This window comes from Enterococcus montenegrensis, assembly GCF_029983095.1.
In the GTDB taxonomy this organism is placed as follows: Bacteria; Bacillota; Bacilli; order Lactobacillales; family Enterococcaceae; genus Enterococcus_C; species Enterococcus_C montenegrensis.
Genome location: NZ_CP120467.1, coordinates 403090 through 460760 on the forward strand (window position 1 = coordinate 403090; position 57671 = coordinate 460760).

Annotated in this window: 54 protein-coding genes, 1 pseudogene and 1 riboswitch (2 of these 56 only partly in view); of the genes and pseudogenes, 36 read left to right on the plus strand and 19 right to left on the minus strand. The window is 38.0% G+C overall.

Annotation, left to right across the window (positions count from 1 at the left end; translation table 11 throughout):
* From P3T75_RS01940 to P3T75_RS01950, 3 genes are all read right to left on the minus strand, one after another.
* Positions 1–649, minus strand: partial view of an amino acid ABC transporter ATP-binding protein gene (locus P3T75_RS01940; RefSeq protein ID WP_230711224.1) — the 5' portion only. 98 nt of this gene lie to the left of the window's left edge; the window shows 649 of its 747 coding nt (coding positions 1–649); the start codon lies at positions 647–649; the stop codon falls past the left edge of the window.
* 23 nt (positions 650–672) lie between these two features.
* Positions 673–2277: an ABC transporter permease subunit gene (locus tag P3T75_RS01945; RefSeq protein WP_282462070.1), complete on the minus strand. Its 1605-nt coding sequence runs from the start codon at positions 2275–2277 to the stop codon at positions 673–675.
* A 170-nt stretch (positions 2278–2447) separates the two neighbouring features.
* A riboswitch (Lysine riboswitch) is annotated at positions 2448–2621 on the minus strand.
* A gap of 360 nt (positions 2622–2981) precedes the next feature.
* Positions 2982–3278, minus strand: coding sequence for a hypothetical protein (locus P3T75_RS01950; protein WP_206903655.1), 297 nt, complete (start codon positions 3276–3278; stop codon positions 2982–2984).
* A 219-nt stretch (positions 3279–3497) separates the two neighbouring features.
* Here P3T75_RS01950 and P3T75_RS01955 point away from each other — a divergent pair, with 219 nt between their 5' ends.
* From P3T75_RS01955 to P3T75_RS01970, 4 genes are all read left to right on the plus strand, one after another.
* Positions 3498–4409 (plus strand): EamA family transporter, encoded by a 912-nt coding sequence (locus P3T75_RS01955; protein WP_206903522.1) that lies wholly within the window; start codon positions 3498–3500, stop codon positions 4407–4409.
* A gap of 230 nt (positions 4410–4639) precedes the next feature.
* Positions 4640–5341, plus strand: coding sequence for an NAD-dependent protein deacylase (locus P3T75_RS01960; RefSeq protein ID WP_282462071.1), 702 nt, complete (start codon positions 4640–4642; stop codon positions 5339–5341).
* A gap of 10 nt (positions 5342–5351) precedes the next feature.
* The gene (locus tag P3T75_RS01965) at positions 5352–6194 is read left to right on the plus strand and encodes a chorismate mutase (RefSeq protein WP_282462072.1); all 843 of its coding nucleotides are present in this window, start codon (positions 5352–5354) and stop codon (positions 6192–6194) included.
* The gene (locus P3T75_RS01970; protein WP_282462073.1) at positions 6195–6707 is read left to right on the plus strand and encodes a transcription repressor NadR; all 513 of its coding nucleotides are present in this window, start codon (positions 6195–6197) and stop codon (positions 6705–6707) included. It abuts the gene before it with no gap.
* Between the two features lie 87 nt (positions 6708–6794).
* On the opposite strand, the gene def is transcribed toward P3T75_RS01970, so the two are convergent.
* Complete coding sequence (gene def, locus P3T75_RS01975; RefSeq protein WP_206903526.1) at positions 6795–7358, minus strand: peptide deformylase; 564 nt, start codon at positions 7356–7358, stop codon at positions 6795–6797.
* A gap of 225 nt (positions 7359–7583) precedes the next feature.
* Between def and P3T75_RS01980 the strand changes: the two genes are divergently transcribed.
* The 6 genes from P3T75_RS01980 to P3T75_RS02005 all read left to right on the plus strand — a co-directional run bounded on the left by P3T75_RS01980 (position 7584) and on the right by P3T75_RS02005 (position 15599).
* Positions 7584–8651 (plus strand): MupG family TIM beta-alpha barrel fold protein, encoded by a 1068-nt coding sequence (locus P3T75_RS01980; RefSeq protein ID WP_282462074.1) that lies wholly within the window; start codon positions 7584–7586, stop codon positions 8649–8651.
* Positions 8644–9543: an N-acetylmuramic acid 6-phosphate etherase gene (murQ, locus tag P3T75_RS01985; protein WP_206903528.1), complete on the plus strand. Its 900-nt coding sequence runs from the start codon at positions 8644–8646 to the stop codon at positions 9541–9543. Before P3T75_RS01980 ends, murQ begins: the two co-directional genes overlap by 8 nt.
* A gap of 86 nt (positions 9544–9629) precedes the next feature.
* Complete coding sequence (locus tag P3T75_RS01990; protein ID WP_282462075.1) at positions 9630–11582, plus strand: glucose PTS transporter subunit IIA; 1953 nt, start codon at positions 9630–9632, stop codon at positions 11580–11582.
* A 196-nt stretch (positions 11583–11778) separates the two neighbouring features.
* Positions 11779–12411, plus strand: a complete 633-nt coding sequence (locus P3T75_RS01995) for a GntR family transcriptional regulator (protein WP_206903530.1) — start codon at positions 11779–11781, stop codon at positions 12409–12411.
* 262 nt (positions 12412–12673) lie between these two features.
* Positions 12674–13876, plus strand: coding sequence for a quaternary amine ABC transporter ATP-binding protein (locus tag P3T75_RS02000; RefSeq protein ID WP_206903531.1), 1203 nt, complete (start codon positions 12674–12676; stop codon positions 13874–13876).
* On the plus strand, positions 13869–15599 hold the full coding sequence (locus P3T75_RS02005; protein WP_230711231.1) for an ABC transporter permease/substrate binding protein: 1731 nt from the start codon (positions 13869–13871) through the stop codon (positions 15597–15599). The genes P3T75_RS02000 and P3T75_RS02005 overlap by 8 nt, the downstream gene beginning before the upstream one ends.
* Before the next feature lie 125 nt (positions 15600–15724).
* On the opposite strand, the gene P3T75_RS02010 is transcribed toward P3T75_RS02005, so the two are convergent.
* Positions 15725–16576 carry a MurR/RpiR family transcriptional regulator gene (locus P3T75_RS02010; protein ID WP_206903533.1) on the minus strand — a complete coding sequence of 284 codons (852 nt, stop codon included), beginning with the start codon at positions 16574–16576 and terminating at the stop codon, positions 15725–15727.
* A 227-nt stretch (positions 16577–16803) separates the two neighbouring features.
* Positions 16804–17424: an FMN-dependent NADH-azoreductase gene (locus P3T75_RS02015; protein WP_206903534.1), complete on the minus strand. Its 621-nt coding sequence runs from the start codon at positions 17422–17424 to the stop codon at positions 16804–16806.
* Between the two features lie 306 nt (positions 17425–17730).
* Between P3T75_RS02015 and rpsO the strand changes: the two genes are divergently transcribed.
* Positions 17731–18000, plus strand: a complete 270-nt coding sequence (rpsO, locus tag P3T75_RS02020; RefSeq protein WP_016173693.1) for a 30S ribosomal protein S15 — start codon at positions 17731–17733, stop codon at positions 17998–18000.
* A 180-nt stretch (positions 18001–18180) separates the two neighbouring features.
* Complete coding sequence (gene pnp, locus P3T75_RS02025) at positions 18181–20304, plus strand: polyribonucleotide nucleotidyltransferase (protein ID WP_206903535.1); 2124 nt, start codon at positions 18181–18183, stop codon at positions 20302–20304.
* 246 nt (positions 20305–20550) lie between these two features.
* On the opposite strand, the gene P3T75_RS02030 is transcribed toward pnp, so the two are convergent.
* Both P3T75_RS02030 and P3T75_RS02035 read right to left on the minus strand, forming a co-directional pair.
* Positions 20551–21279: a class I SAM-dependent methyltransferase gene (locus P3T75_RS02030; RefSeq protein WP_282462076.1), complete on the minus strand. Its 729-nt coding sequence runs from the start codon at positions 21277–21279 to the stop codon at positions 20551–20553.
* A 61-nt stretch (positions 21280–21340) separates the two neighbouring features.
* Complete coding sequence (locus P3T75_RS02035) at positions 21341–22672, minus strand: MATE family efflux transporter (RefSeq protein WP_282462077.1); 1332 nt, start codon at positions 22670–22672, stop codon at positions 21341–21343.
* A gap of 259 nt (positions 22673–22931) precedes the next feature.
* On the opposite strand from P3T75_RS02035, the gene P3T75_RS02040 reads away from it, so the two are divergent.
* The 5 genes from P3T75_RS02040 (at position 22932) to P3T75_RS02060 (ending at position 26602) form a co-directional block, all read left to right on the plus strand.
* Positions 22932–23927, plus strand: coding sequence for a helix-turn-helix domain-containing protein (locus P3T75_RS02040; RefSeq protein WP_282462078.1), 996 nt, complete (start codon positions 22932–22934; stop codon positions 23925–23927).
* A gap of 96 nt (positions 23928–24023) precedes the next feature.
* Positions 24024–24287 carry a GlsB/YeaQ/YmgE family stress response membrane protein gene (locus P3T75_RS02045; RefSeq protein ID WP_206903539.1) on the plus strand — a complete coding sequence of 88 codons (264 nt, stop codon included), beginning with the start codon at positions 24024–24026 and terminating at the stop codon, positions 24285–24287.
* A gap of 145 nt (positions 24288–24432) precedes the next feature.
* Positions 24433–24771: a hypothetical protein gene (locus tag P3T75_RS02050; protein WP_282462079.1), complete on the plus strand. Its 339-nt coding sequence runs from the start codon at positions 24433–24435 to the stop codon at positions 24769–24771.
* Between the two features lie 12 nt (positions 24772–24783).
* On the plus strand, positions 24784–25194 hold the full coding sequence (locus P3T75_RS02055) for an acetyl-CoA carboxylase biotin carboxyl carrier protein subunit (RefSeq protein ID WP_282462080.1): 411 nt from the start codon (positions 24784–24786) through the stop codon (positions 25192–25194).
* A 19-nt stretch (positions 25195–25213) separates the two neighbouring features.
* Positions 25214–26602 carry an oxaloacetate decarboxylase subunit alpha gene (locus tag P3T75_RS02060; protein ID WP_282462081.1) on the plus strand — a complete coding sequence of 463 codons (1389 nt, stop codon included), beginning with the start codon at positions 25214–25216 and terminating at the stop codon, positions 26600–26602.
* 174 nt (positions 26603–26776) lie between these two features.
* Here P3T75_RS02060 and udk read toward each other — a convergent pair whose 3' ends face one another.
* Genes udk through P3T75_RS02075 form a run of 3 tightly spaced genes read right to left on the minus strand, consistent with a single transcriptional unit; the run spans position 26777 to position 28901 of the window.
* Complete coding sequence (udk, locus tag P3T75_RS02065) at positions 26777–27400, minus strand: uridine kinase (protein ID WP_206903543.1); 624 nt, start codon at positions 27398–27400, stop codon at positions 26777–26779.
* Between the two features lie 58 nt (positions 27401–27458).
* Entirely contained in the window at positions 27459–28163 is a 705-nt protein-coding gene (locus P3T75_RS02070; protein ID WP_282462082.1) for a YjjG family noncanonical pyrimidine nucleotidase, read from the minus strand.
* A gap of 15 nt (positions 28164–28178) precedes the next feature.
* Complete coding sequence (locus P3T75_RS02075; RefSeq protein ID WP_282462083.1) at positions 28179–28901, minus strand: 16S rRNA pseudouridine(516) synthase; 723 nt, start codon at positions 28899–28901, stop codon at positions 28179–28181.
* Between the two features lie 308 nt (positions 28902–29209).
* On the opposite strand from P3T75_RS02075, the gene P3T75_RS02080 reads away from it, so the two are divergent.
* Both P3T75_RS02080 and P3T75_RS02085 read left to right on the plus strand, forming a co-directional pair.
* Positions 29210–29815: a 50S ribosomal protein L25/general stress protein Ctc gene (locus P3T75_RS02080; protein WP_282462084.1), complete on the plus strand. Its 606-nt coding sequence runs from the start codon at positions 29210–29212 to the stop codon at positions 29813–29815.
* Positions 29816–30063: 248 nt separating this feature from the next.
* Positions 30064–30384 carry a DUF960 domain-containing protein gene (locus P3T75_RS02085; RefSeq protein ID WP_173103702.1) on the plus strand — a complete coding sequence of 107 codons (321 nt, stop codon included), beginning with the start codon at positions 30064–30066 and terminating at the stop codon, positions 30382–30384.
* A 583-nt stretch (positions 30385–30967) separates the two neighbouring features.
* Here P3T75_RS02085 and P3T75_RS02090 read toward each other — a convergent pair.
* From P3T75_RS02090 to P3T75_RS02105, 4 genes and pseudogenes are all read right to left on the minus strand, one after another.
* Positions 30968–32374, minus strand: a complete 1407-nt coding sequence (locus tag P3T75_RS02090) for a PTS galactitol transporter subunit IIC (RefSeq protein ID WP_206903547.1) — start codon at positions 32372–32374, stop codon at positions 30968–30970.
* Positions 32375–32433: 59 nt separating this feature from the next.
* Entirely contained in the window at positions 32434–32736 is a 303-nt protein-coding gene (locus P3T75_RS02095; protein ID WP_206903548.1) for a PTS sugar transporter subunit IIB, read from the minus strand.
* Between the two features lie 32 nt (positions 32737–32768).
* Positions 32769–33070: pseudogene (locus P3T75_RS02100) on the minus strand (PTS sugar transporter subunit IIB).
* Positions 33071–33075: 5 nt separating this feature from the next.
* Entirely contained in the window at positions 33076–33567 is a 492-nt protein-coding gene (locus P3T75_RS02105; protein WP_206903550.1) for a PTS sugar transporter subunit IIA, read from the minus strand.
* Between the two features lie 178 nt (positions 33568–33745).
* Here P3T75_RS02105 and P3T75_RS02110 point away from each other — a divergent pair, with 178 nt between their 5' ends.
* From P3T75_RS02110 to P3T75_RS02125, 4 genes are all read left to right on the plus strand, one after another.
* Complete coding sequence (locus P3T75_RS02110; RefSeq protein WP_282462085.1) at positions 33746–34543, plus strand: DeoR/GlpR family DNA-binding transcription regulator; 798 nt, start codon at positions 33746–33748, stop codon at positions 34541–34543.
* A 31-nt stretch (positions 34544–34574) separates the two neighbouring features.
* Complete coding sequence (lacA, locus tag P3T75_RS02115) at positions 34575–35003, plus strand: galactose-6-phosphate isomerase subunit LacA (RefSeq protein WP_230711246.1); 429 nt, start codon at positions 34575–34577, stop codon at positions 35001–35003.
* A gap of 89 nt (positions 35004–35092) precedes the next feature.
* A complete protein-coding gene (gene lacB, locus P3T75_RS02120; protein ID WP_282462086.1) occupies positions 35093–35608 on the plus strand; it encodes a galactose-6-phosphate isomerase subunit LacB in 516 nt (171 codons plus the stop codon).
* Positions 35609–35875: 267 nt separating this feature from the next.
* Positions 35876–36832, plus strand: a complete 957-nt coding sequence (locus P3T75_RS02125) for a Gfo/Idh/MocA family protein (RefSeq protein ID WP_282462087.1) — start codon at positions 35876–35878, stop codon at positions 36830–36832.
* 113 nt (positions 36833–36945) lie between these two features.
* On the opposite strand, the gene P3T75_RS02130 is transcribed toward P3T75_RS02125, so the two are convergent.
* Together P3T75_RS02130 and P3T75_RS02135 are read right to left on the minus strand one after the other, a co-directional pair.
* Entirely contained in the window at positions 36946–38250 is a 1305-nt protein-coding gene (locus P3T75_RS02130) for a sensor histidine kinase (RefSeq protein WP_282462088.1), read from the minus strand.
* A 9-nt stretch (positions 38251–38259) separates the two neighbouring features.
* The gene (locus tag P3T75_RS02135; protein ID WP_206903556.1) at positions 38260–38931 is read right to left on the minus strand and encodes a response regulator transcription factor; all 672 of its coding nucleotides are present in this window, start codon (positions 38929–38931) and stop codon (positions 38260–38262) included.
* 154 nt (positions 38932–39085) lie between these two features.
* Here P3T75_RS02135 and P3T75_RS02140 point away from each other — a divergent pair, with 154 nt between their 5' ends.
* From P3T75_RS02140 to P3T75_RS02150, 3 genes are all read left to right on the plus strand, one after another.
* Positions 39086–40618 carry an ABC transporter permease gene (locus tag P3T75_RS02140; RefSeq protein ID WP_282462089.1) on the plus strand — a complete coding sequence of 511 codons (1533 nt, stop codon included), beginning with the start codon at positions 39086–39088 and terminating at the stop codon, positions 40616–40618.
* Between the two features lie 32 nt (positions 40619–40650).
* Positions 40651–41307 (plus strand): ABC transporter ATP-binding protein, encoded by a 657-nt coding sequence (locus P3T75_RS02145; RefSeq protein WP_206903558.1) that lies wholly within the window; start codon positions 40651–40653, stop codon positions 41305–41307.
* A 174-nt stretch (positions 41308–41481) separates the two neighbouring features.
* Entirely contained in the window at positions 41482–41928 is a 447-nt protein-coding gene (locus P3T75_RS02150; protein ID WP_282462090.1) for a YaiI/YqxD family protein, read from the plus strand.
* A gap of 71 nt (positions 41929–41999) precedes the next feature.
* On the opposite strand, the gene P3T75_RS02155 is transcribed toward P3T75_RS02150, so the two are convergent.
* Positions 42000–43721 (minus strand): ABC1 kinase family protein, encoded by a 1722-nt coding sequence (locus tag P3T75_RS02155; RefSeq protein WP_230711252.1) that lies wholly within the window; start codon positions 43719–43721, stop codon positions 42000–42002.
* Between the two features lie 242 nt (positions 43722–43963).
* On the opposite strand from P3T75_RS02155, the gene P3T75_RS02160 reads away from it, so the two are divergent.
* From P3T75_RS02160 to P3T75_RS02185, 6 genes are all read left to right on the plus strand, one after another.
* The gene (locus P3T75_RS02160) at positions 43964–45025 is read left to right on the plus strand and encodes a D-alanine--D-alanine ligase (RefSeq protein ID WP_206903561.1); all 1062 of its coding nucleotides are present in this window, start codon (positions 43964–43966) and stop codon (positions 45023–45025) included.
* A 123-nt stretch (positions 45026–45148) separates the two neighbouring features.
* Positions 45149–46495: a UDP-N-acetylmuramoyl-tripeptide--D-alanyl-D-alanine ligase gene (locus tag P3T75_RS02165; protein WP_230711253.1), complete on the plus strand. Its 1347-nt coding sequence runs from the start codon at positions 45149–45151 to the stop codon at positions 46493–46495.
* A gap of 339 nt (positions 46496–46834) precedes the next feature.
* Positions 46835–48370 (plus strand): degradosome RNA helicase CshA, encoded by a 1536-nt coding sequence (gene cshA / locus P3T75_RS02170; RefSeq protein WP_206903566.1) that lies wholly within the window; start codon positions 46835–46837, stop codon positions 48368–48370.
* Between the two features lie 393 nt (positions 48371–48763).
* Positions 48764–49114 carry a holo-ACP synthase gene (gene acpS / locus P3T75_RS02175; RefSeq protein WP_206903567.1) on the plus strand — a complete coding sequence of 117 codons (351 nt, stop codon included), beginning with the start codon at positions 48764–48766 and terminating at the stop codon, positions 49112–49114.
* Positions 49115–49146: 32 nt separating this feature from the next.
* Positions 49147–50265 carry an alanine racemase gene (gene alr, locus P3T75_RS02180; protein WP_282462091.1) on the plus strand — a complete coding sequence of 373 codons (1119 nt, stop codon included), beginning with the start codon at positions 49147–49149 and terminating at the stop codon, positions 50263–50265.
* A gap of 11 nt (positions 50266–50276) precedes the next feature.
* Positions 50277–50651, plus strand: a complete 375-nt coding sequence (locus tag P3T75_RS02185) for a type II toxin-antitoxin system PemK/MazF family toxin (RefSeq protein WP_206903569.1) — start codon at positions 50277–50279, stop codon at positions 50649–50651.
* A gap of 81 nt (positions 50652–50732) precedes the next feature.
* Here P3T75_RS02185 and P3T75_RS02190 read toward each other — a convergent pair whose 3' ends face one another.
* The gene (locus P3T75_RS02190) at positions 50733–51818 is read right to left on the minus strand and encodes a sortase domain-containing protein (protein WP_282462092.1); all 1086 of its coding nucleotides are present in this window, start codon (positions 51816–51818) and stop codon (positions 50733–50735) included.
* 336 nt (positions 51819–52154) lie between these two features.
* On the opposite strand from P3T75_RS02190, the gene P3T75_RS02195 reads away from it, so the two are divergent.
* The 4 genes from P3T75_RS02195 to P3T75_RS02210 all read left to right on the plus strand — a co-directional run.
* Positions 52155–53729 (plus strand): helix-turn-helix domain-containing protein, encoded by a 1575-nt coding sequence (locus P3T75_RS02195; protein WP_242595813.1) that lies wholly within the window; start codon positions 52155–52157, stop codon positions 53727–53729.
* A 116-nt stretch (positions 53730–53845) separates the two neighbouring features.
* Positions 53846–54160, plus strand: coding sequence for a hypothetical protein (locus P3T75_RS02200; RefSeq protein WP_282462093.1), 315 nt, complete (start codon positions 53846–53848; stop codon positions 54158–54160).
* Between the two features lie 4 nt (positions 54161–54164).
* Positions 54165–54833: an HAD family hydrolase gene (locus tag P3T75_RS02205; protein ID WP_282462094.1), complete on the plus strand. Its 669-nt coding sequence runs from the start codon at positions 54165–54167 to the stop codon at positions 54831–54833.
* A gap of 314 nt (positions 54834–55147) precedes the next feature.
* Positions 55148–57671, plus strand: partial view of a YhgE/Pip domain-containing protein gene (locus tag P3T75_RS02210; RefSeq protein ID WP_282462095.1) — the 5' portion only. It continues 182 nt past the right edge of the window; only the first 2524 of its 2706 coding nucleotides appear in the window; its start codon is at positions 55148–55150; its stop codon lies beyond the right edge, outside the window.

Below are 57671 nucleotides of genomic sequence, written 5' to 3' on the forward strand. Positions count from 1 at the left end.
CACCTTTATCCATGAAGATTACGCGATCAGAGACATCACGGGCAAAATCCATTTCGTGGGTTACGACTACCATGGTTAGACCAGTATGGGCTAAAGCTTTCATGGTTTTTAAAACTTCTCCTACCATTTCAGGATCTAGCGCAGAAGTTGGTTCGTCAAAAAGCATCACATCTGGATCCATTGATAACGCACGCGCAATGGCTACCCGTTGTTTTTGACCACCGGATAATTGAGCAGGCTTGGCATCAACGTAGCGATCCATACCAACTTTTTCTAAGTTTTCTAAAGCAATCTTTTTTGCTTCAGCGCGGTTTCGTTTTAAAACTGTGGTTTGACCAGTGACACAATTTTCCAAAACATTCATATTGTTGAACAGATTAAAGGATTGGAAAACCATGCCTAAATGCGTCCGATACTTTGTCAGGCTATAACCTGGGGATAAAACATTTTCCCCTTTATAATAAATTTCACCACTAGTAGGTTTTTCTAGTAAGTTAATGCAGCGTAATAAAGTTGATTTACCAGAACCAGAGGAACCGATAATTGAAACAACTTCACCTTTAGCTACAGAAAAATCGATATCTTTTAAAACTTCATTTTCACCAAAGCTTTTTTTCAAATGCTGAATGTTAATAATTTGTTCTGCCATGTTCTTTCCTCCTAAGCCTGTGCCTATTGTTCTTCTGCTTCTAAATCAGCTTCATCTGCTTTGATATAAGATTGGGGACCATCCATCCGTTTTTCCACAAAACGTAAAATGCGGGAGATGCTGTAGGTCATAATCAAATACATAATGCCGACAATTGTAAAGACTGGGAAGAACTTGTAGTTGGTTCCGGCAGCAGATGTTCCTTGGAAGAACAAGTCCGCAACAGAGATAACACTTAGTACAGCTGTATCTTTAATATTAATGACAAATTCATTACCTGTCGCTGGCAAAATATTGCGGATTACTTGAGGCAAGACAACTTTTGTCATGGTTTGTCCGTGAGTCATCCCAATAGCTTGAGCGGCTTCAAATTGACCAGGGTCAACGGCAAAAATACCACCACGAACGATCTCAGACATATAAGCTCCGGTATTAACCGAAACAATGATAAAAGCAGCTAAGGTTCGATTCAAATCGATTTGGAAAACTTGTGCGAGTCCATAATAGATGACCATCGCTTGAACCATCATTGGTGTACCCCGGAAAACTTCAATGTAAACAGAAAGTAGCCAATTAAAAAATCTTTGGAAGATGAAAACAGCTTTGTTTTCTGCTTCTGGTAATGAGCGAACAACGCCGATTAATAAACCAAGGCTCGTTCCTAAAATCGTGCTGACAATGGCAATCAATAAAGTTAAGCCCGCCCCACGTAAAAATAGTCCGCCGTATTGGCCCCAAATGGTTTTAATATCGTGTAAAAAGCCAGACTTTGCTTCATTTTCTTCTGTCGCAGCAGGCTGCTCTTTAATGGCAGCATCCATCAATTTTGTGCGTTCATCTTCAGAAATACCCGCTAAAATTTCATTAACCTTTGCGACATCAGGATCACCTTTACGCATTCCGACAGCGACTTGGACATCTTCTGGATTGGTTTTAAAGCCTTTATCTTTGGCAAATTCTACCATAGCATAACTTTTATCAACGGATGTTGCAGTCACGCCTTCTGGTCGTTCTGAGACATAACCGTCAATCACACCAGAAGATAATGCCGCCCGCATTGCAGAAAAATTCTTTTGCGCTTGTTCTTTTTTTACATCGGGAATTTGGTCAATTACGGTATAGTGAAAGGTATTTAATTGTGCAGTGATTTTAGCGCCTTTAAAATCAGCTAAGTCTTTCGCTTTTGCGTATTTACTATCTTTTCGTGTGACAATAACGAGATGTGATTCATAGTAAGGATTGGTAAAGTCGATTTCTTTTTTACGTTCGGCAGTAGGTGACATGCCGGCAATAACAGCATCAATTTTTCCAGATTGCAATGCGACAGGTAGGCCATCCCAATCGGTTTTAACGATGACTAATTTTTTGCCTAACCCCTCGGCAACTTTTTTGGCAATCTGAACATCGTAGCCACCTGCCCAAGCTGAGCTTTCTCCTTGAATTGGGACAGCGCCGTGGGCATCAGTGGTTTGCGTCCAGTTAAATGGCGCATAGCCAGCTTCCATGCCTACCCGTAAAGTGTCAGCTGGTGTTTTGCTGTCAGCTAAGGCCGGTGTCGCAGCAAAGGCGACGGTGAAAAAACTTAAAATAATGGTAAGTAGTGCGGTAACTGAGATTTTTTTGTTCATGTTCTGCTCCTTAAAAAGTATTTGACAATACCAACGAATGAAGTGGGGCCACTTAAGACTTAAGAGAGATGGGGGAAGTTGTAGCCAGCGAAAACAAAAACAGCCGAAATCTGTTCGTATGAAAAGAAATCGGCTGTTGACAAAGAGCATAATTCGTCGACAAACCTCTCACAAAACATAGCGCAACTTAGCCAAAAGCTAAGACAGTCCGCCGGGTATTTCCCGCGCGTCCCAACAAATCGGTGAGCAAACACGCGACTCATTTCGGCATCATACCCTAGGCCTGCTTCTTAATATTTGCTTACTCGACAGGATTAATGAATGATGCGACCTCTACCTCGGTGACGGAGGTATCTCGTATTCAGTTGATAGTACAAGAGAATTTTACGTCAATTTAATAAAGCTGTCAAACTTTTTTACATTAAAATGAAATATTATGCAGTATTTTCAGTTAAATGAAGGTTCTTTAATTTTCACTTGAAATACTGTTGTATTAGTAATTTATCTAGGATTTGCTTAAGTTTATATAAGGAGATGTTAGTTTTTACCAATGTTTTTTTTAGTTTTGTTTCAGCAAAGATTCATGAAAATATATGTATAAAATATACGGAGAATACAAAAAAATACTGCGTTAAGAAAATACCTGAAAAAAGGAGAACCCATTGTTTTCTTGTATTTTAAAAGCAGTATTTTTCTTTATTAAATTAAGCGATACTTTCTTTTGGTTCGCGACCCAAAATAGCTTGGACAACGGTTAAGACAAGTAATACGCCGATGATAATATAAATCAAGCTTGAGTATTGTGTAATTCCCCAACCCCAGGTGCGATAAATTGCCAAGACGATTGCTTGTACGATGGCAGCAAGAACGTTAAAGAAAGCAAATGCCCATAAATTGCCGTTTTCTTTGCGGGCCAAATAAAAAATAGAAAAGAAAATGCTTAACGCAGCCCATGCAACACAAACTAGGATTACGCCCCAATAAATAATGAATGGTACCAATGGTTTCACCTCGCTTTTACATAAACGTAACTTACTTGTTACGTTTTTCCCAATGTATTGTATCACGTTTACAAGACGCTGTCATGAATTGAATTCATTTTCATTTATCCTGCCGATTTTAGTAGAGAAAATAAAGTGTTGGTAAAGACATTAATTGACGATTAATAGAGTTTAGGCTACTTTTAAAAAGACAAGTTTATTAGATTGGGAGTGGATAGTATGTGGTTTGTAGCAGCACTAGTAACAATTTTAGCTTGGGGGACAGCAGATCTTTTTTATAAGAAAGGCAATGACCCCAACGATAGCCACAGTGCGATGAAAACCACAATTATGGTGGGCTTAGTTATGGGACTACACGTTTTGTTTTATTATGTCATTTACGAAGGTATCAGTTATGATTGGCATAATTTAGTGCTGTATTTGCCAGTATCGGCGATGTATATCTTGTCAATGGCGATTGGTTATTTTGGCTTACGTTATATCGAAGTTTCCATTTCCTCGCCAATCAGCAATTCTTCGGGGGCTGTAACTGCAGTATTAGGCTTTTTAGTTATGGGCAACAGCGTCAGCTGGTTACAGTTGGTCGCCATTTTGATGATTTTAATTGGTATTTTACTGCTATCGATTTTTGAAAAAGAGCAAGATGATGCTACTCTTAAGGCAGAAGGTGTCAAAATTGATAAAAAATATCGCTTTGGTGCCATCGCAATTTTATTTCCCATTTTGTATATGATTATTGATGGAATGGGGACATTTTTAGATAGCTATTATTTAGAGTATCGCAAACTAATGCCTGAAGATCAGGCTAATATGAGTTATGAATTAACCTTTTTGATTGTGGCTTTAATTTTATGGGCATACTTAGAATGGGTGAAAAAAGAGCCCGTCTTTGTTTTTAATGAAAAAGACAAAGGTCTTGCGGCAATTTTTGAAACATTAGGGCAATTTTTCTACGTTGGGGCTGTTTCTACCAAAGAAGCAATTATTGTAGCGCCCTTAATTTCAGCTTATGCGATTGTATCGGTCATTTTAGGGCGTATCTTTTTAAAAGAAAAATTGAAAGCCAAACATTATTTTGTCATTGGTGCGATTATGATTGGAATTATGATTTTAGGCTTTTATGATGCGTAATGGGGAAAAGTAATTCAGTAGATAAAAGGCTAATCTGTCAGATCTGATTATTTCAATAATAAAAAAAGGCGGTTGTGATTTGCAACTTCAAAAAGTTGGCTTTAACAGTTAACGTTTGTTTTTTGAAGTTGAGTAATGCGGCTGCTTTTTTGTTTAAATAATTGTCAGATTTATAAGGAAATCAGCGAAGTAGGTGTTTCTGACGTATAATAGAAGTTGAGGTGTTATAAATGACAGCAATAAAAGATGCTATAAAAATAATTGATGCAGCCCCAAAAATTACCTTTTTAACCGGTGCCGGAGTTTCGACCCCATCGGGTATTCCAGATTATCGCTCGCTACAAGGAGTCTATCAGGGGATTGATCAGCCAGAATATTTATTAAGTCACGATTGTCTTGTTTATGAGCCACAAAAATTTTATCAATTTATCAAACAACTTTATCATCCGGAGGCACAGCCTAATATTATTCATAAAAAGATTGCAGCCTTAGCAAGAAAAAAGCCTGTTTGGGTCATCTCCCAAAATATTGATGGGCTTCACGACAAAGCCAAAACGCCGCATGTTGTCAATTTCCATGGTAATTTATATGATGTTTATTGTTGTAAATGTAATCAAAGCATTCCTTGGGAAAAATATTTAACTTGTGATATCCATGAAAATTGTGGCGGACGTTTACGACCAAATATCGTCTTATATGGTGAAGGGTTTACAACCGATGTAGTTAATCACGCAACAGCTGCGGTTAAAGCTGCAGATTTAGTAGTAATTGTCGGTACTAGTTTTCAAGTAGCGCCATTTAACCAACTGCTCTATTACCGGGACAAACACGCCAAAATTATGGCAATTAATCAAACACCCCTTGCTATTCAGGAACCGTTTACCATGGTACAATGTGCGGCAGAAGATTTATTTAAGGAAATCAATATTTAGGAGGGTACTAATGGTTAGTGAAAAAGAAAAAATGATTGCAGGACAACTGTACTTTTCAGAAGATCCTGAATTAGTTAGCGAACGTAAATTTGCTAGAGAGCAAATGCAATTGATTAACAAAGAAGAAGACGTAACGCTTCGGAGCCAGCTTTTAAAAGAAACTTTTGGCAATGTAGCAGGAAATATTTACATGGAACCAACAGTGCAATTTGACTACGGCTACAATATTACGGTGGGGAAAAACTTTTATGCCAACTTTAATTGTGTTCTGTTAGATGTTTGTCCGATTACAATTGGGGACAACTGCATGATTGCACCAAATGTTCAGCTTTTAACCGCAACACATCCTTTAAATCCAGTTAAACGCAACAGTGGGTTAGAAAGCGGCAAGCCGATTACAATTGGGAACAATGCCTGGTTAGGAGCAGGCTCAATTATTTTGCCGGGAATTACCTTAGGGGATAATGTCGTAGTTGCTGCAGGTAGTGTCGTGACTAAATCTTATCTTGATAATGTGGTAATAGCAGGCAATCCTGCGCGGGTGATAAGAATGATTGATGAGGATAATGCCAAAAGCCCATTAGACAATGCGCGTAAAGAAATTGATCAAATTGACCGAGAATTGGTAAGTTTACTTGAAAGGCGGATGATGGCAGTCAGCCAAATTGCCGCTTTTAAAAAGGAACAGGCACAACCAGTCTTAGATGTAAAACGAGAAGCCGCTGTTTTACAAAAGGTAGCTGAAAATGTCAAAAATACTGACTATAAGCAGACAATCACAGCCACTTTTGCCGATATTATGGCGCATTCGCGTAACTATCAACAGCAGAAATTGTCAGAAGGTGAGAAGTAGATGGAGGGAAAAAAGCGACGTGAGGTGATTGCAGAACAGTTGAAAACTGCGCAAAAGCCAATTAGTGCCTCCAAGTTTGCTCAGCAATTTGCAGTTAGTCGCCAAATCATCGTGGGAGATATCGCGTTGATGCGTGCCTCTGGATTAGAAATAAAAGCTACCGCCCGCGGATATTTACTGCAAGAAAAGCGTCACGGCAAATTAAGCAAGATTGTCGTGCAGCATGATGCCAGCCGAACCAATGAAGAATTAAGTCTGATTGTACAAAATGGCGGTGAGGTAGTTGATGTCATTGTCGAGCACGAGATTTATGGTGAATTAACAGGCAACTTGCAAATAAAAACGCCAGCAGATGTAGCAGCTTTTATGAAAAAATACCAGCAATCCAATGCCAGCTTACTTTCAGAATTAACCAATGGCATTCATCTACATACGATTGCTTATGAAAAAGATGAGGATTTCGTTAATATAAAAAATGCTTTAGCAAAAGCAGGTATTTTATACCAAGAGTAAACGAACTTGTTTAGACAAAATAAAAAGCCGCGCAAACTTTTTTCGTAAAGTTTGTGCGGCTTTTTTATCTTGCTTGGCTAATTTTTCTTACTCAATTACCAATACGCCTTCTTTTAAGGAGAATGGGTTTTCTTCATTAATGTGATCGTAGAACATGACGCCATTTAAGTGGTCAATTTCATGTTGCACCACAATGGCTTCGTAGTTTTTGAGACGACGTTTATGTTTAATACCATCTTCATCATAATAAGAAACACTGATGCGTGCATGGCGCACAACGTAACCAGGTACTTCACGATCAACTGACAGACAGCCTTCGCCTTCACCTAGACAGGCATCTTGGACTGAATGGCTCAAAATTTTAGGATTGAACATAACAGTACTAATAACTGGTGTATCATTTTCTGGATCGTTGCTAGGTACGTGGACAGCAATTAAACGTTTTGAAATATCTAATTGTGGCGCAGCTAAGCCAACTCCGCCGCGCAGATGCATTTCTTCTGCCTTGATTGGATCTTGACTATTTTTTAAAAACTCTAACATTTCTTCCCCAAGTTTCTTTTCTTCTGACGTTGGGGGCATGGGTACTTCTTTGGCAACTTCCCGCAAAGTGGGATTACCTTCTCTAATGATGTCATCCATCGTAATCATGATTTTTCACCTCAAAGTTGATTTTCCTAAAAGTAAGTTTACCACAGAATGCTATTTGGTGGGGCTTTGAAATTTTCTTCTTAAATTTTTGCAAAGTGTAAGAAATGTTATTTCAAAAAAATAATAAAAATAACGAAAAAAGGTTGCGTAAAAATAAATCATGATGTATACTCCGAGGTGTAAGCGATTACTAATCGTTTTTTCATAAAAGATGGAGGGATTTCATTGTTTGGCTTTTCGATTTTTTTAAATGAAACACTGTCCCAACAGCAAAAAGACTATGTGGCGCAAATGGCACAAGCTGGTTTTAAAGGCATCTTTACTTCTTTACACATTCCAGAAGATGACGCAACAAAATACAGAGAACGTCTTAGCCAATTAGGGAGTTGGTGTCAAGAATTCCAGTTGGATTTGATGGTAGACATTTCTGGTAACGCGTTAGTTAAAGCTGGTTTTCAAATGGAAAACTTAGCTGAATTGACAGCAATTGGCGTGACTGGTCTGCGTATGGATTACCATATCAGCAATAAACAAATCGCCAACTTTAGTCACCAGTTGCAAATAGCATTAAATGCTAGCACGGTCACCCAACAAGATATTGCTGAATTAAAGGCAGCAAATGCCGATTTTTCACACTTAGAAGCTTGGCACAATTATTATCCGCGACCAGAAACTGGTTTAGCTGAAGATTGGTTTTTAGAAAAGAATCACTGGCTAAAAGCAAATGGATTTACTATTCAAGCCTTTGTACCAGGTGATGCCAATTTAAGGGGTCCGCTTTATGAAGGTTTACCAACATTAGAGCAAGATCGTTACCACCACCCTTTGGCTTGCGCCTTATGGCAGAAAAAGTCAGCAGTTGATTTGATCTATATTGGTGACGGAGGCTTAAAAGAACGGACAAAAAAACAATTTGAACGTTTTATAAATAACAACGAAATTTTATTACGTGTCAATGATTGTGGGACAGAATATTTTTCTTATATTTTAGGCGAGCATGTGAATCGGCTCGATGAAGCGCAGGCGGTCATTCGCAGTGCGGATGCGAGATTTCGTAAGATTCCCCACATTGCAGCCCAAAATACAGTATCCCGTACATTAGGAAGTGTCACCGTAGATAATGAAAAATATTTACGTTATACAGGTGAAATTCAACTTTGCCAAGAAGCACTACCTGCAAATGACAAAATTAACGTAGTAGCAGAAGTTGTAGCAGAAGAAAAAGATTTGGTTCGTCACATTAGAGGTGGCATGAAATTTAAACTTGAACAAATGGAGGAAGAACATGAGTAAGATTAATTTAGAAAACTTAACAACAGAGCGCCGTAATGAAGCAACCTTTGGCTTAGATGAGATGTCAGTTAAAGAAGCTTGTCAAAAAATGAATCAAGAAGATCAAAAAGTTGCTTTAGCGGTTGAAAAAGAATTGGCTAGCATTGAAAAAGTAGTCGAAGCAACAATTGCAGCTTTCAAAAAAGGCGGCCGTTTAATTTATATGGGGGCTGGCACTTCAGGCCGTTTAGGGGTCTTAGACGCTGCAGAATGTGTACCGACTTTTGGTGTAGAACCAGAAATGGTAATCGGACTTATTGCTGGTGGTGACAAAGCGATGACCGTCGCTGTTGAAGGTGCAGAAGATTCTGCAGAACTTGGGGCCAATGATTTACATGAATTGAAATTAAACGAAAATGATATGGTGGTCGGCATTGCAGCTAGTGGACGGACGCCTTATGTTATTGGTGGTTTAGATTATGCCCGCCAAGTTGGCGCTGCTACGGGTACGATTTCATGCAATAAAGATGCGGAAATTTCTAAACATGCACAATTCCCAATTGAAGTTGACTGTGGTCCTGAATTTTTAACGGGCTCTACGCGTTTGAAATCTGGAACAGCACAAAAATTAATCTTAAATATGATTTCAACAATTTCAATGATTGGCATCGGCAAAGTTTATAACAACTTGATGGTGGATGTAAAAGCAACCAATGAAAAATTAGTTGAACGCTCAAAAAGAATCATCATGCAAGCAACAGAGGTGGATTATCAAACAGCAGCACGCTTCTTTACAGCAGCAGATGAAAATGTTAAATTAGCCATCGTCATGATTTTGACAGACAGCAATAAAGAAACCGCCGCTGAAAAATTAGTGGCAGCAGATGGTTTTGTAAAACAAACATTAAACTAATGGCATTATGGAGCTGTAGTAAACTATTACAGCTCCTTGAATAAGAAGATTTTAAACAATTTATGATTTCAAGGAGGAAAGTTAGAATGGCAAAAGAAGAATTGAGTTTAGAGCAGTTGGCAAAAGAGATTTATAAAGGCGCCGGTGGCATGAACAATGTTGAAAGCGTAACCCACTGTATGACGCGGGTAAGAATGTCGGTTCGCGATCGTGATGAAGTTAATGAAGCACAATTAAAAGCGATTCCAGGCGTATTGGGTGTAGTGGATGATGAACAACTACAAGTAATTATTGGTCCTGGGAAGGTTAATAAAGTTGCAAAAGAAATGGCAAGTCAAGCGGGTGTTTCTTTAGGTGAAGAAATTAAAGCTACTACTGGTAAAGATGCACTTAATCAAAAAGCCGCAGAAATGAAAGCAGCACAAAAAGCCAAACAAAAACAATCACCATTCAAAGCACTTTTAAAAGATATTTCTAATATTTTTGTACCAATGATTCCGGCTTTTGTTGGCGCTGGTTTAGTTGCAGGTATTGCTTCTGTTTTAGCCAATATGGTTACGGCTGGACGGTTAGACGCTGCGACATGGCAACAATATATCGATGTTATGAATATCTTAAAAAATGGGATGTTCTCTTTTCTAGTCATCTACACAGGTGTTAATGCAGCCCAAGTTTTTGGTGCAACACCAACACTTGGTGGGGTAATTGGTGGGGTCGTAACCTTAACTGGGATGAACCCAGAAGCACCAATCACCAACCTTTTTAATGGTCAACCTTTAGCGCCACAACAAGGTGGTATTTTAGGTGTTATCTTTGCAGTATGGTTACTTTCAAAAGTTGAGAAAAAATTACATGATATCGTCCCAGAAGCAATTGACATTATTGTAACACCAACTATTTCATTACTTGTTATCGGATTAGCGGAAATTTTCTTAATTATGCCTTTAGCTGGTTTTGTTTCAAATGGTTTAGTTGGCGGGATTAACTGGATCTTAAACGTCGGCGGTGCATTTTCTGGTTTTGTATTAGGGGCAAGTTTCTTGCCGATGGTTATGTTTGGTTTACACCAAATTTTAACACCAATTCATATTCAAATGATTGAAGCAACAGGCAGCACACAATTATTGCCAATTTTAGCAATGGCTGGTGCTGGTCAAGTTGGGGCGGCTTTGGCATTATGGATTCGTTTACGTAAAGACAAAGAATTAACAGAAATGATCAAAGGTGCGTTGCCAGTTGGTATTTTAGGAATTGGCGAACCGTTAATTTACGGGGTAACACTACCACTTGGTAAACCATTTATCACTGCTTGTATCGGTGGTGGTGTTGGTGGTGCAGTAATCGGCGCTTTAGGTAATGTTGGCGCAACCGCAATTGGACCTTCTGGTGCAGCATTAATTCCATTAATTGCTAACGGCCATTGGTTAGGTTATGTATTAGGCTTATTGGCAGGTTACGCTGGTGGTTTTGTGGCAACTTATTTCTTTGGTATTCCAAAAGAAAAATTGGCAGCTGAAAAAATGGCAGAAGAACCAACAACAGCTGTTTCACCAGTACAAACTACACCTGTCAGCGAAGTAGCAGCGACAACTGAATTCTTTGCTGTAGCAAATGGTGAAGTAAAACCTGTTTCAGAATCAACAGATGCAGTTTTTTCGCAAAAAATGATGGGTGAAGGTTACTTTGTTGTACCAAAAGAAGGCACAATTTATGCACCTGTAACCGGCACGATTTCATCTGTATTTCCAACGAAGCACGCAGTTGGTATTACAACGGACAACGGTTTAGAAGTGTTATTACACATGGGTGTTAATACGGTTGAATTAGAGGGTAAACCATTTGATTTGAAAGTGGCAGAAGGTCAAAAAGTAACACCAGATACGATTGTGGCTGATGTTGATTTAGCAGCAATTAAAGCAGCTGGCAAAGGCACAGATATGTTAGTCTTAGTGACAAATATGGATAAAGTAAAAAATGAAGTTTTAGAAAAAATTGGTGCAACAGAAGCGAAAACACCAGTTATGAAAGTGGAAGTATAACCAAATTTTTCTTTTAGAGTAAAAGAAGTAAAGTGAGGTAAAGGATATCCTTTACCTCACTTTTTTTGCGAAATACTTGTAGAATTTGAAAAATAATGGGAAAGTGATAGTAAGAATAGTACGCAGAACTTCTCATTATAATGAAAATGAAATAGCCAGCTAAACGAAAGTTATTGAAAGACAAGGAGGTCAGAAGATGGCCGGAAAAAAATTAACGATCCCGCGTTATCAACAAATTGCTGTTGAAATTGCAGAGCGAATTGTCGAAAACCGCTATAAAGAAGGCGAAAAAATTCATGCCCGCTCTACTTTAGCAAGCAATTTTAACGTTTCCCCTGAAACAGCTAGAAAAGCAATCAATGTTTTAGTTGATCTGGGCATTATGGATGTGCGTCATGGTAGTGGAGCTTATGTTGCTTCGCGTGATAAAGCGCAACGTTTTTTAGCACAATATAAAGATGTGAGTTCAATTCAAGAAATAAAAAAAGAAATTTTGGCTAGCGTGGAGCAGCAACAACAAGAGCTAGAAAACTTTTCGGGGCTGCTAGACACGCTTGTGAATCAAACCAGACGCATCCAGCAGACGGCCCCGTTTTTACCTTACGAAATTCAGTTGGACGAAACGGCAAATCACTTAAATGAATCCATTAAAGATTTGAATATCTGGCAAGAAACAGGGGCAACGGTGGTGGCCTTACAGCATGAAGAACGATTGCTTTTGTCACCGGGACCTTATGCGAAATTTGAAGTTGGCGAAACGGTCTTTTTTGTAGGGGATGAATTAGTTTTTCAACGTATGATGAACTTCTTTTATCCAGAAAAAAGATAAATATTAAGAAAACCTTAAGAAGATAAATGACTAGTGTTATAACCAGGAAAACGAATTCACGTTTTTTCCTGGTTTTTCTTTTTTGACTAAGTGACCACATGATGATAATCTAGTGTGGTCAGTTTTTTGAGAGGAAAATTTTCAAAGTTGTTTTCAAACTTGGAATTTTCCATCCTAATAGCAGAAACACACTATTGCATTTCGTTATTAGGCAAGCTGTTTTACTAGCTTAAAACAGCAAAAATAAATAGGGGGTAACAAAATGGCTAAAGTGAAAGTAGAACACTTAACAAAAATTTTTGGCAAAAAGCAGCAACAAGCCCTTGCCATGATGAAAGAACATAAAAGCAAAACTGAAATTTTAGAGAAGACCGGTGCGACAGTCGGTGTTTACGATGCGAATTTTGAAGTAAACGAAGGGGAAATTTTCGTAATTATGGGCCTTTCGGGTTCTGGTAAGTCAACGTTAATTCGTTTGTTAAATCGTTTGATTGACCCAACAGATGGTGAAATTTACATCGATGGAAAAGATATTGCAAAGATGAATAAAGAAGCTTTACAAGAAGTTCGTCGTAATAAAATCAATATGGTGTTTCAAAGTTTTGCACTATTTCCACATCGCACAATTTTAGAAAATACGGAATTAGGGTTGGAAATTCGCGGTGTCTCAAAAGAAAAACGACGCCAAAAAGCAGAGCAAGCCTTGGCTAATTCTAGTTTAATCGCCTTTAAGGATCAATATCCTGAACAGCTTTCTGGCGGGATGCAACAACGGGTTGGTCTAGCTAGAGCCCTTGCCAATGATCCGGAAATTTTATTGATGGATGAAGCTTTTTCAGCGCTAGATCCGTTAATTCGGCGGGAAATGCAAGATGAATTGTTGGACTTGCAAGAAAATGTGCAAAAAACCATTATCTTTATTACCCATGATTTAAACGAAGCTTTGCGAATTGGTGATCGAATTGCTTTGATGAAAGACGGCCAAATTATGCAAATTGGAACCGGTGAAGAAATTTTAACGAATCCAGCCAACCAATATGTGCGTGATTTCGTTGAAGATGTTGATCGCTCCAAGGTGTTAACCGCACAAAATATTATGGAGCCGGCAATTACGATGAATATTGAAGCAGATGGGCCTAACGTGGCGTTAAATCGCATGCGTAAAGAAGGTGTCAGCATGTTGTTAGCAGTTGACCGTAAACGTAAGTTAAAGGGTAGTTTGACAGCATTAAAAGCGTTGGAAGCGAGAAGAGATCAATTACCACTAAAAGAAGTCATTGATAAAAATGTTAAAAAAATTCCCCAAGACATGCTAGTAACTGATATTTTTGACGTGATTAAAGACGCTGAAGCACCTTTAGCTGTTGTTGATGAAAATGATAAATTACTGGGCGTAGTCATTCGCGGTAGTGTGATTGAAGCACTCGCTCAAACCGGAGACAAGGAGGTGGAATTTGTTGGATAATTTATTACAACAAGCAATTCCAGTAGCAAAATGGGTGGAGAACTTTACAGATTGGTTGACAAAAACCTTTGCGGGGTTATTTAGCTTCGTGCAAACGATTGGTCAAGTTATTATGGACACTATCACCAATACCTTGCTGTTTATTCCACCGTTGTTATTCATTGTCTTATTGGCCGTCGCTGCCTTTTTCTTATCAAAGAAAAAACCAGGACTGACGATTTTAACCTTTTTTGGTCTATTATTTATTTACAACCAAGGTCTATGGAATGACTTGATGAATACGGTCACGTTAGTTTTACTTGCGAGTCTCGTTTCAATTATCATCGGGATTCCGTTAGGGATTTTAATGGCGAAAAGTGAAAAAGCCAATACAATTGTGTCGCCGATTTTAGACTTTATGCAAACAATGCCGGCATTTGTCTATTTAATTCCTGCTGTTGCCTTCTTTGGTATCGGAATGGTGCCGGGTGTTTTTGCTTCCGTTATTTTTGCTTTGCCACCAACTGTTCGAATGACAAATTTAGGAATTCGTCAAATTCCAAGTGAATTAGTCGAAGCTTCCGATTCTTTTGGTGGAACAGGGAAACAAAAACTATTTAAACTAGAATTGCCTTTAGCTAAAGGCACGATTATGGCAGGGATCAACCAAACGATGATGCTTGCACTTTCAATGGTTGTAACAGCATCAATGATTGGTGCTCCCGGACTTGGTCGTGGGGTCTTATCTGCCTTGCAACAAGCACAAGTCGGGAATGGTTTTGTTAATGGTTTAGCTTTAGTTATCTTAGCAATCATCATCGACCGTTTTACGCAAAAATTAAATGCACCAAAAAAAGAACGGAATAAAAATCTTGCTCCTGCTGCTAAGAAAAAACAAAAATGGCTCACAGGTGGTGTAGCTGTTGTCGTGATCGCTTTAATTTTTGGCTCAACTTTTGCTGGGAGCCATGCTTCTGATAAGGGAGAAATTCACCTGTCTTATGTTGAATGGGATACAGAAGTAGCTTCTACTAATGTTGTCGCTGAAGTTTTAAGAGAAGAAGGCTATGATGTGAAATTGACACCGTTGGATATGACGGTGATGTGGCAATCTGTTGCCAATGGCGAAACAGATGGCATGGTAGCGGCGTGGTTACCCCATACACACCAGGCACAATATGCTAAATACAAAAATCAAGTCGAAAATTTAGGTGAAAATCTAAAAGGTGCCAAACTTGGGATTGTGGTACCAAGCTATATGGCTGTTAATTCGATTGAAGATTTAAGTGATCAGGCCAAACAACAAATTATCGGCATTGAACCAGGAGCTGGTGTGATGAAAGCAGCAGATAAAACTCAGGCTGCTTATCCGAACTTAAAAGATTGGACCGTTGAATCTTCTTCATCTGGCGCCATGACTGTTGCATTGGGTAAAGCTATTAAAAACAAAGAACCAATTGTTATTACTGGCTGGTCACCTCATTGGATGTTTGCTAAATATGATTTGAAATATTTAGCTGATCCTAAAGGGACAATGGGGGGAGCTGAAACAATCAACACGATGGTTCGTAAAGGCCTAAAAGAAGATCAACCGCAAGCGTACAAAATTTTAGATAACTTCCATTGGGAACAAAAGGACATGGAAGATGTCATGTTAGCCGTTCACGACGGCAAAGATCCAGCCCAAGCTGCTAAAGAATGGGTAAAAAATAATCCAGATAAAGTAAATGAATGGGTTAAATAAACAAAATAAAAAATCCGTATTCCCAAGCTAACACGTAGCAAAAGGGAATACGGATTTTTTTATGGCGTGAAATAAGCAGATACATAAGCCTCATTTGCTTAGACAAAAAGAAACAATGACGAAATTTAAAAATGTTTTTCCCGGAAGTCTTTGATGATTTGCCGTGATTGATAAATTTTTTCAGCATTTTCTTGGTTGCGGCTGATATATGAGTAAAACAAAATATCCACTGCTAAAAACTGTGCAATTAACGAATTGGTGGCCGCACTACGCAGGTCAGCTTCTTGTGGTCGGGAAACCTGTAAGGAAACATCCGCTAATTTAGAAAGTCGGTTATTACCAAAACGAGTTAGGGTAATAATTGGAATCTTCAATTCTTTTGCGATTTCAGCAAAGTAAACAATTTCTGGCGTTTCACCGGAATTTGAAATCAACCACAAGGCTGCGTCTTTTTTAGTGTTGATAAGTTGTGGTAACAAAGCGTTATAGTTCGTTTCTAAAGATACGCTTTTACCAATACGGTCCCATTTTTGTTTAATGTCTTCGGCTACTAGATGAGAGGCACCTACGCCGGTTACAAAAATACGCTCTTTTGTTTCCAGTAACTTCAATGCGGCCACTAATTTTTCGTCACTTAAGATTTGTGTCGTTTCATGTAGTGTAAGTTGGGCATTTTGCGACAATTTTTCTTTTAAAGATGCAATTGGTTCATTTTTTTTTACATCTGAATATTCTTGGTTCCCGCCATTCTGTTGACTTTCAGCTGAAATTTGAATTTTGAAGTCGGTCAGACTTGAAGCGCCAACTTTTTTGGCAAAGCGGACAACAGTCGGTGCACTGGTTTTTGAACCTTTGGCAATTTGTTCAGCTGTCATGGTCGGTATTTTATCAATATTCTTTTTTATATAACGAAAAATCCGCAGTTCTGCTTTGGATAATTCACTTTCCATTCCTTGAATTCGATTGATTAGTGCCATTGCAATCACCTCAAGGATATTATAACAGAAAAGGTATGCACTGGGGATGCTAAAGGATATCAGAAATGGACGTATTTTTGTCATAGGATAAGCTTGTCTAACGGTCCAAAATTTTTTGCTTTAGGAAAAAGTAGTGTAGTTTAGTAAAAAAAGTACCTCCGTAAAATTTCAAAGCAATTTTTACGGAGGTACTCTTTTTTATTTGGCTAACAAAGTCAATAGAAGACTTAGAAAGTTTTTGCTGCAGCTTTTACTTCTGTTGTAGCTTTTGCCATAATTTCATCGACTTTGGTTGGGTCAAAGTCTAAGCCTTCAGCTAAAACTTCACTAAAGTCGCTGATACCAATGAAGTTCAATAGTTGGCGGGTATATTGGGCAGCGAAGTCTTGTCCGTTATAAAAACCGCCGCTTGCTTGAATATGCAATGCTTTTTTACCTGTAACTAAACCAACCGGACCTTCAGCTGTATATTTGAAGGTTTTACCGGCAACACAGATTGTGTCAAACCAGGCTTTTAAGCGACTTGGGATGCTTAAATTCCACAATGGATTGGCAATCACGACTTTATCGGCCTTTTCAAATTGTTCCGTCAAACCATTAAAAGCAGCCAACTTAGCTTGTTGCGCAGCTGTTAGCTCGTTAAATTGTGCCCCGTTCATTAAAGCGTGCCAGCCAGAAGTGATATCACCATCGATTTCAGGGAAATCAGCAGCATAAGGATTGACCACGATAATTTCATCGTTGGGGTTAGTTTCTTTATAAGTAGTTAAAAAGCTTTCTAATAATTGAATTGCATGAGAATCTTTGGCATCAAGGGGATGTCCTTTAACTGCAAGTAATGTTGTCATGTTTTTTTCCTCCAATTTTTTCCAGTACGTATTTGTTGCCACAATTAACAAGTGACATCAGTTTTTTTAAACTATGTATGCGTATAAAAAAACGCACGTTGTGATTATAACGGTTACATTTAATAATTTTCAATTTATTTGCTTGTGAAAGACGATAAGTAAAATTTAAAAGGATTCAACTTGCATTTTCTCTTCTAATCAAGTAAAGTATACCTGTGTGCAATGCGCACCACCTGTCACTTGGTTTGGCGAGTCACCAACGCTTTACTCAGTCGCAGGGAGAATAATAATGTGAGGTGAAAAAACATGGCAATTTCAAAAGAACGTAAAAACGAAATCATGACAAAATTTGCACGCCACGAAGGCGACACTGGTTCTCCAGAAGTGCAAATCGCTGTGTTGACTGAAGAGATCAACCACTTGAATGAACACGCACGCGTCCACAAAAAAGACCACCATTCTTACCGTGGTTTGATGAAAAAAGTTGGTCATCGTCGTAACTTGTTAGCTTACTTACGTAAAACTGACGTACAACGTTACCGCGAATTGATCCAAGCTTTAGGATTACGTCGTTAGTCGTTATCGTCTTAAAAGTGAGGTTCAGCATGAATCTCACTTTTTTTGCTATAAAAAACTAAACAAAAGCTGGGGTAGTGGTAAGGCTAACTACTAACCAAATGAAAGCTTTGAAATGTTATTTTAAATTTTTCATTTGTTTAGTAGCAGCCCACTATCTACAGAAAGATAGGAGAACTTATGACAAAGCAAGTATTTAAAACAACTTGGGGCGGCCGCCCCTTGCAAGTTGAAGTCGGTCAATTAGCTAAACAAGCCAACGGAGCAGTGTTAGTCCGCTATGGTGATACAGCCGTATTGAGTGCAGCCGTTGCCTCAAAAGAAGCAAAAGATACAGACTTTTTCCCATTGACGATTAACTATGAAGAAAAAATGTATGCCGTTGGTAAGATCCCTGGTGGTTTTATTAAACGTGAAGGTCGCCCTTCAACTGACGCGACATTGACAGCCCGTTTAATCGACCGGCCAATTCGTCCAATGTTTGCAGAAGGCTTCCGTAATGAAGTGCAAGTAACCAATATTGTAATGAGCGTAGAACAAGATTGTTCACCTGCTATGGCTGCAATGTTAGGTTCATCTTTAGCGCTATCTATTTCAGACATTCCTTTTGATGGCCCAATTGCTGGTGTTGAAGTTGGTCGTGTCAATGGTGAATATGTGTTGAACCCAACTGTTGAACAAGCAGAAAAAACAGATATCGAATTAAGTGTAGCCGGGACAAAACAAGCAATTAACATGGTGGAATCCGGCGCTAAAGAAGTGTCAGAAGACGATATGCTAGGTGCTTTACTATTTGGTTTTGATGCAATTAAAGAATTAGTTGCTTTCCAAGAAGAAATTGTCGCAGCTGTCGGCAAAGAAAAAATGGAAGTAAAACTTTTACAAGTTAATCCAGAATTAAAACAAGACATTTACGACAACTACTACAATGTTATGAAAACTGCTGTTATGACAGAAGAAAAACTAGCTCGTGAAGATGAAATTGAGAAAGTAAAAGAAACTGTCAAAGAAGTTTACGCAGAAAAATTTGCTAATATTGAAACAGAAGACTTGGTTCAAATTACAAAAGAAATCAAGCAAGTAGCTGAAGACTTAGAAAAAGATGTGGTACGGGAATTAATTACAATTGATAAAATCCGCCCTGATGGTCGTAAGTTAGACGAAATCCGTCAACTTTCCTCAGAAGTTGGTTTATTACCACGGGTTCATGGTTCTGGTTTATTTACGCGGGGACAAACGCAAGCTCTATCTGCTTGTACTTTAGCACCATTAGGAGAACATCAAATTATTGATGGTTTAGGTGTGGAAGAGTCTAAACGTTTCATTCACCACTACAATTTCCCCCAATTTTCAGTTGGTTCAACGGGTCGCGCCGGCTCACCTGGTCGTCGTGAAATTGGACATGGTGCTTTAGGGGAACGTGCATTAGCACAAGTGATCCCAAGTGAAACAGATTTCCCTTATACAATTCGTTTAGTCGCAGAAGTTTTAGAATCGAATGGTTCTTCTTCACAAGCAAGTATTTGTGCAGGAACATTAGCATTGATGGATGCTGGTGTGCCAATTAAAGCGCCAGTTGCCGGCATTGCGATGGGTCTGGTTTCAGATGGTGAAAATTACACAATCTTGACAGATATTCAAGGCTTGGAAGATCACTTAGGCGATATGGACTTTAAAGTTGCAGGTACCAAAGATGGTATTACAGCACTACAAATGGATATCAAAATTCAAGGTATTACAGAACAAATTTTACGTGAAGCATTAGCGCAAGCGAAAAAAGCACGTTTTGAAATCTTAGAAGAATTAACTTCAACATTGGCGCAACCGCGCGAAGAGTTGAGCCCATATGCACCGAAGATTGAAATGATCCAAATCGATCCTGAAAAAATCAAAGTGGTTATCGGTAAAGGTGGCGACACCATTAACGGTATCATTGAAGAAACAGGCGTTAAAATCGATATCGATCAAGAAGGTAAAGTTTCAATCGCCTCAGCTGATTCAGAAATGATTCAAAAAGCGATTAAGATTATTGAAGAATTAACCAAAGAAGTAAAAGTTGGCGAAGTTTACTTAGGTAAAGTTGTCCGCATTGAAAAATTTGGTGCCTTCGTTAACTTAATCAAAGGTAAAGATGGCTTAGTTCACATTTCACAGCTCGCAAATGAACGTGTAAACAACGTAGAAGACGTAGTGAAATTAGGGGATGAAGTTTTAGTTAAAGTAACGGAAATTGACCGTCAAGGCCGTGTCAACTTATCTCGTAAAGCATTATTAAAAGACGATAACAAAGAAGACGCTAAATAATAAAAATAGGCTTGGAGCAGAGGTTTGATTAACCCTTGCCCCAAGCCTTTTTAGTTGGGAAAATGATAAGATTTTTCTTTCGCGCTGGTATTAAAAAATTCCCAATGCTATGAACTTTTATGGATATTGCGCTTCACAAATTACTCTGATAAGAAATAAGGTAAAACTTTTAAAAATTTGACGAACAATTTAAAAAAATTCACACTTATTTTTCCTAGGCTAAACGAGTTTACTTCGGCTTTACTGTTAATTCTTTTGTACTTTGATAAGTAACATCATAGGGCGGCGAAGTTCTTCTTTCATGCCATCTTCATGCCACCTGTCTTTTGGCGGCAAGGGTTCCACCACATCTAAAAGCGTAAAATCATTTTTTAACAAAGTCTGCAAATAAGTTGTGAGGGTTCGATGATATTTTACAACTTTTTCCCCTAAGAAATTGGTTTTTCGTAAACCTTCTGTAAAGTAATGGTCAAGGGGATAATGTAAAATATTTCCATTGTCATCGTAATACCAATCTTCTGATCCTTCTGCCGTGAAGGCGGGATGTTCCACTGAAAAAAGTAAAATTCCCTCAGGTTTTAAGTAGCTTTTGATATTTGCAATTAAACTAGCAAAATCAGCGACATAATGAATAGCTAAAGAGCTCATGACGATATCAAAAGAATCAGCAGGAAATGAAATTGTGGCAATATCAGCTTGTAAATAATGGACAGGATATTCTTTTGTTTTTTGTTTGGCTACTGTCAACATTTTTTTTGATAAATCTACGCCGGTTACATTCTTTGCGCCGTGTTTTGCGGCATAAAGACAGTGCCAACCATAGCCACAGCCAAGATCCAAAACTGTTTTTTCCTTAAAGTCTGGTAATAACTTTTGCAGCGTTGGCCACTCTCCAGCACCCGTTAAACCTTTTTGGCTGCGGTCCATTTGGCTGTACTTGTAAAAAAATGTTTCGTTGTCATAAATATTTTCCATGTTTTTTTCCTCCATGTCATTTTTTATTAAATGTCATGGCGTTTGGCTCTTTTATGGGCAATCATAGTATCAACCTACTTTCTCTTTTTATTTTAGCACGCTTAATAGGAAATATCGCTGCGATAACTTTTTTTACTTGTATAAATAATAGGCTTGCAATCAATAGGGTTAAAAATTCACTTAAAGGTAAGCTGCTCCATACCCCGACTATGCCAAAAGTTTTTCCAAGTAAAATTACAAAGGGGAGAATTAATACATAACCCCGCAGCAAAGCAACTGCAAAAGATTGTTTTGCGTAACCGACAGCAGAAAAGAAAATACTAAAGACGATATTAAAGCAGGCACCAAACAAGGCTAAAAAGTAAATCCCCATCCCTTTGGTTGCAAGGTGTGTTAAGGTCGCATCGTGATCGCGATTAAATAAGCCGACAATTGGGAACTTGAAAAGAGTTATAACGAGATACAACAGGAATGCTAAAAAAAGGCTAACGGTAAAACCGTAACGTAAATAGCTGAAAACTTTTGTTTCTTCTTTTTTTGCTGCCGCTTGTGAGATTAAAGGCTGAATACCCTGTGCAACGCCCGTAAACAAAGATAAGCCGACAAGTAAGATATTGGCAAGCACGCCATATGCTGCTACAGCAATATCTCCGCTTAAAGCAAGCAGCACTTGATTGAAAACTAAAATGCTAATGCCGGTACTCATTTCGGTCAAAAAAGAAGCTAAGCCTAATTGTGTGCTACAGCTGATGGTCTTGAATTTTGGTAATGTAAATTGCCAAATTAAACGACGGTTGGCTTTCCTTTTGTGGGTGCTTAAAATCAATAAACTTAAAACGGGAGCTAATACAGTAGCTAGTGCAGCCCCGGCCATTCCCATATTCATTGGGAAAACGAAAATATAGTCAAAGATAATATTAAAAAGACTAGAAAAAAGCATAGCTTTCATCGCCAGTTGCGGATTATGATCATTGCGAATAAAGGCTAAGACCAAATTGTTGCAAATGAAAAAAGGCGCCATAATTAAAATGAAACGTAAGTAGGTCGTAGTTAGCGGCAATGTGGCCAAACTTGCTCCCAGTAAAGAAGCTAAAGGTGCTGCAAAAATTAAACCCAACAAAGTAAAGAGGAGTCCGATGATAATTCCTGTCAAAAGCAGCTGGGAAAAGTAATTTTTTTGTCCTCCTTTTAAAACAAACAAGGTAGCACCCCCCATTCCTAAAAGTAGTCCTAAACCATTCAAAAGGTTAAAGAGCGGTAAAGCAATATTAAGAGCAGTTAATCCTAAAGTTCCTACACCATTTGCAATAAAAAAAGTGTCGGCTAGAATATACAAAGACAAACCAAAAGTACTTAAGACGCTCCGCGTGACATAGCCTCTAATTTCTTTCATAAAAATTCCTCCAAAAAAAGAGCAGAACTTTATCCTCCATTGGCCTATGGGATAAAGTGCTACTCTCAACAATTTTTTGTTGGCAAAACCCGGCGATTTTGCAGATATGTGAATGAATTCATTTTAGCAACTTGCCAAATATTACGCAATCTTAATGAGCAAAGGTTCATTTTATTTTTCAAATTAAGTTGTTACATAAGCAAATAATGGAAAAAAGACCAGTTTTAATTTTGTACCTTAATAATAAGGAGATGAGAAGATGGTCTATCAATGCTTATTGGAAAGAGATGAACGAGCAATTTGGCAAATTTATTCGTTGGGACAAAGAGGTGAGCTGGTTGCATACGAGCACTTGCAAGCAGCATTTCATTTCGCTAAGACAAAGATTCAGCGCTTGTGTGACTGGTGGGCAGAAATTGAGGAAAAAGAGGCAGTCGGAATATATTTTACGCCACGAAATGCCGGTATTCAGGTTGAATTAGCAGATCATTTTTGTCAAACGCGTTTGTGGCAAAGACTTTTGTCTGAAAGTTTGACATTTCACTTGTTGTGGCAAAAACTAAACGATCCCTTGGTAACGATCACGCAACTTTCACAGCAGCACTATATTGCCCGGAAAACAGTGTGGCGACGTTTAGAAGGACTTCGGCCATTGTGGTTAAATTTCAATTTACGCTTAGATGATAATTTTCAAAGCTGCCTGATGGGTTTGGAAAGTCAGAAACGTTACTTGATTTTGCAGTTAAAAAAGATGCAGATGCTGCCCTTTGAAAGAGATAGTGCAGCACTATTGTCCTACATGCAAGAACTTAGCTTAAAGCGTCAAAATTTTGGCTTTAAACTAACCCCGATGGAAGCAAAAATCTTACATAGTCGTGCACCACAACTTCCTTATCAAATTGATGAAAGAGGATGGCTATATTTATTGCGTCAATTATTAGGAAATGAGATTTGGTTACCTAAAAGTTATCAAACTTTCGTTACTGCATTAGAAAACCACCCCCATTCACTTGGTTTAACGCCAACAGACACAAAAGAAATTTATCGCTATCATTTATGTTTGCAGCTTTTTTGTGGCGATAGCTTTGAGGAGTTTTTAACGCCTCGCTGTATTTTATCTGAGGCTTATTTGATACAAGAGTTCAGTGAAAAATATGTGGATAAGTATGCAAGATTCACCCGCAAGCATCGCTATGTCGTTAATGGCTATGATTACGCATTGAAAAAGAAGTCTTCTTCTTTAGAATTTGCTTAAATCTACTTTTTTAAGCGAAATTTATTGCATATAATTATAATTTTATTGTAAATGATGATAAAATATAAGCAATAAGTGACGAAAGTAGGTGGCAGAATGCTGGAGTTATTTTGGTCTTTCATTGTTGGTAGCACTTTAGGTCTATTGGCTGGATTAATTATAGGAAATGATATTCGTAGTGGTTTTTTAGGCTATATGATAATAGGTTTTTTAGGTAGTTGGGTCGGGCGAATTTTTCTTGGTCCCACTGGTCCGCAAGTTGGTGGCTTCTACGTAATTCCCGCTTTAGTTGGTTCGGTGATGTGTCTAGCAGTCTGTTCATACCTTTTACAAAAAATTCGTCAGTTCGGTTTTTATTAGTCAGTTTTAGCCATGCCGTTCGCATGGCTTTTTTTTATGGGATTAAATGGCTCACTCTTTTGTAAGCGCTTTACATACTGTTATGTTAAAATTAATTGAGCTATTATTTTTATCGTCTTAAATTTTCCTTTAAAGGAGGTGCCTGATGGGATTTTGGAGCCGTTTATTTGGCAAGGAACAAACCGATACAACGCAGCGACAAGTTGTTTCACAAAACAATGCAGTGGCACACAAAACGCAAACTGACAATGATCAGTGGGAAGAGCTACCTTTTTTTATTCCCAATGAGGATGACAATGAACTTATAAGTGTGATTGCTACAAGTATTGCTGCTGGGAACGAAGAGGGAAGTTCTTTTGTGGTCAAAAAAATTATGAAAAAAAATCCTGAAGCGCAATTAGTGGCAATCGTTGCTGCAAGTATTGCCGCCGGGGTAGCACCAGATTCACAATTTATTGTTAAAAAAAATTATCAAAGAAAATGACGGAGGGATTATATGTTACGGAAGTTCAAAATTTCAATTGATGGCAAAGAGTATTTAGTCGAAATGGAAGAAATTGGTGGCGTAACACCGCAAGTACCAGCACCAATGCCAGTTGCAGCCACACCACCACCAACGCCAACACCGACAGCGCAACCTGTATCAGAAAGCACGCCCAAAGATAAACCAAAATCTACCGCTGCACCAGCAGGTAGTCACACACTCAGTGCCCCTATGCCAGGTACAATTTTAAAATTGTTAGTAAATCCCGGCGAGTCAGTGACAGCGAATCAACCTGTAATGATTTTAGAAGCGATGAAAATGGAAAATGAAATTGTAGCACCAAAAGATGGGACAGTTGCTGAAATCTTTGTGCAGGTGGGGGCAATTGTCAACGCAAGTGATCCCTTGATTGCCTTTAATTAGCAGTTAGGAGGGAAATTTGTTGTCAAAAATTAAATTTATGGAAACCGTTTTGCGCGATGGTCAGCAAAGCCTGATTGCCACTAGGATGCCAACTCGGGATATGTTACCGATTTTAAAAACGATGGATCAAGCGGGGTATCACGCATTAGAAATGTGGGGTGGTGCCACTTTTGATGCATGCTTGCGCTTTTTAGACGAAGATCCTTGGGAAAGACTACGAGCTATTCGCAAAGAAGTTAAAAATACCAAACTCCAAATGCTTTTGCGGGGACAAAATTTACTTGGTTACAAAAATTATGCTGATGATGTGGTGACTGAATTTGTCAAAAAATCCGTTGAAAATGGTATCGATATTGTGCGTATTTTTGATGCTTTAAATGATACGCGCAATTTAAAAACTTCTGTGGAAGCTTGTAAAGCAGCTGGGGGACATTGTCAGACCGCAATTTCGTATACAACCAGCGATTTTCATACTGTTGATTATTTTGTCGCCCTAGCAAAAGAGATGGCCGAACTTGGAGCGGATTCTATTTGTATTAAAGATATGGCAGGGGTACTTGTACCTCAGGCCGGGTTTGAACTTGTTAGTCGTATTAAAGATGCTGTTAGTTTACCAGTGGATGTGCACGTGCATGCGACAAGCGGGATTGCGGAGATGACGTATTTAAAAGTAGCTGAAGCCGGAGCAGATATTATTGATACGGCAATTTCTTCTTTTGCTGGCGGGACGAGTCAACCGGCGACAGAATCTGTAGCAATCGCCTTAGCTGGATTAGGTTATGAAACGGGGTTAGATCAAGAAAAATTGGAAAAAATTGCCGATCATTTTAATCCTATTCGCGACCGCTTCAGAAATGAAGGAAAATTAAATCCAAAAGTAAAAGACGTGGAACCAAAAACATTGTTGTATAAAGTGCCTGGTGGGATGTTGTCTAATCTTTTAAGTCAATTAAATGAACAAGGTTTAGGAGATAAGTACGATAAAGTTTTAGCTGAAGTGCCAAAAGTGCGGGCTGACTTAGGTTATCCGCCGTTGGTTACACCGCTGTCACAGATGGTAGGAACGCAAGCGTTAATGAATATTATCAGTGGTGAGCGTTACAAATTAGTACCAAAAGAAATTAAAGACTATGTCAAAGGATTGTACGGCAAGCCGCCAGTAGCAATTTCTGAAGCGATTAAAGAAAAAATTATCGGTAATGAAAAAGTGATTACCGAACGTCCCGCTGACTTACTGGCGCCGCAATTATCAGGTTTTGAAGCCGAGATAAAGGAGTATGCCCGTTTCATGGAAGATGTCTTAAGCTATGCTGTTTTTCCGCAGCAGGCTAAAGATTTCTTGGGCCGCAGAGAAGATCCATTTTACGATGTGCCATTTCAAAATGTCTCGGTGAAAATAGAAGTATAGCAAAGTGATTATCATGTTTTTGTTAGTAAAGGGCCCGAATAAAAGGTGGCGCTAAAAAAGCAGTGACAAAAATTTTGTCACTGCTTTTTTGATGTAATACTAAGTTAGTAGCTATAACAGCGGCATCGTTTAAGGCGAGTGTAGCTGCGCCGTCTTAAACTCAAGCGGGAGTTTTTATGACAAATAACTTGCCACTTTCGTTGTAATTAAGTCGACAGCGACGTGATTTTCGCCACCTTCTGGCACGATGATATCTGCATAGCGCTTGGTTGGTTCAATAAATTGGTGATACATTGGTTTTACTACTGATAAGTATTGTTCAATGACCGAGTCAAGCGTACGACCTCGTTCTTCCATATCCCGTTTAATACGGCGGATAATGCGAATATCATCATCAGTATCCACATAGATTTTAATATCCATCAAGTCCCGTAAACGTTCATCTTCTAAAATTAAAATTCCTTCTAAAATAATGACTTCTTTTGGTTCTTGCACGATGGTTGCTTTACTGCGGGTATGGGCCACATAGTCATAAACGGGTTTTTCAATTGCTTCATAACACATCAATTTTTTGATATGTTCAATCAAAAGATCAGTATCAAAAGCAAAAGGATGATCGTAGTTTGTATTCAGGCGTTCTTCAAAGCTTAAATTACTTTGATCTTTGTAGTAAGAATCTTGTTCCAGCATCATGATGGAGTGGTCGGGAAAATTATTGAAAATTGCCCGGCTGACACTTGTTTTACCACTACCAGAGCCACCAGTCACACCAATAATGATGGGCTTGTTCTTTGTCATGAGAAAACCTCTTTCATTTTTTGTACTAGGTCTATTATATAGATTTTTTCAGAAAATGCTATGCTTTTTCGTTAAATGACGCGCCTAAAATAGGATAGAGTTGATCTAATACTTTGACTTCATAGGTTGGTTTGACATCTGGTAATAATTGTTTTGCTTCAGGATTTAACCAGACACTGTCTAAACCAGCATTGTTAGCTCCCTTAATATCAGAGGTTAAAGAGTCCCCAATCACCAAAGCCTTTTGGGCAACAAAGTGGGGAATACGGCGGGCCACGTAGTCAAAATATTCTGACATTGGTTTTTGGTAGCCGGTATCTTCTGAAACAAAGATATCTTTAAAATAAGGAAGTAATTTTGCGTCTTCTAAGCGCTTGTATTGCGTTTCAGAAACGCCGTTTGTTACGACATATAAATCGGCTTTATTCGCCAAATCGGCGATAATGCGGCGGCCATTGCCTAATAATTGGTGTCCTTGGGTTAAATAGTGGCGATAATTTTGATCAAGCGCGGGACCATCGACATCTTTGCCTAAAGTTGCAAATAATTTTTGAAACCGGCCGTTGGTCACTTCTTGGCGACTTAACTTACCTTGTTCATAATCAGCCCACAATTTGTGATTCATCGTCTTGTAATATTTTTCAATTTCTGGTGTTAGGGTCATATTCAGCTGAGCAAAGAGCTTTTGTAAGGCTTGGTCTTCGGTTGCTTTAAAGTCCAGTAAAGTATCATCTAAATCAAATAACAGGGTAGAATAATTCATTTTATTCGCTTCTTTCTATCTAAAATAAGGTTTTAATAAGGTTAATTGCGCTTTTGTTAAGGGAAAATAATCTCCGGGCTGCGAGTTTTCAGGTAAATATAAAGGTCCCATAGCAAGTCGGCGTAAAGTTAGTACTTTTTTTCCACAAGCTAAAAACATTTTCTTGACTTGATGAAATTTACCTTCCCAGATGGTTAGACGGATATAGCTGCGCTGATTTTTCGTATCTATTTGGAGTATTTCTAAATTGGCGGGTTTGCACTGTGTACCATCCAAAAAGATAATCCCATCTCGAAATTTAGTGATATCAGTTTCGGTTACGATTTCATTAATGCAAGCTTCATAAACTTTGGCTACTTTTTTTTCAGGGTGCAATAAATCATAACCGAGTGGCCCGTTGTTTGTTAAAAGTAAAAAACCAGAAGTATCGCGATCTAGGCGACCAACAGCGTATAAATCGGGATACCTGTCAACTTTTTTTAAACAATCAAAAACAGTTTGATGGTTTAGATCAGAGTTAGCAGTTACCACGCCAGCTGGTTTATCTAATAAATAATAGACTTCGTCGGTAAAAAGCCGTTGATTGCCGACCATGATTTTATGAATTTGACTATCGACGTTACGATTTTGGTGGCGTTCTTTTGTGCCGTCAATTGTTACCTGTCCACTTAAAAAAAGTCGTTTCATTTCTTTGCGGCTGGTATGTAGTGCCTCTTCAATTAATTTGTCTAAGCGCATATTTACTCCTTTATTCAATAGCAAAGTCTTGTCTATTATAGCGAAAAAAAGAGGGATTTACAGCAAAACAGCACTTTCCTTGACTTAAATTTAAATAAGGCCTAAGGTTAAATAGTAAAGTAAATAAAGTTTCTCATACACACAGCGTTACGACCTGGTGGAGAAAGTTTTAACCGACTTTGACAGGACAGTTGTGCATACGACTGTCCTTTTGCGTATTTTTATACGCACCACACTGATGTGCTGAGTAACAAATTTGCTTTTAAAGATTACCGCAATTGCGGCCAAAATTTAGGAGGAATTTAGTTATGGCAGTAAAATTAAATGTAGAAAAAAGAGCAATCCGTCCCCGTTCCCTACGCAATAAATTGCGTCACGAAGGTAAAGTACCAGCAGTTGTAAATGGTTACCAAATTGAAAGTACACCAATTGCAGTTGATGCGGCAGCTCTTGAAAAAATCTATCGTGAACACGGTGCCAATGCTGTTATCGTATTAAGCATTGATGGTAAAAACGTGAACACATTAGTCCGCGGCACACAATCAGATACTTTTACTAAAAAATTGACACACGTTGAATTCTTGTCAGTAAATATGACAGAAGAAACAGAAGTTGAAGCCGAAGTATTGCTTGTCGGCGAAGCAGCAGGCGTGAAAGCCGGCGGTGTGTTGACACAAACATTATACAATGTCGTTGTTTCAGCAACACCAGACAAATTACCAGAACGCATTGAAGTAGATGTTACGGCTCTTGAAATTGGGGATGCCTTATCAGTTGCCGACTTGCCAAAAGATGCTGACTTCACGATTGTAACTGATCCAGAAGAACAAATCGTAGCTGTAAGTGAAGCGCAAGCCGCTGAAGAAGAAACAGAAGAAGCACCAGCACCAGAAGCACCTGCTGAAGCTGAATAAATTTGACTTAAAGCGCCGCTTTTTTGCGGTGCTTTTTTTCTTTGTAAAGTAAAATTACAGCAACTTTTCCAATTTAAACAAAGCTTTTACAAATTACCTTTATAAGTGCAATTTTTTTGCATTCTTACTTATTTAAAGTATGATAGACATAGAATCGATACTGATGTTTAACCTACGAATTAAGATGGTAAAAAAACCATTTCTAAAAAAATGAATCGTAGTAAACACTGCCTTAGGAGGTTTTGAATTTGTTTGAAGTATTTGATAAAAAACGTAGCCGCTTTGCTTCTGTTGGCGTTGTTTCTAGCATGCCAGGAGAATTAATTGACAGCATTTGGTTCATTATCGACCTTGATTTAAAAGGAGTAGTACCTTTAAATAATTTAATCGCTTTTGAATTACTAAATCATGATGGCAAAGTGACCATGCATTTTTCGCAAGAAAATAGTGAAGTTGAAATGGATATAGACTTACCTTTCCCATTTTCTTATGAATTGCCCCAAGAAGTTTATGCTTATGACGATGGAAAACAACAAACAATCTTGTTGCCAAGTGAAACAAATCGTTAGAGATATTTACTCTCACCTTGAAAGGTGAGAGTTTTTTTTACGATCAAGGGTTTTTTACCTGAGATAGCTAGTGTGTTTAAAGATCGTTTGCTCCTGGGATAATGCGAGGGCTAATAAGAAATGATTGACAAGGGAGAATTTTACGGTTAGAGTAGTGAACATGCGATGAGTCGATAAGACCAACTTGTTTGGTCGAGTCAAACAGCAACACCAGAAGGAAACTTCACTGCCGGATTTGCAGGGTGTTGGAAGTGAGGTAGTGGACGACCAAGCTTCTACCAATTTTGGTACTGGAAAAAGTAGCTTTGAGAATTTTCTCTCAAAGCTACTTTTTTGTTTTACAATTAAGAGGCAAAATAAAAGCGTTTTGTCACAAGCAATAAGCAGGAGTTTTCAAAAATTTTTTTAAATTTTTAGGAAAGTTCAGCTTATTGTCGCAGCGACTGTTCTTTGTTTTACCGTTTAACACGAGGCAAAATAAAAAGTTCTTATAAAAAAGGCGGAAAGAAAAAGTTACGAGAACTTTTTCTTTCCGCCTTTACATTTATTATGCCAGTAATAAATGAATAGTTAATGCGTTTGATTATTTTGCTTTTTCGGCAGCGTAGATAGCGTTACGTTTTTTCATTTCTCGTGCATACCAGACAAAGATTAATAAGTAAGCGACTAAGGCTAAAGCTGCGTATAAGACAAAGGTGATTTCACCTTGAGAAGCGTTTCCGACTAGGTAAGCCAAGAATTTTTCAACTGGGCCTTCCATCGTTGTATGAGAAATCAAAGCATCTGCATTTAAACCTTTAGGGAATGCGCCAACTTTTTTAGCTGTTTCTGTAATAAATGGTGCCATTAATGTACCAGACCATAAGAAGACAGGTAATTCGATTGCACCAATAACGATCATGCGGATTAATTTCCCACGTGTTACAACTAACAATGCTGGTGTAACACCCATTGCAATGATACCACCAAGTGGCAATAATTTATTACCAGGTAAGATCATAGCTTCTAATAACATAATTGGTGCTAAAACGTTCGCGGCAGCCCAAATTTCGGCACGGCCTGCGATGAACGGCCAGTCTAAACCAATGTTTAATGTGCGACCTTTTAATTTGTTGCTGGCAAAATCAGTAATACCTTGTGATAGAGGTTCAACAGCTGCGATAAACCAAGCACCAATCATTGAGAATAACTCCAAACAGGTTGCGGCTGTAAATGCTAAAGCGAAGATTTGTGTTGGTGTTTGTCCAGCTAACATTCCCACGAAGATACCTAAATAAATACCAATTGCAAATTTAGAACCCCAAAAACCGATTTTACTGTTCAATTTAGCAGCATCAAAATCGTATTTATCTAACCAAGGGAAAACTTTGTCAAAAATTTTATCAAAAACCATAATAATTGGATTCATCATATAGTTCATGTGGGTGGTTGTCATTGGGTTAGCATCAGGTGCGTTTAATAAATCGTTAAAAGTTGGTTTCATCAAGTCAGAGTTGATGATTTTCAATACGCCGATGAAAATAACCAATGCTGTTGCGATAAACAAGTTGGCACCACAAAAGATTGCAAATAAGCCAACGATAGATAAATGCCAAATATCAAAGATATCAACATCTAATGTATTGGTACGATTTAAAACTAACATTACAATATTGACAATTACCATAATCAATAAGAAATAAAGTGTGTAAGGGGAGCCCCAAGTAATAGTAGCAAGAGGAGCCCAACCAACGTCAGTGATATTTAATGAAAGACCTGTACGTTCAACAAATGATTGCATGGCATCAGCAAATGATGTCGATAAAATATTAATAATAGCTCCGATACCGGTTAATGCAATCCCTAATTTAAGCCCACCTTCTAATGCTTTGGTGAATTTTACTTTGAATAATAGTGCGATTAACGTTAAAACAATTGTCATTAATGGCGCTGCCCCTAAATTGATTAAGGGTTGAAAGACCTTGTTGGCTAAATCAATAACTGTACTCATATTTTCTTCTCCTCTTTAGATAGTGCAAACGGAGAAAAAGAACTCCGTTTGCTACTTATTTATTTTTGCACTTGTTTAATAGCTGCTTCCATTTGCGTGTAAACCGGTTCAGCCATTGCAGGAATGCGATAAAGGATTGCGCCAGCATCGACAACAGGAATATTAACAGGAAACCCTAAATCTGTGTTGGCAATTTGAGCAAAGATATCGTAGTGAGACAACATTTCTTCATTAATGTCTTTAATCATGACCGCATCACAACTTACTTGATACCCACGTTTTGCTAATTCGCTTTCTAAAGCGCTTTTAATTTGGTGGCTGGAATTAACTCCGGCGCCACATGCTGCTAGAATTTTGACCATTTCAATTTCATCCTTTCTTAATTGCGATAGTATTATTTTTGTACTTGTTTAATAGCTGCTTCCATTTGCGCGTAAACCGGTTCAGCCATTGCCGGAATGCGGTAAAGAATCGCGCCAGCATCAACGACAGGAATATTAACAGGAAACCCTAAATCGTGTTGGCAATTTGAGCAAAGATATCGTAGTGAGACAACATTTCTTCATTAATGTCTTTAATCATGACCGCATCACAACTTACTTGATACCCGCGTTTTGCTAATTCACTTTCTAAAGCGCTTTTAATTTGGTGGCTGGAATTAACTCCGGCGCCACATGCTGCTAAAATTTTAACCATAGTGATTACTCTCCTTTAAAATTTTCTACTAAAAATTGGTAAATTTGTTTTGGATCTTCATAAGTAAAGAATTCAAGCATTTTTTTGCGATCAGTAGAATTAATAAAATCCATGATATCTGCCAATAAACCGGCCTGCGCTTCACCATCTTCATTCAAAATCATAAATAGAAAAGAAACTTGTAATTCTTCATCTGGATTGATCATATTGTGAAATGTGATTGCTTGATTAATTTTGATTGGCACAATTCGCGTTGTTTTAACGAATTCGCTTTCAGTATGAGGTATCGCAATATTAGGTAACTGTGAATCAACAGGGGTCATATCTAAACCTGTTGGATAATTTAACTCACGTTCAATCAAATTTACGATGAAATCATCTGTTACCAAATCCTTCTTTAATAAATCTTGGTAAACTTCGTTGAAGACTTCTTCTTGCGTGGTTTTATCAGATACATAAACCGTGTCAGGGGCAAAGAATTCTTTTCCTGTACTCACTATAATTCCTCCTGTTCGCTTTTGTTTAATAGTGTGTTTAAACCTTGCTTACACTCATATTATAATCGCTTTCAAACGCTTGTCAACTAGAAATCAAAATAAAATAAACACTAATTCGCGTTTTATTGTTGAAAAATGTTTTGTTCTGTTTTAATATGAGGATGAAAGGAGGGTGCATATGCTTAAAAGTGAACGACAACGCTCCATTTTAAATCTTTGTGAGCAATATGGTGTGATTACAGTACAATTTGTGCGTAAAAATCTCCAAGTATCGGATATGACGATTCGGCGTGATTTGGAAGAATTGGCGCAGCAAGATAAAATCATTCGCGTTCACGGTGGTGCGCAAAGTAAAACATTTGCCGCTGGGAAAAGTACGGTGATTGAAAATGCTGCAATAGTGCCATTAGACGATTTGGAACTTTCCCATTTAGAGAAAAAACGCATTAGTATAGAAGAAAAAAATTATATTGCCAAACAGGCTGTTCAATTTATTGATTCAGGAGATACGATTTTTTTAGGTTCAGGGACAACAATTGAATTAATGACAAAATATTTAATGAAACATGATTTGCGGGTTGTTACGAATAGTTTGCCAGTCTTTAACTTATTACAAGAAAATGAACAGTTGGATTTATATTTGGTTGGCGGGTCTTATCGGCAAAAAACTGGCGCTTTTGTGGGATCAATCGCCAATGAAACAATTCAAAAGTTAAGTATTGAAAAAGCGTTTGTTGGAGTCAATGGCGTAAGGGAAGAATATGTATCTACTTTCAGCATCGAAGAAGGCAAGTTTCAACAACTGGTTTTAAATCAGGCAAAGAAGCGTTACTTGGTTGCCGATGCACATAAATTTAACCAAAGTGATTTTTATAACTTTTTCAATTTACGAGATATTGATGCATTATTCACCGATAAAAGTATTGAAGAAGCTGTCAAAAATAAATATCAACAATATACCACTATCTATAGTTAGAAAATATAGCGAAATTAGAGGAGGAATACAAATGCGTGTCGTACTTGGTTCAGATGCACAGGCAAAGAAATTGAAGGATATTATCAAAGAGTATTTAGTTGGCGAAGGTTTTGAAGTCGTGGATAAAACAGAAACACCAGCCGCAGATTTCGTTGATTCAACTTTAGCTATCGCAAATGATATTAAAGAAAACGAAGGCTCAATGGGAATTGCTTTTGATGGTTACGGTGCGGGGAGTTTTATGGTAGCCACAAAAGTTAAAGGCATGGTCGCTGCAGAAGTCTCTGATGAACGTTCTGCATACATGACTAGAGAACACAACAATGCCCGTATGATTACGATTGGTTCTGAAATTGTCGGTGAAGAGTTGGCAAAAAATATTGTCAAAGAATTTTTATCTGCTCACTATGACGGTGGCCGTCATCAAATTCGCGTGGATATGTTAAATAAAATGGCGTAGAGATTTTTGTTTTGTCAACTGCCTGTAAGAAGTAAGCTTTTGAATTACAAATGATGAAATTAGTTTAAAGATGAGAGGAAGAATGAATAATGAAAATTGCCATTGGTTGTGACCACATTGTCACAGATACAAAAATCGCAGTTTCTGATTTTTTGAAAAGTAAAGGTTATGAAGTAATAGATTGTGGCACGTATGATTTTACCCGGACCCATTATCCAATTTACGGTAAACGCGTCGGAGAAGCAGTAGCAAGCGGGGCTGCAGACCTTGGTGTGACGATTTGTGGTACCGGCGTTGGGATCACAAACTCTGTCAATAAAGTGCCCGGTGTACGTGCTGCCTTAGTGCGGGACATGACGACTGCCATTTATTCAAAAGAACAATTAAATGCCAATGTAATTGGTTTTGGTGGAAAAATTACTGGTGAATTTTTAATCAATGATATTATTGAAGCTTTCATTAAAGCAGAATACAAAGAAACACCAGAAAACAAATTGTTAATTGAAAAAATTAATGCCGTTGAAGGACCAAAACCAGAACAAGCAGATGCGCATTACTTCGATGAATTTTTAGCAAAATGGGATCGTGGCGAATATCACGACTAATTTTGGCTCATAAAAGCTGAGATTTTTGTAAATTCAAGTTGTTTCTGTTAAATTTTAAGTACAGTTGTGAGTAAGCCAGCAGTTGATAATCAACTGTTGGCTTTTTTGCTATCAAAAATATATCATCCTCACAGGAATACCTCGCTTTGCAGCAGCGTATCAATGGCTCAAAAATGTGCGATTCCTTCAGCTTTTCTGAGCTGGCTAACCTTTTGAAGGAACTTGCTGTGAGAATAAGCCAAATTTCAAGAAAAAGGAGAATTTATCATGATTTCATATGGAATTGTCAGTACCGCATCAATTGTACCTCGCTTTGTGGCAGGAATTCGTGCTAGTAAAGAAGGCGATGTAGCTGCGATTGCTTCACGAGAATTAGCCAAGGCACAAAAAGTAGCAACCAAGCTTCAGATTAAAAAAGCTTATGGTAGCTATGAGGAACTGTTTTCTGATGAAGAAATCGATATTATCTATATTGCAACTTATAATAAAGGACACTACGAAACCGCCAAGCAAGCCCTAGAAGCAGGAAAGCCAGTATTATTGGAGAAGCCTTTTACTTTATCTGCTAATGAAGCAAGTGAATTGTTTGAATTGGCTGCAAAAAAAGGTCTCTTTTTGATGGAAGCGCAAAAAGCTGTTTTTTTACCGATTACTTTAGCTGTGAAAAAAGCAATCGAAGCTGGAAAAATTGGAGAAGTTAAATTAATGCGCTCGCTAACGTCATATCCCAATATCGATCATGTGAAATGGTTTCCAAGTCTTGAAGCAGGAGGGGGAACGTTGCATGGTTCAGGCAGTTATCCGCTTCATTATATGCACTACATTACAGGGGAGAACTATCAAGCGGTGACCGGCAACGCGATCATGCCAAAGGGTCGTTCTGATAAGCAAAGCGACTTGAGTTTGAAATTTGGGACAGCTATTTTAGCTAATATTTTTATTACGACTGAATTTGGTACAGATAATGGAATGACAATTTATGGCAGTCAAGGTCGCATTGAAATTCCTAACTTTTGGAAAACGCAAGTCGCTACAATTTTTACCAAAGAAGGACGGGAAGATTTACAAATCCCTTTTACCAGTGAATTTGCTTATGAAGTCGATCACGTGAATGAATGTTTGAAAAAAGGCTTGTTAACAAGTCCAATTATGACACCGGAATTGACCATTGAAACTGTAACATTAGTGGAAAATCAATACCGAAAATGGTTACAAGCTCAATAAAAGTAAAAGACCAAGGGAAAAATTGCACCATATATTTTCCCCTGGTCTTTTGTATTTGAAAATAATTTTGCAGTCAATGGTAAAACACAGGTGCGCTACTGGAGTATTTCTTTTTATTGCTTATCGGGAATTTTAACTCTAAAAATGACACCTTTTGGTTTTAAATCATGCACCGAAATTTTCCCGTGGTGATCTTTAACAATTTGCCAAGCGATAGAAAGTCCCAAACCAAAACCACCGCTATTTTTGTTGCGGGAACGTTCTTCGCGATAAAAGCGTTCAAAAATTTGTTTTTTGTCTTCATCATGAATGGTTGCGCCAGTGTTACGGACTTCCAAAAGCCAATCATCATGCGTAATTTGAGAAAGCACCGTAATTTTATCGCCAGTTTTTGTATATTTTAAAGCATTATCTAACAGAATAACCAAAAGTTGGTGAATTCTTTTTTCATCAACGGTAACTGGAGTTGCGGCGTAATTTTCTAATACAAAAATTTTTCCATCTAATTGCGCAATCTCTTGGAAAGGTTTTATTAATTGTGCCAGAAAAGGCTGGGGTGCTAGCTGATTTAAAGTAAGTGTCGTTTCGTTTGCATCACTTCTGGCAATAGTTAGTAAATCAGTCGTAAGAGAATTCAGGCGTCTGGTTTCGTTGAGGGCTTGGGCAATAGGTTTAGACTCTTCTAAGATAGTGTGATTAGGTGTTGTAAACAACTTTTGCAAACTATTTTGAATAATTGTTAATGGTGTCCGTAACTCGTGGGAGGCATTTTCCACGAATTCTTGCTGCTTTTGCCAGGCGAGCAGAATGGGCGCCATATTTTTCTTTGAAATAAAATAGCTGACTGCTAAAGATAACAGCCAAAATAAAATCATACACATAATCAATACCGTTTTGAAAGTCTGCAGCGATTCGTCGATTTGATCGGTATTTTCCAACAATTGTACATAGGCCACATTTTCTTTTGGCGTTGCTAATTTTCGCGTAATTGAACGGAAATGTAGCTGTTGCTGCCCGTTTTTTACAGTAATCCTTTCGATACTGTCTAATTTATTTTGCGTTAAAGTTAAATCTTGCAGCTCAGCAAAGCGCCCACCTAACGCCGCTTGATTCAAAATTTTCCCCTCAGCACTCCATAAGATCATTTGGGAATTAAAGCGACTGCTCCGGTTTTCCATTGGCGCAAAATCTGATTTTGGCATCAAAAAAGGATTGCCTTCTTTGAGTCGTGTAATTTCCATGGTGACACTGCGCTCATCTTGGCTGATATTTTTTAAAGATTCGTCTGTTTGTTTATAAGCAGAACTTTGCAATAACTGTAAAACAATAAAACCCAATAACAAGAAAATAAGGGCAAATGCGCCAGCATTTAATAAAAAAAATTGCCGGCGTTGCTTTTTGGATAGCTCTTTATTCATAATTTACTCCTATTCCTGCAGCAGGTAACCGACATTGCGCAACGTCTTGAAATCATCGGCTACGCCGGTTTTTTTAAGATGTTTGCGTAAATGGCTCATATAAACTTCCACAACTGTTAATGTCGTGTCGGAATCAAAGCCCCAAATGCGGTCGAAAATCTGTTCTTTAGTTAAAATGACGCCTTTATTTTGAATGAAATAAACGAGCAGCTCGAATTCCTTGCCTTGAATGGCTAAAGTTTCGTCTTTAAAAATAACTTGGTTACTTTGTAAATTGCAGGTAATGGGCCCATAATGCAGTAGATTTTCTTCGTACAAGCCAAGGGAGCGCTTAAGTAATGCTTTTACCCGTAACAATAATTCTTCGCGGTAAAAAGGCTTTGTCAAATAATCATCTGCTCCTTTTTGAAAGCCGGTAACTTTATCATCAATGCCGTCTTTTGCCGTTAAAATCAAAACGGGCGTTTGAATGTTTTGACGGCGCAATTGCGCCAATAATTCGTAACCGTTAATTTCTGGCAACATTAAGTCTAATAAAATTAAATCGTAAATATTACTTTGGGCTTCAAATAAGCCAATCTCCCCATCAAAAGCTTGTGTTACTTCACCTAAGGGTTGAATAATTTCTTTGATATTATCTGATAATGTGTGTTCATCTTCGACTATAAGTAACTTCAACATACACTTCACCTCAGCTTCATTTTACCATGCTCCTCCTAAATGAAACTTAAACTTTCTCTTTGCTATTAAAAATAGTTTTTTTAGTGGTTTAAGCTGATTTTAAGCTGATAAAAATAGGCTGAAAAAGCAAATAAAAACAACAGGAGGATTTGAAATGAATTTTTTTAAACGAGCTTACCAAAGTCTTTGGGCTAAAAAGGGGCGAAGTGTGTTATTAATCGCCGTTTTTTCAGCAATTTTGATTTTTGTTTTAGCTGGGTTAACAATTAAAAGTGCAGCTGAAGTTGCCAGTGAAAACGCCAAAAAAAGTATTGGTGCAACAGTCACACTCACCACTAATCGCGCGGCGATGTTTCAAAAAAGTGAAGAAGATGAGAGTAGCGAGACGTCAACTCGTCCTGACCCAGCCAGCTTTAATTTGACACCAGTAAATTTAGCGGATGCAAAAAAGATTGCCGCCCTTTCACAGGTGAAATCTTATTCTTTTGAAGTTAGCACCTCAGCGGCTAAAAGTACGGGGATTACGCCAATTTCAAGTGAAGCTGATCAAGCAGAGAATACAAGTAGTACGCAAAATTCAGAAAATGAAAATATGAAAAATCCCGGTGGACAAATGCCGGCAAACATGGGGCAGATGGATCAAGGAGACTTTCAAATTACAGGTGTTTTGGCGAGTGATTCTTACAGTACATTTGCAGCAGGTACTGCCAAAATTACGTCAGGTACTGCATTGTCTGAAAAAGATGAAGGCAGTAACAATGTCTTAATTGAATCTTCCTTAGCTAGTGCCAATGATTTAACTGTTGGGGATACCTTTAAAATTAAAAATAGTGAAGATAAAGATGTAACTGTCAAAGTAAAAGGTATTTATGAAACCAGTGATAGTGGTACGAGTATGGGGATGCGTTTTAATTTTATGAATCCTGCCAATACGATTTTTTCTTCTTATACTTTAGCCAATAGTTTAAAAGGCAGCACTAGTGCAGATACAATCGATTCGGCCGTTTACAATTTGGCTGACCCTAAAGAAATGACGAAATTTGTCAAAAAAGCGAATCAATTGATCGATACAGATACCTATAGCTTACAAACAAACGACCAAATGTATCAACAAATGCTACAACCTTTGAACAATGTTTCAGATTTTGCAAAAAATATAATAGTGCTAGTAGTTGTGGCAGGTGTCATTATTCTAACTTTAATTGTTATGTTAACGATACGCGAACGACGTTATGAAATTGGTGTTTTACTATCTTTAGGAGAATCGCGCTTTAAAGTGATTTTGCAATTCTTTAGTGAAATTTTTGTCTGCATGATCTTTGCTTTGGTGATTGCAACATTTAGTGGGAATTTAGTTGGTAATGCAGTTGGAAATCAATTGTTGCAACAGCAAAATCAAACAACTGTCACAAATAATCAAGCATCAAGAACAAATGATCAAGGCAATCCACCCTCTGAGCAAAATGGTGGACCAGCTGGTGGTAAACTGGGCGAATTTGGCGCTAGAGGCGGTGGTTTTGGTAGTGTGATGCAAACTAGTGAAGAGGTTAAAGAATTGAAAATCAGTGTTTCTCCAACTGAAATTGCAAGTTTAGCAGCTATGGGCTTAGCAATCAGTCTGTTGGCCATTTTATTAGCCAGTGTCGGCATTTTACGCCTAAATCCTAAAAAGATTTTAGTTTCGTAAATCTAGTTTAAAAATTGAAGGAGGAATAACCAATGACACTAACAACAGAAAATTTGGGCTATTGGTATGAACCAGATGGCCCTTTGTTTGAAAATGTAAATCTGAGTTTTGAGTCAGGAAAGCTCTATGGAATTTTAGGAAGTAGTGGTTCTGGAAAAACGACTTTTCTTTCGCTTTTGACAGGTCTTGATACACCAAAAGCAGGAGCTATTTTGTATAAAGGACAGTCTTTAAAAGAAATTGGCTTGCAGGAATATCGTCGCAAAGATGTCTCAATTGTTTTTCAGGCTTATAATTTATTGCCCTATATGTCAGCTTTGGATAATGTTTTGACAGCTATGGCAATTGCAAAAACACAACAAAGTGATCCCAAGGCCTATGCCTTAGCCAATTTGGCGCAAGTCGGGATTACTAGTGATTTGGCGGCTAAAAAAGTAACCCAGCTTTCAGGGGGGCAACAACAGCGTGTTGCGATTGTTCGCGCGCTATGTTGTGACCATGAACTGATCGTTGCCGATGAGCCCACTGGCAATTTAGATGAAACAACGTCAAAAGAAATCGTCGCATTGTTTGAAAAAATTGCCCATGAACAAAATAAATGTATTATTTTAGTCACACATGAGCAGGAAGTAGCCGCTAGTTGTGATGCCGTTTACGAGTTGAAAAATAAAGTATTTCAGCTTATTTAAATCATTATCGCCAAGTTTTATTAAGATGGGCAACAAAAAAATGCTTTTTAAAATATTTTTCACTCTTCATTATTGCGTAAAGAAAAACACGGCGCCAAATGCTTTTCTTATTTGCTAAAACGCGTGTTGTGCTTCATACTAAAACTAACGTAGTATGAAAAAAGGGGAATGAAAATGCGTTTTGTAGTGGATGGCGACGGTTCGCCAGTAAAAAAAGAAGTAATTGGACTGGCGGAAAAATATCGGGTGCCAGTACTCATTGTGACCAGTGTTGATCACTATACAACTGAAACGTATCCAAATTTTGTCCGGTTCATTTATGTGGACAAAGGAGCTGACAGTGCAGATTATCGGATTGTCAAAGAAATAAACGCAGATGACTGGGTGATTACGCAAGACTTTGGCTTAGCTTCTCTAGTCTTACCAAAAGGTGCCCGCGTGTTTCATCATAGCGGAAAAGAATATTTAGCTGCGACAATTGATCAATTGTTAGAACAACGCTATCTAGGGGCTAAATTAAGAAAAGCTGGTCAAAAGACAAAAGGACCAAAAGCTTTCACGAAAGAAGATCGCCAAGAATTTGTCGTAAAGATGGAAAGTTTATTGCAAGAAACGTTATAAAATAGGATTACAGCAGATGGGGGAAGGTATCTGTTGTAATCCTATTTTTGACTAGAAAGAATAGCAATTCATCATTTTTTAAAGCGGCGATAAAGATAGCTAAGTGACAATAATAAAATCGTGACAAAGGCCGCAATATAACCGAATAAGCCTAAATTGTCGACAAATTTTGGCTGAGCGTCAGGACTTGAAACGACTAACAGTGAAGAACTCAGAATAACTGCTGCTAAAACTAGAGCGACTACAATGCGATTGACCATGGCTTCAAGGCGGTCTAAAATTTGTTTTTGGTCGTTAATTTCTAAGTTGACACGACTCTTACCGTTGCTGACAGTATCCAGCGCATTACTAATTTTTTCAGGTAGTTTGGGTAAACTTCGTAAATTTTTAAAGAGGTTTAGGCCTTGTCTTTTGGCTTCTTCTTTTAAATCAAATTGTTTGAAAAAATATTTTTGCGCGAAATTTTGCAAAACTTCCATCATCGAAAGTTCAGGATCTAATTCTTCCACCACGCCTTCTAAGGTGCCAAAGGCTTTTATTAGCATAGTGACAGCTTGGTCCATTTGTAAATTATTAGCGTTACAAATGCCGATTACCTGACTGAGCACTTGTTGTAAATCGATTTCTTTTAAAGAAAGATGATAGTATTCCACTAAAAATTGTTCGAGCTCATCGTGAAAACGATACTCATCAAAAGGGCCTTCTTGACGACACAAGCGCAAAACAGCTTGTGCCACCGCAGCAGTATCTTGGGTGTAAAGGGCAATCACTGTATCCGTTAATTTACCTCGCAAGTTATCATCTAAATTGCCCATCATACCAAAATCCAAATAGACAACTCGGTATGGAGGAAGTTGGGTTTTTGTTTTCCAAGTTGCTTCAGATCCAAAAGGTCCAAACCGCCCGACTCTTTCCGTTGCTAAATTTTCAATATTGGGGTTTAGCAGCTGTAAAAAAAGATTTCCTGGATGTGGGTCGGCGTGAAAAAAGCCATCTTCAAAAACTTGCTTCATGAAGGATTCAACTAAAAGTAAGCCAATCTTTTTCTTTAACGCTTGGTTGCTAACATTTTCGTAGGCTATCTCATTTTTTGGTGCTTCTAGCAAGTAACGCAGACTTTTGCCGGACATAAATTCTAAAACGATGACTTTTTTCGTGCAGTACTCAGGAAAAACTTGTGGGACTTTTACTTCATGCCAATCGTTGTTGTTTTTATAAAAACGCGCAGCATTTTTACTTTCTTTTAAAAAGTCCGTTTCATTATCAAGGGAAGTTTTGACTTCGCGTAAAACACTGCGTAAATCAATGACTTTTGTTTCAGGAATTTTGGCAAATAAAGGGATAGCCTTTTCAAATAAGGCTAAATCAACATTGATGGCTGAAATAATACCGGGGTGCTGGACTTTAACGACAACTTTTTGACCGCTTTTTAAAGTTGCGCGATGGGCTTGCCCGATTGAAGCAGAAGCAAAAGCTTGCTCTTCAAATTCAGTGAAAATATCAGAGATAGCAAGTTCCCATTCAGACTCCAACAGTGCTTTTACTTCGCTGAAGTCATCGCTTTTGACGTTGTCTTGCAAGCTCTTAAAGGCTTTGATATAGGCAGGTGAAAGTAAATCGGTCCGCACCGATAGCATTTGTCCGATTTTGATAAAAGTTGGCCCTAATTCTTCAAACGCAGTTCTAACAGCGTCTGGATTTTTTTGTTGGCTGAAATTTTGAATAACTTTATATTTGGTGAAAATTTTGACAATCATCTGGAGTCTTTTTTTCTTAGACACTTCTTGACTCATTTTGACACCTCCTAAGTCTTGCTCACAAGTGGCGTGCTTTTTCTTCTATGGTACTGTTTAAAAGCTTTGGTGACAAATAATTCAACTAAAAAAGCATTTTACTCAGTATTTAAAAAGCATTTTACAACTCGGCTTCAAAAATAGCTGACAGCTACTTTTGAAATATTATGTCGCGAAAGGCTTTTTTGTGCTAAAATGTGAGAGATAAAAAAGATGTGAGTTGATCACGGGAGGAAATACTTTTGAAAATCGTATTATTATATGGCGGTCGCAGTGCCGAGCACGATGTCTCAATTCTTTCAGCTTATTCAGTGCTGAATGCTATCTACTACGACTACTATCAAGTCCAACTAGTTTTCATCACAAAAGATGGCAAGTGGGTCAAAGGACCGTTGCTGACGGAAAAGCCAAAAAATGAATCAGTTCTTAATTTAACTTGGGATACAAAAGATGCAACAGGTGAAATTATTTCACCAAGTACCATCAAAGAAGATGATGCAGTTGTCTTTCCATTATTACATGGGCCAAATGGCGAAGATGGAACAATTCAAGGTTTCTTAGAAACGATTGATATGCCTTATATTGGGGCTGGGGTTTTAACTAGTGCTTGTGGCATGGACAAAATCATGACGAAATATATTTTGCAGGCTGCAGGTATTCCGCAAGTTCCTTATGTTCCTGTTTTGAAAAACTTATGGAAAGAAAATCCAAAGCAAATTTTTGAACAATGTGAAGGCACCTTGTTATATCCAATGTTTGTTAAACCAGCGAATATGGGTTCATCTGTAGGGATTTCAAAAGCTGAAAACAGAGAAGAATTGCAAAATGCTTTGCAAGAAGCCTATAAATACGATACCCGCGCAATTGTAGAACAAGGGATTGAAGCACGAGAAATTGAAGTCGCAATTTTAGGCAATGAAGATGTGCGGACAACTTTAGCCGGAGAAATTGTAAAAGATGTGGCTTTTTACGATTACAATTCTAAATATATCGACAATCAAATCGTAATGCAAATTCCAGCAGAAGTGACAGAAGATGTGCAAGAAAAAGCGCAAGAGTTCGCCAAAAAAGCCTATATTATGTTAGGTGGTAGCGGATTGTCTCGCTGTGACTTCTTCTTAACCAATAAAAATGAACTATTCTTAAATGAACTAAACACGATGCCAGGTTTTACCCAATATAGTATGTATCCATCATTATGGGAAAAAATGGGCTTAAAATATGGTGATTTGATCGAAGAGTTGATTCAACTAGCATTAAAACGCTATAAACAACGGCAAAGCTTTTTAACCGACGTGAAATAAAGAAAAGGTGAGATGATTCTTTGCGAACATCTCACCTTTTTTGTTTTAATGCAAGAAGTTAGAATGTTTAAAATAAAGGTGCGTTTTATAGCGCTCATAAATATGGTTAGAACGGAGAATATAATGAATTTAACAGTTAAAGAAATTGCTGCTTTGTTTGGGCAAAATGAATTTCAGGAAGAAACACTTATTTCTAATATTGAATTTGATAGCCGTAAAATCACAACTGGTGGTTTATTTGTTCCCTTAGCAGGTGAGCGTGATGGGCATGACTTTGTCAATTTAGCCAAAGAAAACGGTGCGATTGCGACATTTTGGAGTCAGGAGCTCAATAAAGCACCAAAAGATATGATCGTTATTTTAGTTGCAGATGTTTTAGCTGCTTTTCAAACGTTAGCACAATATTATTTACAAAAAGTTAAGCCTAAAGTTGCGGCGATTACAGGAAGTAATGGTAAAACAACGACAAAAGATATGACAGCTGCGGTAATGGCGACCCAGTTTAAAACATACAAGACACAAGGAAACTATAACAATAATATCGGCATGCCTTATACTATTTTGCATATGCCAACAGACTGCGAAGTTTTAGTTTTAGAAATGGGAATGGATCATGCCGGTGAACTGACAGAATTGTCTTTGCTGGCACAGCCAGATGCAGCCGCAATTACCATTATCGGCGAAGCACACATTGAAAATCTTGGCTCGCGAGCTGGGATTGCTAAAGCAAAAATGGAAATTACAGCGGGGCTAAAAAGAGACGGCTTATTGGTTGTCCCAGCAGATGAAGAGCTATTAACACCATTAGTTTCTGATCTAACGCAAAAAGTTGTAACGTTTGGCTTAAGTGCCGGTGATTTAACCGCTACAATTACCAAAGAAGATAAAACAAAAACGACTTTTATGGTTGCCGATAAAGAATATAGTATTCCAGTGATTGGTGGCTATAATGTCAAAAATGCATTAATTGCCTATGCGTTGGGAGAGTATTTTGGTGTCTCACAACAAAATATCAAACAAGGCTTAGCAGAATTCCAATTAACAAAAAATCGGACAGAATGGCTAGCTGCAAAAAACGGTGCACAGATTTTAAGTGATGTATACAATGCCAACCCAACTGCGATGGGCTTGGTACTGGACACAGTGGCCAACCTAAATACAGCGGGACGAAAATTAGCAGTTTTAGCCGATATGTTAGAATTAGGCCCGGATTCACCAACCATGCATGCGCGTATGGCAAATCATATCGATGATCGCTTTAATGTCATTTTTCTGTATGGTAGTGAGATGAAAGCTTTATTTAACGCTTTAACTAAAAAAGATAGCCAACTAATGGTTTATCATTTTGATAAAGAAAATAAAGCCCAACTAATAAAATTGGTTCAAGCTGAACTACAACCGACAGATACGATTGTTTTAAAAGGGAGTAACGGAATGGGATTAACAGAAGTTGTATCAGCTTTAATGTAATCATAAAAAGCAAACAGTTTGGAGTATGACTGTTTGCTTTTTTATATTATGGATGAAAATTGAAAACTTGCTGAAAGTTTCATTCTGTGTTAAAATGACGCGATACCGAAAATCAAGGGTAAAGTGAGATTCACTTTTTGAAGTTAAGAGGACGGTACAAAAGTAGACAATGAATAAGCGAAAAAGCATAGTTCTATGCTTGATGAAGAAATTTAGCTTTTTGATTGTGCCTCTTTTGGCCTTCCTCTTTTGCTATTTGGCAGCAGGCTGCCGAGAGTTATTTTCGGTAGAGGGGCATCAAATACTATAGATAAGAAACACATCTCAAGGAGGAAACTTTTGAAATTTAACGAACTTAATTTATCACCTGAATTATTGCAATCTGTCGAGCGGGCCGGCTTTGAAGAAGCAACTCCAATCCAAGAAGCAACAATTCCTTTAGCACTAGCAGGTCGCGATGTAATCGGTCAAGCACAAACCGGTACTGGTAAAACAGCGGCGTTTGGTCTACCGATGTTAGAAAAAATTGATACAAATAACCACACATTGCAAGGACTTGTTATTGCACCTACTCGTGAGCTTGCGATTCAAACGCAAGAAGAATTGTACCGTCTAGGACGAGACAAAAAAATCCGCGTCCAAGCTGTATACGGTGGCGCCGATATTGGCCGTCAAATTCGCGGCTTAAAAGATCGTCCCCATATTGTTGTTGGGACACCTGGTCGGATGCTTGACCACATTAACCGTCACACATTGAAATTAGGAACTGTTCGCACATTAGTCTTAGACGAAGCTGACGAAATGTTGAACATGGGCTTTTTAGAAGATATTGAAAAAATTATCTCTCAAGTTCCTGAAGAACGCCAAACATTACTATTTTCTGCTACGATGCCCCCAGCTATTAAAAATATTGGCGTAAAATTCATGAAAAATCCTGAACACGTTCAAATTAAAGCCAAAGAAATGACAGCTGATTTGATTGATCAATATTATGTTCGGGCCAAAGATTTTGAAAAATTTGATGTAATGACGCGCTTATTAGATGTTCAAACACCAGAACTTGCGATCGTTTTCGGACGCACGAAACGTCGTGTTGATGAATTGGCACGTGGCCTAGAAGCGCGGGGTTACCGTGCTGAAGGTATCCATGGTGATTTGTCACAACAAAAACGGATGAGTGTTTTACGCGCTTTTAAATCAGGCCAATTGGATATTTTAGTTGCGACTGACGTTGCTGCTCGCGGTTTGGATATTTCCGGTGTAACACATGTTTACAACTACGATATCCCACAAGATCCAGAAAGCTATGTTCACCGTATCGGCCGTACTGGTCGTGCCGGTAAAGGCGGAATGTCAGTAACTTTTGTAACACCAAATGAAATGAGCTACTTGCACGTTATTGAAAACTTAACGAAAAAACGGATGTCACCATTACGTCCACCAACCGAAAAAGAAGCTTTCAAAGGTCAACTAGGTGCTGCGGTACAACAAGTTGAAGATGGGTTGAAAGAAAACGGTTTGGAACGTTACATGACTACAGCAGAAAAATTAATTGAAGGCTATGATCCAGAAGTTTTAGTCGCTTTATTGCTAAAAACTATCGCAAAAGATCCAGCTGATGCTGTACCGGTTAAAATTACACCAGAACGTCCTTTACCAAGTGGTAAAAAAGGCTTCAATAAAAATGGTCGTCGCAGTGGTGGTGGCGGTAGCAACAATCGCAATCGTAAAGATGGCGGGAACTACCGTAACAAAAATAAAAATAGCCACTATAACAAAGAAGGCCAAAAACGCAACGATCGCCGGCGCGATGACCGTCGTCAAAATGACGGTGGCGGAAAACGCAGCTTTGTTATTCGCAACAATCAAGATTAATACTTGTACATGCAGCGAGTCACTTTCTAGTGATTCGCTGTTTTTTATTATCTAAAGAGGCAGTCTTTTTTTGCTGTGCAAAAAGGTCTTGGTGTAAAATAACGTTTTTTTTATAGAAATATAGTTCAGGTGGCTTTTTTACACTATTTCTTAACAATAATATAAATTTTTATATAGTAAATATTTTCATTTTTATTTCAAAAAAGGGTTTACATAGCGTAGGAGTTTGCGTTACGCTTGAGTTTGAATAAATTTCACTTTATAAAACTTCGTTACAGCTTTTTGAAAGATGTGAAGTCTTTTAATGGTTTTTCTCGTAACATTTGGTAGAATGAGACTAGCAAAAAAACATCTTTTGAAACGGCTTGAAAATTGTAATGTAGGAGTTTGCAAATGATAAAAGGAATTGGCATCGACGCGGTTGAGTTAAGTCGAATTAGAAAAATTATTACAGATAAGCCACAATTTGCTAGTCGGGTGTTAACACCAAAAGAATTAGCGATTTTTCAGCAATTGCCTTTTAAACGGCAGGTTGAATTTTTAGGCGGCCGCTATGCTTGTAAAGAAGCATTTTCAAAAGCATGGGGTACAGGTATAGGAAAAGTAACTTTTCAAGAACTAGAGATTCTGCCAGATGAATTAGGGGCGCCCAAAATGACCGCTTCTCCTTATATTGGGCAAGTATTTGTTAGTATTACCCACACAGATGAAACAGCATTTGCGCAAATCTTATTAGCAGAGTAATTTTTGTTTGAAGATAGAAAGAAGGAAAAACCGTGGTTACATCGATTCACCGTCCGACAAAAGCGATTATAAATTTAAATGCAATTGTAAAAAATATTCAAAATATCTTACAGCAATTACCGCAAACTACAAATCTTTTTGCAGTAGTTAAAGCAGATGGATATGGTCATGGTGCCACAGCAGTAGCTCATGCCGCATTAAAAGGTGGCGCCAGTGGTTTTTGTGTCGCAACGATTGATGAGGGCATTGAATTACGTGAAGCAGGCATTACCCAGCCGATTTTAGTTTTAGGATTGGTGGAGATTAGTTATCTTCAGCTATTAAGTGAATACGATTTGGCTTTTCCAGTTGCGACGGTAGAGTGGCTACAGGAGGCTTTTGAAATGCTTCAGGTAGAACAATTGCCACGACCGTTGAAAATACATTTAAAAGTTGATACGGGCATGGGACGGATTGGATTTTTAGCTCCTGAAAGTGTCAATGAGGCCGTTCGTTTAATGGAAGCGATACCGCAAATGAAGTGGGAAGGGATTTTCACGCATTTTGCTACTGCAGATCAAGCAGATAAAACGTATTATGAAACCCAAAAAAATCGCTTTTTAGCGGTTTTAGAGAACTTACCCTATCAACCTCGTTATGTCCATGATAGTAATAGCGCAACAGCACTATGGCATGAGCCAATTGGTAATTTAGTTCGTTATGGCGTGGCTTTATATGGCTTGAATCCTTCTGGACATACATTAACAGCACCTTATCAATTAGAGCCAGCTTTAGAATTAGTGTCTCAAATTGTTCAGGTGAAACAATTACCGACAGGAAGCGGCATTGGTTACGGTGAAACGTATATTACACCCCAGGCAGAGTGGATTGGAACTATTCCAATTGGATATGCTGATGGTTGGTTGCGAAAATTACAAGGATTTAGCGTTCTAGTTGACGGGAAACTTTGTGAAATTGTTGGTCGTGTATGCATGGATCAAATTATGGTTCGCTTACCTGGTGAAGTAGCTGTAGGCACAAAAGTAACGCTGGTTGGGAAAAATGGTGGAGAAGCGATCACACTTGAGGAAGTTGCAGAAAAATTAGAGACAATTCACTACGAAGTTGCTTGCGGTATTTCACCGCGGGTACCACGGGAATATATTGAATGAGGATGAGTTAAATGGTGAAACGCGGAGATATTTTCTTTGCTGATTTGTCACCGGTTGTTGGATCTGAACAAGGCGGCATTCGCCCAGTATTAATTATCCAAAACGATCGGGGCAATCATTTTAGTCCAACCGTAATTGTTGCAGCTATTACGGCTAAAATGGCAAAACCAAAGCTACCAACTCATGTCGGCATCAAGGCGGCAGAAAGTGGTATTAATAAAGATTCGGTAATTTTGTTAGAACAGATTCGCACGATTGACAAAAGTCGCTTAAAGGAAAAAGTCTGTGTGTTGGATTCTGTTACGATGAAAGCAGTGGATCGGGCATTACGTATCAGTGTCGGGCTGGCGGATTTAACGCCTGCTTTGCATCAGCAGGATACATAATTAAAAAGCTCTTCAACAAGTTCTGGCGCTTGTTGAAGAGCTTTTTATTGATGAGTAAATACTTGCGGGAGGACAAGTATTTTATTTGGATGCAAATACTACGAGATTGTGAATGTCATTAATACATGCTTGCAAGGTAACTCTTTCACCGCCGCCAGTACCAATCATTTTATCCCAATAATCTGCGCCATCGCTTAGCCGATACGCTTCATCATCAACTTGGGTGATTTCATTAACAGTATAAGTGGTGACTTTACCATTTGCATCTGATATTCTAAACTGAGAGCCTATTGCAAGGGTGAAAATTACATCGAAGGCACCAGGGTTATGAGCAATAATGTGAGTATTTAAACCATCGTCGCCAGATTGAACGGCAGCACCGCCCCATGTAGCTGCACGGCTGTGGTCGGCATCAATTATCGCTTGTCCGCTACCTTGTCCGGCATTTTGATAGTTGATAAATTTTCCGTTAATTTCCAATTGCATGGGTTGAATTGTGGCAGGAGCAGCTGGAGCAGAATTTTGATTTGAGTTACTTGAATTTGCTGTTTGATTATTATTTTGCGAATTATTGTTAACGTTTTCTTTTGGTGCTGCCTCATTTTTAGTTTCATTTGTATTTGAACTAGTTTGGTTTGAAACTGTGTTTTGTTGCGTGTTTTCAACTTGTGCTGCCATTTCTTGTTCTTTAGCGGCTTTTTCTTCAGCCTCTTTTTTAGCAGCAGCTTCTTTTTTAGCCTGTTCCTCTTTGGCTTTTTTTTCAGCCTCAGCTTTGGCTTTTTCTTCAGCTGCAGTGTCAACGACATTAACGATAATTTGTTTTGTACTGGTATTGCCAAGTTCATCTTTAGCAGTTAGTAAGACCGGTGTAACACCGACAACTGAGGTATCTACGGGTGTTTGAACTTCCAAAGTAGGATTTTCGTCTTGATCGTCGGTTACTGTAAAGTGGTCCGCAGGATTGAAACTTGTTCCTCGTTCTAATGTGATGGCAGCATCACCTGTGATTGTTGGTGCAATGATGTCACTTGGTGTTTGTGCTGCTGCCGAGTTGCTACCGTATGTAGTGCCAGAAGTATAAAAGTCAAAAGCAAGAAATGCAACAAGAGCGCCTAAACAAAGGATGATTAATTTTGTTGCCCTTTTATTCCATAATTTCTTTAACATAGTCGTTCCCCCCATTACTATGTTTCCGTAGGTGACAAATCTGAATTTTACTGTGACTTGTTCTTTACACTCTTAGATTAACGAGAATTAAGGCAAAAGTTAAATAAATTTCACAATAGATAACACTTTATATTTTTATGGCGTTAAGAAAGCCTTAGAGGTTAGTGGTTTTTCAAAAATCATTCATAAATTTCCTTTTTGTGAAAAAAACTGGAGTAATGAAAATTAATAAATAAAAAGTTCAGAATAATTCCCGCATTAACTACTTATATGTTAAAATAAAATTAAAAAAATGGCAAGTTGGTGAGATAGATGAGATTGTTATTGAATACAGCCATGAAAAGACGTTTATATTTAATTGAATTTTTAACGAAGCATCAACGCTGGTGGTCACTAGAAGAGGCTGCAGCTACATTAGAATGTTCAACCAAAACGTTAATAACGGACGTTAACTATATCAACGATGAATTAGAAGAATACCTTCATATTGATATTTCAAAAATGAAGGGAATCAAAGCACAGCCTGTACAGTCCAACAAGATTAATAACATTTATCAAAAAATTCTACAAGATTCCAATGAATTTCAATTTATTGAGGCGGTTTTTTTGAATCCCAATCGAGATGCTGAATACTGGATCAATAAATTGTTTCTAAGTGAAGCAACATTTTATCGTATGGTAAATAGTACGGCTAAAGCATTAAAGAGAAGGGGTTTAGTCTTAGAACGTAAACCCTTTCGAATTACAGCTCCAGATGAGCGCTGGGTTCGCTTTTTTTACCAATCTTATTTTCTTGAAGCCTATGGGACTACTGAATGGCCTTTTGACTTGGAACGACAGCAGCTCGTTTGTTTTGTAATGCGGACTTCAACAGATTTTGATATTTTGTGGGATGATCATGAAATTATTGAACACGCATATTTATTAATGGTGACTATAATTCGTGCATCGCAAGGGTTTATGTTAAGTGAAGAGATTTACGCTGAGCCGGATGATTTCTTGGATCGTTTAATCAAAAGTAATCGCAGTTATAGTGAAAAATTTGCTGTGACCAATTATAAGTTGGTTCCCATGTGGCACCGAGAAACAAGTCGGACAGTTTTTCACGAGTATTACAACTGGGCAAATCGTCAACAAGAATTTCGTATTCAAACGGCAATTGAACAGTTTTTACAACGCGTGTGTCAGGCAGTTGATTTTCCGTTAAATGAACGGGATGAAAAGAAGATCGTCCAGCAAATGATGGGACTTTATTCGACGTATTCCCTTTACCCTTATGACCGGGAAATCTTGCATAATCAAAGTCAAGAATATGCGCGTAATATTCAACGAATCTATCCAATCTTTTCTAAAATTGTCAGTGTGCACTTAAGAGAAATTGAAAAAGACTGTAATTTTCCTTGGGTACAAAAGACAGAAGCAGATGTGCGCTGCATTTTATTGAAAGAATGGGCTAATTTACCCTTGCAGTTGGAAAGTTTGCGACGTAGTCTAAGCATTTTGGTTGTTAGCCATAGAGGCGTGCGTCACGCAAAAATGTTGCGCTCCTTGTTAAAAGCGCCGTATGGAGATCGTTTTAAAATTGATTTATATAAAGAATCGCCTTTATTTGTTTCTACAGCGGAATTGGAGCACTTTGAAGATTATGACTTAGTTGTCACAAATGATCCAATTCATAACTATCAAAATGAAAATCTCATGATTGTAGATGACTATCTTTCAGAAGCAGACTGGGAAGTGCTGAATCGCCGCATCATTGCAATTCAAAAAGAAGCTTCTGATCGTTACTTAACCCAGCTTGACGCAAAAGACTTTCACTCAGGTCGCTCCGTTTATCCAAGTCGTCAGCCTAATGAACGAATTGCAACTTTTATTATGGATGAAGCATTGGATAATAAAAAACAACAATAAATTTGTTGAAACAATGAACATGGCGCAAAAAGACACCTTGTAACCGCGGTTGGTTACAGGGTGTTTTTTGGTCTATAATATATAATAAAGGTAAAATAAGAATAGGAGAATTGCTGATGAGAAAAGAACAGTGGCAAAAAATTAAAGAAAATTACAGTGAAGAGCGAGAATTTTTAGATGGTGTTTTTTATCGTCTGCGCCTGTTACCACAGCATAAAGCTGAGCTGGCAATTATTCATGCAGGCCCGTGTGGTGAGACGATTCATGCACCGAAAATTACATTTGATACTCAAACTTTGCAACCCGTAAGTGCTTTTGATAGTTTGGCAACACCCACCATTAATTTATCTTATGATGAGGCACCAGATAAAGTTGTCGAGTTGTTTGATCTAACAGTGGCAAAATTTTTGCAGGCAAAGAATTTAGGGTGATGTGATGATTGAGATGATAATTTTTGATATGGATGGTTTACTAATAGACAGTGAGCAAATGTATCAACGCGGTTGGTTACAGGTTGCTAAAAAACATGGTATTTCACTGACAAAAGCAGATATGAAGGGGTGGAGTGGGCAAAGCGCTAGTCAAACAATGGCAAAATTAGCTGCTCATTTTGGTTCTGAAGAAATCGTGGAAAAAATGAAAACAGAACGGGAAGTTTTTATTGCTGCTGAATTGGCAAAAGGGGCGTTGCAGTTGAAGCCTTACGCAAAAGAAACTTTAGCAAAAGTCAAAGAAAAAGGTTTATATTGTGGTTTGGCCACCTCTACTTTGAGAAAAAGAGGTAAAATGTATTTGGATTATTTCCAATTGGCGTCTTTTTTTGATGTGATCACATTTGGCGATGATGTTAAAGAATTAAAACCAGCACCAGACATCTATTTGGCAACTGCCGCAAAAGTTGGAGCAAATCCACAAAATACGATTGCAGTTGAAGATTCTTTAACCGGCGCTAAGGCGGCTTTGCAAGCGAAAATGAAAGTTGTGCTCATTCCAGATCAAAGTTTACCAGCCAATCACCGCGATCCAGCTGAAATTGGCTTAACTCCATTTTTACAAGGAACAAGTCTAAAAGTTTTATGGGATTGGTTAGATGCCATGAACTAAAATTTATAATCAAAAATCAAAATTATAGTAGCTTTTCATTCACTGCGGCAAAATGGTGGGTGATCAAAGCTACTATTTTTGTCTCTTTTTTTGTCCCTTGCTCAAAAGAACCGTATTTATTTCTATATAATGATAATTTTGGTAAACTTAAAGTAATGTTTAAGAAGTAACCCCATTTGAAAAGAATGCAAGCCTTTTCTTTATGACAGATTGTCATAAGTGTCAAAAAGTCACGACGAGCTCGTTTTTTTAGATGGTTCCTTAAAATAAAAAATGGTAAAGTAAGCAGGCAGAAAAAAATAAAGGTGATGAATATGCAACATATTAAAAATGTTTTTGAACTATATAAAACAGACTGGAAGCGAATCTTTAAAAATCCAATGGCAGCTTTCTTAATCGTTGCGTTAATGGTTTTGCCTTCTTTATATGCTTGGTTTAATATCAAGGCTTTGTGGGATCCTTATGGCAATACTGGGGAGTTGCCCATTGCCGTTTACAGTGATGACGCAGGGGCGAGTTTACAAGATAAGAAAGTAGAAATCGGCGAGCAGGTGATTGATACTCTTCATGACAACAAGCAACTAGGTTGGCGTTTTGTTGACTCGAAAGAAGAATTAACCAAAGGCGTGCGCTCTGGGAAATATTATGCGGGGATTTATCTCCCAAAAGAGTTTTCCAAAGATTTATTGAGTTTTACAACGGGAACGATAAAAAAACCGACGATTGAATATTACATTAATGAAAAAATCAATGCAATTGCACCAAAAATTGCTGACAAAGGTGCTACTAGTTTACAAGAACAAATTTCTAATCAGTTCATTGATACTGCTAGTAACACGCTGATGAAAGTTTTCAATGAAGTAGGCTATGATATTGACAGTAACTTAGTTAGCATCAATAAAGTGAAAAATTTGATTTTAACTACCAATGATAATTTGGATCAAATTGAAGGCTATACCAAAGAAGTGGTTGCGTTAAATGATAAGATGCCTGAAATTAAAGAAAAATTGAATAAGGCCAATCAATTTATCGACTATCTACCTCAAGTAGATGAAATGGGCAACAAGTTAGTTAGTTTGAATGATAAAATGCCCCAATTGAAAAAAGAAGCGGCAATTATTTTGGATTTACAAGCTAAAATTCCTGAAATCCAAAACGCAGGGAAACAATTGGCGATGGTTGATGGTGACTTTGAAAATATTAAGAGCACGATGGATGCCGGGATTAAAGATGCCAAGCAAGGTTTAACGATTATTGAACAAGTCCAAAGTGTTTTACCTGATATTCAAAAATTGGGCAATCAGGCACAAGAATTTGCCAATACCACCAAAGAAGGGGCCGAAGAACTGCAAAAGGCTATTCCGAATATCACGCAAAGTGTAAATATGATTTTAAACAATCTGAAATTCATTCATACAGAAGTAAATAGTGCCTTAGAAGACGTGAAGACAGCTTTAGCCGATAACAAATTGACAGATGATGAAAAAAAAGCGATTGATAAATCATTACAAGATTTTGTTAGTCACCTGCAAACGCAACAAACAATCATTCAAAACTTGATTGATTTCATTAATAAGTTGCCAAATGCGAGTGATAGCCAAATTTTACAAGACTTGGTTAGTCGACTAAATAATGTAAAAACCCTAATTAATGGTCTTGCAAATCGCGTGACGACTTTAAATGGCTATATTCAAGCGGGAAATGTGGATGCTGCCCTTAACTTTATTGATCAAGTCCAAAGTGTAGGAAATGAAGTAGATAATGTGTTAAGTGGCATTGATGCTAATCAAATTTCAAGTGAGATTTCAAAAGGATTGGCACAATTGATCACAACGATCAATACGGCCGATGGACTATTGACCAAAGCACAACACATTGATTTTCAAGCTTTATTAGCCTCAACCAAGACGACTATTACAAATGCGATTAAAATTTTAGAAAAGTATCAAAAAGAAATGCCAGCAATCGGTAAAGAGTTACATGATGCGAATGTCATGCTAAATGGCCACATGAATGCGATTGTTTCTGGTATTAATAAAGGTGCGGACCTTTATAAAAATGATTTACCTGAAGTTGAGAAAAAATTAGCACTGGCTGTTGATTTTTATGAAAAAGATTGGCCAGGAATCAGAAAAGATTTAACCAGCACCATGGGAATGGTTAATGAAAAATTACCCGAAGTTGAAAAAGCATTGGATGTAGCAACTGGTTTAATTCAAAATAATTGGCCTTCGTTACGCGCAGGCATAAAAAAAGCGGCAACTGCGATTAAAAAAGGTGAAGAAACAGCCGACCTTGGTGAAATCATCAAACTATTGAAATTGGATGCCAATAAAGAAAGTGAATTTTTCACCAATCCAGTTGCGTTAAAAACCAATCAAATGTATCCAATGGCCAATAACGGATCGGCCAGCACACCGTTTTATACCGCACTATGTTTATGGGTGGGGGCCTTGTTACTTTCTAGTGTCGCGGCAACTGATGTCTTTATTGAAGACAAAAACAAAGGTCGCTTTTCAAAACGTGAAACTTTTGTTGCTCGTATGCTAACTTTCTTAACAGAAGGTGTGGCACAGGCTTTAATTGTTACCTTAGGAAATTATTTCTTATTAGGTGTCGATGTTAAACAACCTGTTTATGCTGTTTTATTTGGATTACTAGTGGGACTTTCCTTTATGATGATTGTCTATGTTTTAGCAGCGTTATTTGGTAACATCGGTAAGGGGATTGCGATCATTATTCTGGTACTGTCCATTTCTGGTGGTGGCGGGAACTATCCAATTCAAGTTTCCGGTAAATTTTTCCAAATGATCAATCCCTTATTGCCATTTACCCATG

What these genes read in the sequence shown, in the direction of transcription:
- P3T75_RS01945 (WP_282462070.1), bottom strand. Translation starts at nt 2,277, where the DNA reads ATGAACAAAAAAATCTCAGTTACCGCACTACTTACCATTATTTTAAGT.
- P3T75_RS01955 (WP_206903522.1), top strand. Translation starts at nt 3,498, where the DNA reads ATGTGGTTTGTAGCAGCACTAGTAACAATTTTAGCTTGGGGGACAGCA.
- P3T75_RS01960 (WP_282462071.1), top strand. Translation starts at nt 4,640, where the DNA reads ATGACAGCAATAAAAGATGCTATAAAAATAATTGATGCAGCCCCAAAA.
- P3T75_RS01965 (WP_282462072.1), top strand. Translation starts at nt 5,352, where the DNA reads ATGGTTAGTGAAAAAGAAAAAATGATTGCAGGACAACTGTACTTTTCA.
- P3T75_RS01970 (WP_282462073.1), top strand. Translation starts at nt 6,195, where the DNA reads ATGGAGGGAAAAAAGCGACGTGAGGTGATTGCAGAACAGTTGAAAACT.
- def (WP_206903526.1), bottom strand. Translation starts at nt 7,358, where the DNA reads ATGATTACGATGGATGACATCATTAGAGAAGGTAATCCCACTTTGCGG.
- murQ (WP_206903528.1), top strand. Translation starts at nt 8,644, where the DNA reads ATGAGTAAGATTAATTTAGAAAACTTAACAACAGAGCGCCGTAATGAA.
- P3T75_RS01990 (WP_282462075.1), top strand. Translation starts at nt 9,630, where the DNA reads ATGGCAAAAGAAGAATTGAGTTTAGAGCAGTTGGCAAAAGAGATTTAT.
- P3T75_RS01995 (WP_206903530.1), top strand. Translation starts at nt 11,779, where the DNA reads ATGGCCGGAAAAAAATTAACGATCCCGCGTTATCAACAAATTGCTGTT.
- P3T75_RS02000 (WP_206903531.1), top strand. Translation starts at nt 12,674, where the DNA reads ATGGCTAAAGTGAAAGTAGAACACTTAACAAAAATTTTTGGCAAAAAG.
- P3T75_RS02010 (WP_206903533.1), bottom strand. Translation starts at nt 16,576, where the DNA reads ATGGCACTAATCAATCGAATTCAAGGAATGGAAAGTGAATTATCCAAA.
- P3T75_RS02015 (WP_206903534.1), bottom strand. Translation starts at nt 17,424, where the DNA reads ATGACAACATTACTTGCAGTTAAAGGACATCCCCTTGATGCCAAAGAT.
- rpsO (WP_016173693.1), top strand. Translation starts at nt 17,731, where the DNA reads ATGGCAATTTCAAAAGAACGTAAAAACGAAATCATGACAAAATTTGCA.
- pnp (WP_206903535.1), top strand. Translation starts at nt 18,181, where the DNA reads ATGACAAAGCAAGTATTTAAAACAACTTGGGGCGGCCGCCCCTTGCAA.
- P3T75_RS02030 (WP_282462076.1), bottom strand. Translation starts at nt 21,279, where the DNA reads ATGGAAAATATTTATGACAACGAAACATTTTTTTACAAGTACAGCCAA.
- P3T75_RS02035 (WP_282462077.1), bottom strand. Translation starts at nt 22,672, where the DNA reads ATGAAAGAAATTAGAGGCTATGTCACGCGGAGCGTCTTAAGTACTTTT.
- P3T75_RS02040 (WP_282462078.1), top strand. Translation starts at nt 22,932, where the DNA reads ATGGTCTATCAATGCTTATTGGAAAGAGATGAACGAGCAATTTGGCAA.
- P3T75_RS02045 (WP_206903539.1), top strand. Translation starts at nt 24,024, where the DNA reads ATGCTGGAGTTATTTTGGTCTTTCATTGTTGGTAGCACTTTAGGTCTA.
- P3T75_RS02050 (WP_282462079.1), top strand. Translation starts at nt 24,433, where the DNA reads ATGGGATTTTGGAGCCGTTTATTTGGCAAGGAACAAACCGATACAACG.
- P3T75_RS02055 (WP_282462080.1), top strand. Translation starts at nt 24,784, where the DNA reads ATGTTACGGAAGTTCAAAATTTCAATTGATGGCAAAGAGTATTTAGTC.
- udk (WP_206903543.1), bottom strand. Translation starts at nt 27,400, where the DNA reads ATGACAAAGAACAAGCCCATCATTATTGGTGTGACTGGTGGCTCTGGT.
- P3T75_RS02070 (WP_282462082.1), bottom strand. Translation starts at nt 28,163, where the DNA reads ATGAATTATTCTACCCTGTTATTTGATTTAGATGATACTTTACTGGAC.
- P3T75_RS02075 (WP_282462083.1), bottom strand. Translation starts at nt 28,901, where the DNA reads ATGCGCTTAGACAAATTAATTGAAGAGGCACTACATACCAGCCGCAAA.
- P3T75_RS02080 (WP_282462084.1), top strand. Translation starts at nt 29,210, where the DNA reads ATGGCAGTAAAATTAAATGTAGAAAAAAGAGCAATCCGTCCCCGTTCC.
- P3T75_RS02090 (WP_206903547.1), bottom strand. Translation starts at nt 32,374, where the DNA reads ATGAGTACAGTTATTGATTTAGCCAACAAGGTCTTTCAACCCTTAATC.
- P3T75_RS02095 (WP_206903548.1), bottom strand. Translation starts at nt 32,736, where the DNA reads ATGGTCAAAATTCTAGCAGCATGTGGCGCCGGAGTTAATTCCAGCCAC.
- P3T75_RS02110 (WP_282462085.1), top strand. Translation starts at nt 33,746, where the DNA reads ATGCTTAAAAGTGAACGACAACGCTCCATTTTAAATCTTTGTGAGCAA.
- lacA (WP_230711246.1), top strand. Translation starts at nt 34,575, where the DNA reads ATGCGTGTCGTACTTGGTTCAGATGCACAGGCAAAGAAATTGAAGGAT.
- lacB (WP_282462086.1), top strand. Translation starts at nt 35,093, where the DNA reads ATGAAAATTGCCATTGGTTGTGACCACATTGTCACAGATACAAAAATC.
- P3T75_RS02125 (WP_282462087.1), top strand. Translation starts at nt 35,876, where the DNA reads ATGATTTCATATGGAATTGTCAGTACCGCATCAATTGTACCTCGCTTT.
- P3T75_RS02130 (WP_282462088.1), bottom strand. Translation starts at nt 38,250, where the DNA reads ATGAATAAAGAGCTATCCAAAAAGCAACGCCGGCAATTTTTTTTATTA.
- P3T75_RS02135 (WP_206903556.1), bottom strand. Translation starts at nt 38,931, where the DNA reads ATGTTGAAGTTACTTATAGTCGAAGATGAACACACATTATCAGATAAT.
- P3T75_RS02140 (WP_282462089.1), top strand. Translation starts at nt 39,086, where the DNA reads ATGAATTTTTTTAAACGAGCTTACCAAAGTCTTTGGGCTAAAAAGGGG.
- P3T75_RS02145 (WP_206903558.1), top strand. Translation starts at nt 40,651, where the DNA reads ATGACACTAACAACAGAAAATTTGGGCTATTGGTATGAACCAGATGGC.
- P3T75_RS02150 (WP_282462090.1), top strand. Translation starts at nt 41,482, where the DNA reads ATGCGTTTTGTAGTGGATGGCGACGGTTCGCCAGTAAAAAAAGAAGTA.
- P3T75_RS02155 (WP_230711252.1), bottom strand. Translation starts at nt 43,721, where the DNA reads ATGAGTCAAGAAGTGTCTAAGAAAAAAAGACTCCAGATGATTGTCAAA.
- P3T75_RS02165 (WP_230711253.1), top strand. Translation starts at nt 45,149, where the DNA reads ATGAATTTAACAGTTAAAGAAATTGCTGCTTTGTTTGGGCAAAATGAA.
- acpS (WP_206903567.1), top strand. Translation starts at nt 48,764, where the DNA reads ATGATAAAAGGAATTGGCATCGACGCGGTTGAGTTAAGTCGAATTAGA.
- P3T75_RS02185 (WP_206903569.1), top strand. Translation starts at nt 50,277, where the DNA reads ATGGTGAAACGCGGAGATATTTTCTTTGCTGATTTGTCACCGGTTGTT.
- P3T75_RS02190 (WP_282462092.1), bottom strand. Translation starts at nt 51,818, where the DNA reads ATGTTAAAGAAATTATGGAATAAAAGGGCAACAAAATTAATCATCCTT.
- P3T75_RS02195 (WP_242595813.1), top strand. Translation starts at nt 52,155, where the DNA reads ATGAAAAGACGTTTATATTTAATTGAATTTTTAACGAAGCATCAACGC.
- P3T75_RS02200 (WP_282462093.1), top strand. Translation starts at nt 53,846, where the DNA reads ATGAGAAAAGAACAGTGGCAAAAAATTAAAGAAAATTACAGTGAAGAG.
- P3T75_RS02205 (WP_282462094.1), top strand. Translation starts at nt 54,165, where the DNA reads ATGATTGAGATGATAATTTTTGATATGGATGGTTTACTAATAGACAGT.